Source organism: Pseudoalteromonas luteoviolacea CPMOR-1 (assembly GCF_001625685.1).
In the GTDB taxonomy this organism is placed as follows: Bacteria; Pseudomonadota; Gammaproteobacteria; order Enterobacterales; family Alteromonadaceae; genus Pseudoalteromonas; species Pseudoalteromonas luteoviolacea_K.
Genome location: NZ_AUYC01000015.1, coordinates 57,672 through 115,342 on the forward strand (window position 1 = coordinate 57,672; position 57,671 = coordinate 115,342).

64 protein-coding genes and 1 tRNA gene (2 of these 65 cut by a window edge) are annotated in these 57,671 nt (G+C 43.2%); 55 read left to right on the top strand and 10 right to left on the bottom strand.

The features are described from left to right. From rlmD to N473_RS04955, 6 genes are all read left to right on the top strand, one after another. On the top strand, positions 1-503 hold the final stretch of the coding sequence (rlmD, locus tag N473_RS04930) for a 23S rRNA (uracil(1939)-C(5))-methyltransferase RlmD (protein WP_063366972.1). 811 nt of this gene lie to the left of the window's left edge; the window shows 503 of its 1,314 coding nt (coding positions 812-1,314); its start codon lies beyond the left edge, outside the window; it ends in the stop codon at positions 501-503. Positions 504-510: 7 nt separating this feature from the next. After that, positions 511-2,667, top strand: a complete 2,157-nt coding sequence (gene relA / locus N473_RS04935) for a GTP diphosphokinase (RefSeq protein ID WP_063366973.1) — start codon at positions 511-513, stop codon at positions 2,665-2,667. A gap of 9 nt (positions 2,668-2,676) precedes the next feature. Then, positions 2,677-3,456, top strand: coding sequence for a nucleoside triphosphate pyrophosphohydrolase (gene mazG, locus N473_RS04940; protein ID WP_063366974.1), 780 nt, complete (start codon positions 2,677-2,679; stop codon positions 3,454-3,456). A gap of 114 nt (positions 3,457-3,570) precedes the next feature. Continuing rightward, positions 3,571-5,205, top strand: coding sequence for a CTP synthase (locus N473_RS04945; protein ID WP_063366975.1), 1,635 nt, complete (start codon positions 3,571-3,573; stop codon positions 5,203-5,205). Positions 5,206-5,351: 146 nt separating this feature from the next. After that, the gene (gene eno, locus N473_RS04950) at positions 5,352-6,644 is read left to right on the top strand and encodes a phosphopyruvate hydratase (protein ID WP_039608512.1); all 1,293 of its coding nucleotides are present in this window, start codon (positions 5,352-5,354) and stop codon (positions 6,642-6,644) included. A 166-nt stretch (positions 6,645-6,810) separates the two neighbouring features. After that, positions 6,811-7,197, top strand: a complete 387-nt coding sequence (locus tag N473_RS04955; protein WP_063366976.1) for a hypothetical protein — start codon at positions 6,811-6,813, stop codon at positions 7,195-7,197. A gap of 56 nt (positions 7,198-7,253) precedes the next feature. Here the strand turns inward: N473_RS04955 and mutH are convergent, their stop codons facing one another. Next, positions 7,254-7,928 (bottom strand): DNA mismatch repair endonuclease MutH, encoded by a 675-nt coding sequence (gene mutH / locus N473_RS04960; protein ID WP_419555137.1) that lies wholly within the window; start codon positions 7,926-7,928, stop codon positions 7,254-7,256. A gap of 427 nt (positions 7,929-8,355) precedes the next feature. On the opposite strand from mutH, the gene rppH reads away from it, so the two are divergent. The 18 genes from rppH to N473_RS05050 all read left to right on the top strand — a co-directional run bounded on the left by rppH (position 8,356) and on the right by N473_RS05050 (position 28,312). Continuing rightward, positions 8,356-8,874 (top strand): RNA pyrophosphohydrolase, encoded by a 519-nt coding sequence (rppH, locus tag N473_RS04965; RefSeq protein ID WP_039608514.1) that lies wholly within the window; start codon positions 8,356-8,358, stop codon positions 8,872-8,874. A 13-nt stretch (positions 8,875-8,887) separates the two neighbouring features. Beyond that, positions 8,888-11,173, top strand: coding sequence for a phosphoenolpyruvate--protein phosphotransferase (ptsP, locus tag N473_RS04970; protein WP_063366977.1), 2,286 nt, complete (start codon positions 8,888-8,890; stop codon positions 11,171-11,173). Between the two features lie 405 nt (positions 11,174-11,578). Then, positions 11,579-12,379 (top strand): prolipoprotein diacylglyceryl transferase, encoded by an 801-nt coding sequence (lgt, locus tag N473_RS04975; protein WP_039608516.1) that lies wholly within the window; start codon positions 11,579-11,581, stop codon positions 12,377-12,379. 101 nt (positions 12,380-12,480) lie between these two features. Continuing rightward, the gene (locus tag N473_RS04980) at positions 12,481-12,909 is read left to right on the top strand and encodes a hypothetical protein (protein ID WP_063366978.1); all 429 of its coding nucleotides are present in this window, start codon (positions 12,481-12,483) and stop codon (positions 12,907-12,909) included. 141 nt (positions 12,910-13,050) lie between these two features. Next, a complete protein-coding gene (locus tag N473_RS04985; RefSeq protein WP_063366979.1) occupies positions 13,051-13,539 on the top strand; it encodes a DUF411 domain-containing protein in 489 nt (162 codons plus the stop codon). A gap of 94 nt (positions 13,540-13,633) precedes the next feature. Then, positions 13,634-15,358: an efflux RND transporter periplasmic adaptor subunit gene (locus N473_RS04990; protein ID WP_063366980.1), complete on the top strand. Its 1,725-nt coding sequence runs from the start codon at positions 13,634-13,636 to the stop codon at positions 15,356-15,358. 12 nt (positions 15,359-15,370) lie between these two features. After that, positions 15,371-18,511: an efflux RND transporter permease subunit gene (locus tag N473_RS04995; protein ID WP_063366981.1), complete on the top strand. Its 3,141-nt coding sequence runs from the start codon at positions 15,371-15,373 to the stop codon at positions 18,509-18,511. A gap of 181 nt (positions 18,512-18,692) precedes the next feature. Beyond that, positions 18,693-19,544, top strand: coding sequence for a thymidylate synthase (locus tag N473_RS05000; protein ID WP_063366982.1), 852 nt, complete (start codon positions 18,693-18,695; stop codon positions 19,542-19,544). 373 nt (positions 19,545-19,917) lie between these two features. Then, on the top strand, positions 19,918-20,223 hold the full coding sequence (locus tag N473_RS05005) for a hypothetical protein (protein ID WP_063366983.1): 306 nt from the start codon (positions 19,918-19,920) through the stop codon (positions 20,221-20,223). Positions 20,224-20,431: 208 nt separating this feature from the next. Next, entirely contained in the window at positions 20,432-21,067 is a 636-nt protein-coding gene (locus N473_RS05010) for a hypothetical protein (protein ID WP_063366984.1), read from the top strand. 144 nt (positions 21,068-21,211) lie between these two features. Next, on the top strand, positions 21,212-21,808 hold the full coding sequence (locus N473_RS05015) for a DUF4402 domain-containing protein (protein ID WP_039608524.1): 597 nt from the start codon (positions 21,212-21,214) through the stop codon (positions 21,806-21,808). A 76-nt stretch (positions 21,809-21,884) separates the two neighbouring features. Beyond that, a complete protein-coding gene (locus tag N473_RS05020; protein ID WP_063366985.1) occupies positions 21,885-22,310 on the top strand; it encodes a DUF4402 domain-containing protein in 426 nt (141 codons plus the stop codon). Positions 22,311-22,319: 9 nt separating this feature from the next. Next, positions 22,320-23,129 carry a molecular chaperone gene (locus tag N473_RS05025; RefSeq protein WP_081220964.1) on the top strand — a complete coding sequence of 270 codons (810 nt, stop codon included), beginning with the start codon at positions 22,320-22,322 and terminating at the stop codon, positions 23,127-23,129. Positions 23,130-23,133: 4 nt separating this feature from the next. Next, entirely contained in the window at positions 23,134-26,034 is a 2,901-nt protein-coding gene (locus N473_RS05030) for a SpaA isopeptide-forming pilin-related protein (protein ID WP_155735528.1), read from the top strand. 133 nt (positions 26,035-26,167) lie between these two features. Beyond that, complete coding sequence (locus N473_RS05035; RefSeq protein ID WP_063366987.1) at positions 26,168-26,758, top strand: FlgO family outer membrane protein; 591 nt, start codon at positions 26,168-26,170, stop codon at positions 26,756-26,758. A gap of 11 nt (positions 26,759-26,769) precedes the next feature. Continuing rightward, complete coding sequence (locus N473_RS05040; RefSeq protein WP_063366988.1) at positions 26,770-27,426, top strand: FlgO family outer membrane protein; 657 nt, start codon at positions 26,770-26,772, stop codon at positions 27,424-27,426. 5 nt (positions 27,427-27,431) lie between these two features. Continuing rightward, entirely contained in the window at positions 27,432-28,073 is a 642-nt protein-coding gene (locus N473_RS05045; protein WP_063366989.1) for a FlgO family outer membrane protein, read from the top strand. A gap of 164 nt (positions 28,074-28,237) precedes the next feature. Beyond that, positions 28,238-28,312, top strand: a tRNA-Arg gene (locus tag N473_RS05050). A gap of 23 nt (positions 28,313-28,335) precedes the next feature. Here N473_RS05050 and N473_RS05055 read toward each other — a convergent pair. Further along, positions 28,336-29,529 carry a flagellar assembly protein T N-terminal domain-containing protein gene (locus N473_RS05055; protein WP_063366990.1) on the bottom strand — a complete coding sequence of 398 codons (1,194 nt, stop codon included), beginning with the start codon at positions 29,527-29,529 and terminating at the stop codon, positions 28,336-28,338. 125 nt (positions 29,530-29,654) lie between these two features. Here N473_RS05055 and N473_RS05060 point away from each other — a divergent pair, with 125 nt between their 5' ends. After that, a complete protein-coding gene (locus N473_RS05060) occupies positions 29,655-30,125 on the top strand; it encodes an LPP20 family lipoprotein (protein ID WP_063366991.1) in 471 nt (156 codons plus the stop codon). 70 nt (positions 30,126-30,195) lie between these two features. Here N473_RS05060 and flgN read toward each other — a convergent pair whose 3' ends face one another. From flgN to flgA, 3 genes are all read right to left on the bottom strand, one after another. Beyond that, entirely contained in the window at positions 30,196-30,624 is a 429-nt protein-coding gene (gene flgN, locus N473_RS05065; protein ID WP_063366992.1) for a flagellar export chaperone FlgN, read from the bottom strand. Next, positions 30,617-30,940 (bottom strand): flagellar biosynthesis anti-sigma factor FlgM, encoded by a 324-nt coding sequence (gene flgM / locus N473_RS05070; protein ID WP_046356523.1) that lies wholly within the window; start codon positions 30,938-30,940, stop codon positions 30,617-30,619. Before flgM ends, flgN begins: the two co-directional genes overlap by 8 nt. A 71-nt stretch (positions 30,941-31,011) precedes the next feature. Then, positions 31,012-31,719 carry a flagellar basal body P-ring formation chaperone FlgA gene (gene flgA / locus N473_RS05075; protein WP_063366993.1) on the bottom strand — a complete coding sequence of 236 codons (708 nt, stop codon included), beginning with the start codon at positions 31,717-31,719 and terminating at the stop codon, positions 31,012-31,014. Positions 31,720-31,859: 140 nt separating this feature from the next. Here flgA and N473_RS05080 point away from each other — a divergent pair, with 140 nt between their 5' ends. Both N473_RS05080 and N473_RS05085 read left to right on the top strand, forming a co-directional pair. Further along, positions 31,860-32,792 carry a chemotaxis protein CheV gene (locus N473_RS05080; protein ID WP_063366994.1) on the top strand — a complete coding sequence of 311 codons (933 nt, stop codon included), beginning with the start codon at positions 31,860-31,862 and terminating at the stop codon, positions 32,790-32,792. A 16-nt stretch (positions 32,793-32,808) separates the two neighbouring features. Then, positions 32,809-33,642, top strand: coding sequence for a CheR family methyltransferase (locus N473_RS05085; RefSeq protein ID WP_039608537.1), 834 nt, complete (start codon positions 32,809-32,811; stop codon positions 33,640-33,642). Between the two features lie 31 nt (positions 33,643-33,673). Here the strand turns inward: N473_RS05085 and N473_RS05090 are convergent, their stop codons facing one another. From N473_RS05090 to ettA, 5 genes are all read right to left on the bottom strand, one after another. Next, a complete protein-coding gene (locus N473_RS05090; protein WP_063366995.1) occupies positions 33,674-34,843 on the bottom strand; it encodes a glutathionylspermidine synthase family protein in 1,170 nt (389 codons plus the stop codon). A gap of 31 nt (positions 34,844-34,874) precedes the next feature. Beyond that, positions 34,875-35,468: a DUF1190 domain-containing protein gene (locus tag N473_RS05095; protein WP_063366996.1), complete on the bottom strand. Its 594-nt coding sequence runs from the start codon at positions 35,466-35,468 to the stop codon at positions 34,875-34,877. Positions 35,469-35,477: 9 nt separating this feature from the next. Beyond that, the gene (locus N473_RS05100) at positions 35,478-35,882 is read right to left on the bottom strand and encodes a DUF350 domain-containing protein (protein WP_063366997.1); all 405 of its coding nucleotides are present in this window, start codon (positions 35,880-35,882) and stop codon (positions 35,478-35,480) included. Positions 35,883-35,905: 23 nt separating this feature from the next. Continuing rightward, complete coding sequence (locus N473_RS05105) at positions 35,906-36,268, bottom strand: PilZ domain-containing protein (protein ID WP_063366998.1); 363 nt, start codon at positions 36,266-36,268, stop codon at positions 35,906-35,908. 110 nt (positions 36,269-36,378) lie between these two features. Continuing rightward, the gene (ettA, locus tag N473_RS05110; protein WP_039608542.1) at positions 36,379-38,043 is read right to left on the bottom strand and encodes an energy-dependent translational throttle protein EttA; all 1,665 of its coding nucleotides are present in this window, start codon (positions 38,041-38,043) and stop codon (positions 36,379-36,381) included. A 582-nt stretch (positions 38,044-38,625) separates the two neighbouring features. Here ettA and N473_RS05115 point away from each other — a divergent pair. From N473_RS05115 to N473_RS05250, 28 genes are all read left to right on the top strand, one after another. Next, entirely contained in the window at positions 38,626-38,901 is a 276-nt protein-coding gene (locus N473_RS05115; protein WP_063366999.1) for a helix-turn-helix domain-containing protein, read from the top strand. Then, complete coding sequence (locus tag N473_RS05120) at positions 38,876-39,235, top strand: hypothetical protein (protein ID WP_039608544.1); 360 nt, start codon at positions 38,876-38,878, stop codon at positions 39,233-39,235. Before N473_RS05115 ends, N473_RS05120 begins: the two co-directional genes overlap by 26 nt. Before the next feature lie 15 nt (positions 39,236-39,250). Then, on the top strand, positions 39,251-39,670 hold the full coding sequence (locus N473_RS05125) for a glycoside hydrolase family protein (protein ID WP_039608545.1): 420 nt from the start codon (positions 39,251-39,253) through the stop codon (positions 39,668-39,670). Beyond that, complete coding sequence (locus N473_RS05130) at positions 39,667-40,065, top strand: 3TM-type holin (protein ID WP_196766367.1); 399 nt, start codon at positions 39,667-39,669, stop codon at positions 40,063-40,065. The genes N473_RS05125 and N473_RS05130 overlap by 4 nt, the downstream gene beginning before the upstream one ends. Further along, positions 40,062-40,310: a hypothetical protein gene (locus N473_RS05135; protein WP_145925043.1), complete on the top strand. Its 249-nt coding sequence runs from the start codon at positions 40,062-40,064 to the stop codon at positions 40,308-40,310. The genes N473_RS05130 and N473_RS05135 overlap by 4 nt, the downstream gene beginning before the upstream one ends. 119 nt (positions 40,311-40,429) lie before the next feature. Then, entirely contained in the window at positions 40,430-41,266 is an 837-nt protein-coding gene (locus N473_RS05140) for a baseplate assembly protein (RefSeq protein WP_063367001.1), read from the top strand. 2 nt (positions 41,267-41,268) lie between these two features. Beyond that, on the top strand, positions 41,269-42,279 hold the full coding sequence (locus tag N473_RS05145; RefSeq protein ID WP_063367002.1) for a phage tail protein I: 1,011 nt from the start codon (positions 41,269-41,271) through the stop codon (positions 42,277-42,279). Between the two features lie 25 nt (positions 42,280-42,304). Continuing rightward, the gene (locus tag N473_RS05150) at positions 42,305-42,859 is read left to right on the top strand and encodes a phage tail protein (RefSeq protein ID WP_196766368.1); all 555 of its coding nucleotides are present in this window, start codon (positions 42,305-42,307) and stop codon (positions 42,857-42,859) included. Positions 42,860-42,868: 9 nt separating this feature from the next. Then, positions 42,869-43,138: a hypothetical protein gene (locus N473_RS05155; protein ID WP_063367004.1), complete on the top strand. Its 270-nt coding sequence runs from the start codon at positions 42,869-42,871 to the stop codon at positions 43,136-43,138. Between the two features lie 61 nt (positions 43,139-43,199). Next, the gene (locus N473_RS05160) at positions 43,200-43,976 is read left to right on the top strand and encodes a hypothetical protein (protein WP_063367005.1); all 777 of its coding nucleotides are present in this window, start codon (positions 43,200-43,202) and stop codon (positions 43,974-43,976) included. 19 nt (positions 43,977-43,995) lie between these two features. Further along, on the top strand, positions 43,996-44,457 hold the full coding sequence (locus N473_RS05165; RefSeq protein ID WP_063367006.1) for a hypothetical protein: 462 nt from the start codon (positions 43,996-43,998) through the stop codon (positions 44,455-44,457). 110 nt (positions 44,458-44,567) lie between these two features. Beyond that, on the top strand, positions 44,568-45,182 hold the full coding sequence (locus N473_RS05170) for a hypothetical protein (protein WP_063367007.1): 615 nt from the start codon (positions 44,568-44,570) through the stop codon (positions 45,180-45,182). Positions 45,183-45,192: 10 nt separating this feature from the next. Further along, complete coding sequence (locus tag N473_RS05175) at positions 45,193-45,576, top strand: hypothetical protein (RefSeq protein ID WP_063367008.1); 384 nt, start codon at positions 45,193-45,195, stop codon at positions 45,574-45,576. 74 nt (positions 45,577-45,650) lie between these two features. Beyond that, positions 45,651-46,550 carry a hypothetical protein gene (locus N473_RS05180; RefSeq protein ID WP_063367009.1) on the top strand — a complete coding sequence of 300 codons (900 nt, stop codon included), beginning with the start codon at positions 45,651-45,653 and terminating at the stop codon, positions 46,548-46,550. Between the two features lie 12 nt (positions 46,551-46,562). Then, on the top strand, positions 46,563-46,865 hold the full coding sequence (locus N473_RS05185; protein ID WP_063367010.1) for a hypothetical protein: 303 nt from the start codon (positions 46,563-46,565) through the stop codon (positions 46,863-46,865). A gap of 75 nt (positions 46,866-46,940) precedes the next feature. Continuing rightward, the gene (locus tag N473_RS05190) at positions 46,941-47,972 is read left to right on the top strand and encodes a baseplate assembly protein (RefSeq protein ID WP_063367011.1); all 1,032 of its coding nucleotides are present in this window, start codon (positions 46,941-46,943) and stop codon (positions 47,970-47,972) included. Further along, complete coding sequence (locus N473_RS05195; RefSeq protein WP_063367012.1) at positions 47,965-48,855, top strand: phage tail protein I; 891 nt, start codon at positions 47,965-47,967, stop codon at positions 48,853-48,855. The genes N473_RS05190 and N473_RS05195 overlap by 8 nt, the downstream gene beginning before the upstream one ends. Positions 48,856-48,869: 14 nt before the next feature. Then, positions 48,870-49,424: a phage tail protein gene (locus N473_RS05200; protein WP_039608556.1), complete on the top strand. Its 555-nt coding sequence runs from the start codon at positions 48,870-48,872 to the stop codon at positions 49,422-49,424. 4 nt (positions 49,425-49,428) lie between these two features. Beyond that, complete coding sequence (locus N473_RS05205; protein WP_063367013.1) at positions 49,429-50,343, top strand: hypothetical protein; 915 nt, start codon at positions 49,429-49,431, stop codon at positions 50,341-50,343. Positions 50,344-50,406: 63 nt separating this feature from the next. Beyond that, positions 50,407-51,195, top strand: coding sequence for a hypothetical protein (locus tag N473_RS05210; RefSeq protein ID WP_063367014.1), 789 nt, complete (start codon positions 50,407-50,409; stop codon positions 51,193-51,195). Between the two features lie 7 nt (positions 51,196-51,202). Further along, entirely contained in the window at positions 51,203-51,556 is a 354-nt protein-coding gene (locus N473_RS05215; protein WP_063367015.1) for a hypothetical protein, read from the top strand. A 32-nt stretch (positions 51,557-51,588) separates the two neighbouring features. Beyond that, a complete protein-coding gene (locus N473_RS05220) occupies positions 51,589-52,428 on the top strand; it encodes a baseplate assembly protein (protein ID WP_063367016.1) in 840 nt (279 codons plus the stop codon). Continuing rightward, a complete protein-coding gene (locus N473_RS05225) occupies positions 52,413-53,267 on the top strand; it encodes a phage tail protein (protein WP_063367017.1) in 855 nt (284 codons plus the stop codon). The genes N473_RS05220 and N473_RS05225 overlap by 16 nt, the downstream gene beginning before the upstream one ends. Positions 53,268-53,424: 157 nt before the next feature. Next, positions 53,425-53,904 (top strand): hypothetical protein, encoded by a 480-nt coding sequence (locus N473_RS05230; RefSeq protein ID WP_081220966.1) that lies wholly within the window; start codon positions 53,425-53,427, stop codon positions 53,902-53,904. 8 nt (positions 53,905-53,912) lie between these two features. Beyond that, positions 53,913-55,886 carry a DUF4815 domain-containing protein gene (locus N473_RS05235; protein ID WP_063367019.1) on the top strand — a complete coding sequence of 658 codons (1,974 nt, stop codon included), beginning with the start codon at positions 53,913-53,915 and terminating at the stop codon, positions 55,884-55,886. After that, entirely contained in the window at positions 55,886-57,076 is a 1,191-nt protein-coding gene (locus tag N473_RS05240) for a hypothetical protein (protein WP_063367020.1), read from the top strand. The genes N473_RS05235 and N473_RS05240 overlap by 1 nt, the downstream gene beginning before the upstream one ends. An 8-nt stretch (positions 57,077-57,084) precedes the next feature. Next, positions 57,085-57,303, top strand: a complete 219-nt coding sequence (locus N473_RS05245) for a hypothetical protein (RefSeq protein WP_039608565.1) — start codon at positions 57,085-57,087, stop codon at positions 57,301-57,303. A gap of 9 nt (positions 57,304-57,312) precedes the next feature. Beyond that, a protein-coding gene (locus N473_RS05250; RefSeq protein ID WP_063367021.1) for a hypothetical protein crosses the window boundary here: on the top strand, positions 57,313-57,671 show its start. 1,108 nt of this gene lie beyond the right edge of the window; only the first 359 of its 1,467 coding nucleotides appear in the window; the start codon lies at positions 57,313-57,315; its stop codon lies beyond the right edge, outside the window.

Consider the following 57,671-nt stretch of genomic DNA (forward strand, 5'->3'; position numbering starts at 1 on the left):
TGAATGCTGCAGTTAACTCAGCCATGTTAGATCAAGCGCTGAAGTGGCTTGAGTTAACAGGGAAGGAGAAGGTCCTTGATCTGTTTTGTGGCATCGGTAATTTTTCATTATTGTTCGCAAAACAAGCTAAGCAAGTTATTGGTGTGGAAGGGGTTGCTTCTTCGGTTGCAATGGCGACGCAAAATGCGCACACTAACGGAATCGACAATGCACAGTTTTTCCAGTTTGACTTGACGCAAGAAATGTCTTCAGCCCAGTGGTTTAACAAAGACTTAGATACATTGGTACTGGACCCTTCTCGCACCGGAGCGTATGACGTATTAAAGCAAATGCCACTGCAGCAATTTAGCAAAGTGCTCTATGTGTCATGCGATCCTGTCACCTTGGCACGAGATAGCGCGTTATTAGTGCAAGCTGGGTTTACTGTTAGCAAAGTTGCACTGATGGATATGTTTCCTCATACAGGACATATAGAAACAATGGCGTTGTTCCAAAGGAGGTAGTCAAATAATGGTAGCGACTCGCCAATCTCACCATACCACTCTGCCAGCAGATTTTGATGCGCGATTAGCGTTATTAAAATTGTCAGAGGATAAAACCGATCGACTCAGTGAGGCATATGCTTTGTGCCCCGCAGAAAGCAATGAAGATCTGTTAGAAAAAGCCATCGAGATGGTAGAGATCTTGGCTGAGCTTAATTTTGACTCAGAATCCCTCGCTGGGGCCTTTTTGACCCCTTATTTTCTTGCTCAGAAACTTGATATTGAAGCGGTTGAAAAAGCGCTAGGCGAAAACATTGCTCTGTTGCTCAAAGGGGTTGAGCAAATGGCGTCAATTAGTACCTTGGCTCATCAGAGCAAAGGCAATGTCCAAATTGATAAAATTCGTCGTATGTTATTGGCTATGGTAGAGGATGTGCGCGCCGTGGTGATCAAGCTCGCGGAGCAAATTTGCTACCTTAGAAGTGTGAAAGATGCTTCAGAAGAAGAGCGTGTGGTTGCAGCAAAAACAACAGCTAATATCTTTGCTCCCCTTGCTAACCGTTTAGGGATAGGACAATTAAAATGGGAGCTTGAAGATCTCTCATTTCGTTATTTACACCCTGATAGCTATAAAACCATCGCGAAGAAACTGGCTGATAAACGCCTTGCACGAGAGGCTTATATGAGCGATATGGTGTCGGCTGTACAGAAAAAGTTGGCTGATGCCAATGTGAAAGCTGAAGTGTATGGTCGCCCAAAACACATCTTTAGTATTTATAAAAAGATGTCTCAAAAAAATTATGAGTTTGAGCAGTTATTTGATATCCGCGCTATGCGTATCGTGGTTGACCAATTGCAGGATTGTTACGCCGCTCTTGGTATTGTGCATACAAACTGGCGCCATCTGAATAAAGAGTTCGATGATTATGTCGCAACGCCTAAACCCAATGGCTATCAGTCTATTCACACTGTTGTATTTGGGCCTGAAGGAAAGACGGTCGAAATCCAGATCCGTACTCATGATATGCATAAAGATGCTGAGATGGGGGTCGCGGCACACTGGATGTATAAAGAAGGTGCACTGCCTGGGCGCGGTTCTGGCTATGAGCAGAAAATTAGTTGGTTGAGAAAGCTACTGCAATGGCAAGAAGAAGTGGTTGATGGGAGTGAGTTTGCTGAGGAGCTTAAAAACCAAGTCGTGGAAGACCGCGTGTATGTATTTACACCGCGCGGAGATATTTTTGATTTGCCATTGGGAGCGACACCGCTGGATTTTGCTTATTATATTCACTCAAATGTCGGACATCGCTGCATTGGTGCTAAGGTATTTGGCAAAATTGTCCCGTTTACGTATAAGCTGTCGACAGGCGATCAAATAGAGATTTTAACGCAGAAGAATCCATCACCTAGCCGTGATTGGCTTAACCCATCTTTAGGCTATATATACTCTTCTCGAGCTCGCAGCAAAATTCATCACTGGTTTAAACAGCAAGACAGAGATAAAAACCTGCAAGCGGGTAAGGAGATTTTAGATAGTCACTTACAAAAGCTGGATATCAGCTACAAAGAATTAGAGCCAGCCATTGAGCGCTTTAACTTTAAAGAGTTAGATGACTTGATGGTGGCGATTGGTGCCGGTGATGTCCGTATCAATCAATTCTTAAACTTTATTCAGGATAAGCCAGAGGTTGAGCCTAAATTAAAGCTCAGCACACGTAAAAAACATAAAGGCGATAAAAACGGGATTGTTGTTGAAGGCGTGGGCAGCTTGCTGAGCCATGTTGCTAAATGTTGTCAGCCTGTACCGGGTGATGAGATAGTGGGCTACATTACGCAAGGTCGAGGTATCGCGGTACACCGTGCTGATTGTGACTCATTTGCACATATTACGCAGCAGCATCCTGAGCGAGAAATTGCCGTGAGTTGGTCTGAAGATGTGCAATCATTTTATGAGATAACTATCCGTATCGAAGCCAATGACAGACAAGGCCTTATTCGTGATATCAGTGCCATTTTAGCCAATGAAAAAGTCAACGTGCTCAATATGAATGTGCAAACGCAGCATGAAAAAGGGGTTGCCATTTTCACAATGAAAATTGAAGTAGGCGATTTGTCCGCGACGAATCGATTACTGACTAAACTGCTGCAAACCGAAGGTGTGTTTGAAGCGAAGCGACAACATTGAGAATAAGTAATGAGTGAAAATATACATCGACTGCTAGAGATCATGGCCACACTTCGCGACCCACATAGAGGGTGTGATTGGGATAAGCAACAAGACTTTAGTTCTATTGTGCCTCATACGCTTGAAGAGGCACATGAAGTGGCTGATGCCATTGAGCAGCAAGATTATATAGCGCTTAAAGATGAGCTGGGGGATTTGCTATTTCAAGTGATCTTCTATGCTCAGCTCGGTAAAGAAGCAGGATTATTTGATTTTGAGTCCATTGTCGCTGGGCTCAATGACAAACTGGTTAGACGTCACCCCCATGTTTTCGATAAAAAAGCGGTATTGACTGAGCAAGAACTAGATGCACAGTGGGAAGCGATTAAACAGGCGGAGCGCAAAGAAAAGCCCGAATTTGGTGCTGATGTGATCCAAAGCCTGCCAGCACTCACACGTGCTAAAAAAATTCAAAAACGTGCGGCTTCATTAGGGTTTGATTGGCCAGACTATCATGGTGCGTTAGACAAGGTTGAAGAAGAGGTTGATGAAGTGAAAGAAGCCTTGGCGCATAACCCCTATTCTGAGCATAGTGCAGAAGAGCTGGGTGATCTATTGTTTGCCACGGTGAATGTCATTCGTCATGCGAAACGTGACCCTGAACAACTGTTACGTCAAGCGACACGTAAATTTAGTAATCGCTTTGTACAAATTGAAGGGGTTTTGGCTAAACAAAACTTAACCTTAGAAGACGCAAGTCTTGCGCAAATGGATGAGGCTTGGGAGCTGATAAAAAAGCGTGCAAAGTAAATCCGCTGCTTGAGTAGACAATTTTTGCTGGATTGCTAATCACGTTTTTGCTATACTATCGCCCCGTCTTGATTCTTATTTAAATTCCATTTTCCTTGATATTCTAGGGTTCGCATGAGTACAAAATTTATCTTCGTAACGGGCGGAGTTGTTTCCTCCTTGGGTAAAGGTATTGCAGCTGCATCATTAGCTGCGATTTTAGAGGCACGTGGCCTTAACGTGACTATTCTTAAGCTGGATCCTTATATCAATGTTGACCCGGGCACAATGAGCCCAATTCAGCATGGTGAAGTTTTCGTAACCGAAGACGGTGCGGAAACCGACCTAGACCTTGGTCACTATGAGCGTTTTATTCGCACCAAAATGACTAGCCGTAATAACTTTACGCAAGGTCGTGTATTTGAAGACGTGTTACGCCGTGAGCGTAAGGGTGAATACCTAGGTGCAACAATCCAAGTTATTCCTCATATCACTAATGACATTAAGCGTCGCGTTGTTGAAGGCGCTGAAGGCTACGACATTGCAATCGTAGAGATCGGTGGTACGGTTGGTGATATTGAATCACAGCCATTCCTTGAAGCTATTCGTCAGTTAGGCACAGAGCTTGGTCGTGAGCACGCTTTGTTTATGCACCTAACATTAGTACCTTTCCTTGGTGCTGCGGGTGAAGTGAAAACTAAACCGACTCAGCACTCAGTTAAAGAATTACGTTCAATCGGTATCCAGCCTGATATCCTTGTTTGTCGTTCAAACTGTAAGCTGCCTGCAAATGAAAGAGCAAAAATTGCACTTTTCACTAACGTAGAAGAAAAAGCTGTTATCTCTCTACAAGACGTAGATAGCATCTATAAGATCCCTGCGTTACTTAAATCACAAGAGCTAGACAACCTAGTTTGTCGCCGTTTCTACCTAGAGTGCCCTGAAGCAGACCTATCTGAGTGGGAGCAGGTACTGTATCAAGAGTCTAACCCTACGGGTGAAGTGACGATTGGTATGGTTGGTAAGTACATTGAGCTACCTGATGCATACAAATCAGTTAACGAAGCGTTAAAGCATGCTGGTTTGAAAAACCGCGTAACGGTAAATATCGAATACGTTGACTCTCAAGATATTGAAAGCAAAGGCACTGAGCTTCTTGATCATCTAGATGCGATCCTAGTCCCTGGTGGATTTGGTAACCGTGGTGTTGAAGGCAAGATCCTTGCTGCTAAATATGCGCGTGAAAACAAAGTACCATATTTAGGCATTTGCTTGGGTATGCAAGTTGCGCTTATCGAGTATGCACGTAATGTTGCAGGCCTTGAAAACGCAAACTCAACAGAGTTTGATGCAAATACACCTAACCCAGTTGTTGGTTTGATCACAGAGTGGCTTGATGCAGATGGTAATGTTGAAACGCGTACAGAGCAGTCTGATTTAGGTGGCACAATGCGTCTTGGTGCGCAGCTTTGTCACTTAGTTGAAGGCTCAAAGGTTCGCGAAGTATACGGCAATGCAGAAATCACTGAACGTCACCGTCACCGCTACGAAGTGAACAACAACTTTGTTGAGAAACTAGAGCAAGCAGGTTTGGCATTTACAGGTTTATCTGAAGATAAAAAGCTGGTGGAGATCATTGAGAACAAGGATCACCCTTGGTTTATAGCGGCTCAGTTCCACCCTGAGTTTACCTCAACCCCGCGTGATGGACATCCGTTATTTGAAGGGTTTGTTGGTGCAGCATTCAGCTACCAAAAAGAAAACTCATAAAAGAAAAAGCCGTGCACGAGTGCACGGCTTTTTTGTTTTAATACCTAGGTATTGCTATGCGACTGAGACACACTAATACGGTTGCATAGCAATGCGAATTAAGCAGAAATAAAAACACTCACCACTTTGGGAAAAGAGGAATCAAGATGTCAAAAATCGTAAAAGTGATTGGCCGTGAAGTTATGGACTCACGTGGTAACCCAACCGTTGAAGCCGATGTTCATTTAGACTCGGGTGCTTGGGGCCGCGCATGTGCACCATCAGGTGCGTCAACAGGAACTCGCGAAGCACTTGAATTACGTGATGGTGATAAGTCTCGTTACTTGGGTAAAGGTGTACTAACCGCAGTAAATTTCGTAAATAAAGAAATTGCACAAGCACTAGAGGGTCAAAATGCACTAGAACAACGTGCAGTTGACCAAATTATGCTTGACCTAGATGGTACAGAAAATAAAGAAAAGCTAGGTGCAAATGCAATTTTAGCAGTATCACTTGCAACTGCTAAAGCGGCTGCGCAAGAGAAAGGCGTTGCTTTGTATGAGCACATTGCAGACATTAATGGCACTGCAGGTCAATTCTCTATGCCAGTACCTATGATGAACATCATCAATGGTGGTGAGCATGCTGACAACAATGTTGATATTCAAGAATTCATGGTTCAGCCTGTTGGCGCATCAAGTTTCCGTGAAGCACTACGTATGGGTGCTGAAATCTTCCACAGCTTGAAAAAAGTACTGAGTGCACGTGGCTTAAACACTGCGGTAGGTGATGAAGGTGGTTTTGCACCTGACCTTAAGTCAAATGAAGAAGCACTAGAGGTTATCGTAGAAGCCGTTGCAGCTGCTGGCTACGAAATGAATAAAGACGTAACACTTGCTTTAGACTGTGCGTCTTCAGAGTTCTACAAAGATGGCAAATATGACCTAAGTGGCGAAGGTAAAGCATTCGACTCAGAAGGCTTTGCAGACTTCCTAGCAGATCTTGCTGCACGTTACCCTATCGTATCTATCGAAGATGGTTTAGATGAGAGCGATTGGGATGGGTGGAAGATCCTAACGGATAAGATCGGCGACAAAGTTCAGCTTGTTGGTGATGATCTGTTCGTAACTAACACGAAGATTTTAAAGCGTGGTATCGATGAGCAAATCGGTAACTCAATCTTGATCAAGTTCAACCAAATCGGTTCTCTTTCAGAGACGCTTGATGCGATTAAGATGGCACAAGACGCGGGCTTCACAGCTGTTATTTCTCACCGTTCAGGTGAAACTGAAGATGCAACAATCGCTGATCTTGCTGTAGGTACTGCTGCTGGTCAAATCAAAACAGGTTCACTATGCCGTTCAGACCGTGTAGCTAAGTACAACCAGCTACTACGTATTGAAGAAGCATTAGGTGATAAGGCTGTTTACAAAGGTCGTTCAGAGATCAAAGGCCAGTAGAGTTTAATTTCTATTGTCAATAAATCCGCTGTATGAAAATGCAGCGGTTTTTTTTGCTTTGTAAATTATGCGATGGTTATTGTGAGCTGGTTGTATAGTTGTTAATATGGGGACGAGTGTTGCTAACTAATTCAGTTGGCTAATTCATAAATATGGAATATTTAAAATGAAGTTTAAAAAAATCTCTACCATCGCTTCTCTATGCTTAAGCGCAGCATTGAGCTTCAATGCATCTGCGACAAATGCTCATTACTGCTTTGGCAAAGTATCAAATGTACAATTATCAACTAATGGATACGTTTCCGCCTCATTTAGTGGTGTTGGTTCTACACCGTTAAAAGTTACAAATTCAGTGGTATGTAGCTTAAATGGAGGGACTGATGGCCATACTGGTGAATACTGCAATGCTATGTATAGCGCATTATTATTAGCTATGACATCTCAAAATACAGTAACTATGTGGTTTAGAAACAATGAATCTAGTTGCCCTACGGGAGACTGGATTTCACTTATATCAAAAGGTTTATACCACTTTAGGGTTGTTAAAGTGTAATCTCGTAGTAGGTTTCTTTCTAATATAGTAAAGTTATGTGCGAATTAAATGGATGCTTAATTCGCAAATTGATTGAGCAGAATCGTGTGTGTAAATTGCGTTTTTAAATAAAACCCTCTGGGGAGTGTTTTGATTAACCCCCCTTGTGGACCAATGGCATCAGTTAAAGCTTTACTGTTTGCTGCCTTTGGTCTGATTTGCATCACTTCACCTAGATGGCCTGATATCTCATCTACACGTCCAGTTGCGATTAATTCTATCTGCTCTTCCCAGTCACGTTGTAATTGCGCTTCTTGATGAGCATCAGGTTGCCATAAAAAACCGCTGCCAATCGTTCTATCCACTGGTGCAATGTCTCGTTCAGCTAATATGGGCAACCATAAAACGTGGTTTAGCTTTTTTCTAACGCTAGAGCGTTGCCAAGTGAGTCCTGTTAGATTGGTTAGAGGCACGACGGAAACATACGTGGTCTCCAATGGTTTGCCAGCATAGCTGAGAGGAAGGGTTTTAAGTTCTACCCCAATATGCTCAAAATCAGGTACAGGTTTTGATCCCGCACTGGCACCTAATACATATTCAATCAGCTGACCTGGCCAGCCTTTTTCTCTAAGTAAGTCATCTGGGCTTTTAAAATGATACTGCGCAGCAAGTTCGCCAAGCGTTAACCCTGCGATAGCCTCGACTCGTTGTAGTAATTCAGGAATGGTTGTCGGTGGTGAGGGTTTTATCATGGCATTGTATTTGTTGACTTTGATCTTGGTTTATTTTAACAGAATCACCCTGAGATTGTGGATTAAGTTGGTTTGTTTGTTTTTTGTACTGGGCGTGTGTGTTGTTATTTTGTGCAGCTTAAAGTAGGGTGTGAATATTATAAGATTATGATTTTAATGCTTTTTATGGTCTTTTTGTATGTTTTACTTATCATCTAATAAGCAATGATTTGGATAAATACAGATATATGAACAACATTATCCACAGTTTCTGTGGAGAAGTTGGTGTTTTATAGCTGGTTCTGTGGATTTGTTTGTAAAATCGACTTATTTACTGAGAGTTATGCACAAGCTGTGAGTAACTTGAGTAAAAGCAGGAATAATATTTGCTGATGCCAGCCAGATATGGAACAATCAGATAAAATAGACATAAGAATGAGGCGCTAAGGTGATTGATGCCGAAGGATTTCGTGCCAATGTGGGAATTGTCATATGTAACAACCAAGGGCAAGTTTTTTGGGCAAGGCGTTACGGCCAGCATTCTTGGCAATTTCCCCAAGGGGGCGTGGATGAAGGTGAAACCCCTGAACAAACAATGTATCGAGAACTTCACGAAGAAGTGGGTTTGAGACCGGAAGACGTAGAAATCGTTGCGAGCTCAAAGCATTGGTTAAGATACAAGTTGCCCAAAAGGTTAATTCGTAAAGACTCCAGCCCGGTATGTATTGGACAAAAGCAGAAGTGGTTTTTACTCAAGCTCAGATGTAAAGATGAAGAGGTAGATTTACTTAGAACGCATCATCCGGAGTTTGATGACTGGCGTTGGGTCAGCTATTGGTATCCTGTTAGACAGGTAGTCTCGTTTAAAAGAGATGTGTACAGAAGAGTAATGAAAGAGTTTGCCCCATTTGCTATGCCTTTTAATCGTAAAGAGCATAATCATAAAGAACACTGGCGAAGACGATAAATAGGATGTGAAAGTGCTAGCAACGTTAAGGTCAATTGCGCAATCGGTATCTCAGCAAGAGAATTTAAATGATGCTCTAAACCTTTTCGTTGTTATGGTTAAAAATGCGATGCAAACGGACTGCTGCTCAATTTACTTTGCAGATTATAGCCAAGATAATTTCGTATTGATGGCCAGTGACGGGCTTAATCCTGATGCTGTAGGGCAATTTCGTATAGGGTTCACAGAAGGGCTTGTTGGGCTCGTTGCACAGCGTGAAGAAACTATTAATATCGCTCAAGCTCAATTGCACCCTCGATTTAAGCATTCTCCAGAGGTGCAGGAAGAAGGGTATAATGCCTTTTTATCTGTACCTGTCGTCCACCAGCGAAAAGTGCTGGGAGTGATTGTAGTTCAACAAAAAAATACCCGAGAATTTAGTAATGATGAAGAGTCTTTTCTCATTACTTTGTCTGCGCAGCTGGCCTCTCAACTTGCTCATGTTGAACTACAGACTTTGCTGAAACAAGACGCCAATAATCATAAAACTTCAGTACTAAAAGGAGTGGCCAGTACCCCCGGCATCGCTTTAGGTAAGGCATATGTTGTTTTGCCTAAGTTGAACTTTTCTAGTATCGAATCCAGCAAACACAATAACCTAAGTGAGCAAAAAAGGCTTTTCAAGCAGGCTGTCGAGGCGACTCGGCATGAATTTCATGTACTGGCTAACCGCCTATCTCTGACTTTACCTAAAGAAGCTTTAGCTGTATTTGAAGTGTATCAACAATTATTAGATGCACGTAGCTTAGGGCTGCAAGTGACACAGGAATTGGAGCAAGGTTGGGATGCCAAGTCTGCACTAAAACATGTGATAGAAGATTTAGTAAAGCAGTTTGAGGCGATGCAAGATCCTTATATCAAAGAGCGAGCTGTAGATGTAAACGATTTAGGGCTGCGTGTATTACATCATCTTGTGAGTACGGAGTCTGTTTCAAAGTCTTATCATGAGCATACTATTTTAGTTGCAGAAACACTGACGCCAACTATGCTAGCCCACATCCCTAAGGAAAATTTAGTGGGGGTTGTGAGTGTGCATGGTTCGGCCAATTCACATGCTTCTATTTTAACTCGCGCCATGGGGATCCCTGCTATTTGGGGGATTGAAAATGTGCCTTTACTGCAATTTGAAGATAAGGAAATTATCCTTGATGCTTATGCAGGCAGAGTATATGTCTCACCTTCTAAAGTATTGACATCAGAATATGAGGCGCTGCGCCAAAAAGAAAGCCAATTACATGATAAGTTTGATGCCGAGCATGACCTACCACCTGTAACTCTTGATGGAGAACGGATAAGCTTGTTGCTTAATGCGGGACTTGATTTGTCGTCTGAACATGTTAGCGCTAAATTCAGCGACGGAGTGGGGTTATACCGAACTGAATCATGGTTTATGCAACGTGGACAGTTTCCGTCCCAAGCTGAGCAGGAGCAGTGCTATAGAGAGGTTTTATCATTGTACCACCCAGAACCGGTGGTGATGAGAACGCTGGACATTGGCGGTGATAAGGTTCTGGATTACTTTGATATTGAAGAAGAGAACCCATTTTTGGGGTGGCGAGGTATACGGGTTACTTTGGACCATCCTGAATTATTTCTCGATCAATTGAAAGCCATGATCAAAGCCAACGCAGGCTTGGGTAACTTGCGCATTATGCTGCCTATGATCAGTCATACCGAAGAAGTTGACGAGGCGTTGGGCTTGCTTGAACAAGCTTATTTTGAGTTGCAAGAAGAGTGGGCAGATCAATTCTACCAAATAGATAAGCCAGAAGTTGGGGTGATGATTGAGGTACCCTCTAGTATCTTTTTACTGACAGAATGGGCTGAGAAAGTCGATTTTTGCTCAGTTGGCAGTAATGATCTTACTCAATATCTGTTGGCAGTGGACAGGGCAAACTCCCGAGTTGCCAAGCTATTTGAACCTTATCATCCAAGTGTATTGAGAGCGTTGCACCGCATTGCGACAGAGTGCCAATCACTGGAGCTCCCATTTAGTTTATGTGGTGAACTGGGCTCTGAGCCTGAAGGGGCTATTTTACTTGTTGCGATGGGGTATCGAAAATTAAGTATGAATATTTCTGCGTTGAATAAAGTTAAGTGGGTATTGCGAAGGTTAAGGGTGAAAGATATGGAAGCACTGCTTGAGCAGTGCTTACAAGCATCCAGTGCCATTCAAGTACATCGTTACTTAAGAGACTTTATTGTTGAACAAGGCTTGGGTGAAATCATCTATACACAAAGCGGCGTGAACAACCTGTAATTGCATTAGCACCTGTGAAGCGAATTAGGTATTTATCCTCTAAGCATAATTGCTCTAAAAGTCCCATTCAGTATTAAGTAAACGACACCTACCTTTATGTCATGAAGAGAGTGGCGAGGGGAGGTTTTGTGTTGCATTGGTAGCCACTACACCAGTAAACAACGTAAATTCGTATGCAAGCAATATATGGTATTTTATGCTGCTAAAACGTCACGTAGTAAAAAGTTAACTTTTTAAGGTATGTTTACTTAGTTGGTTTATTTGGTATGGTACTGACTTCTTAGCTTTGCACGTTGCAAAAATGTGAAAGCGATACAAAATTGACCAGTAGCAACAATTAAAAAGGTGTTTGTATTCATATTGACCATGAATGTAGACAAAATTTTATTTTATTGAGGGAAAGCGATGGCTTTGCAGTTTCCGGAAATCGATCCGATTATCTTTTCAGTCGGGCCTCTAAGTGTCCGTTGGTACGGACTTATGTACTTAATTGGCTTTGCATTTGCAATGTGGTGGGCAAATAAAGAAGCTGAAAAGCCCAATTCAGGATGGACCAAAGATCAAGTCAGCGACCTGCTATTTTACGGCATGCTGGGCGTCATTTTAGGTGGGCGTATTGGTTATGTGCTGTTTTATAACTTCTCATCCTTTTTATCTGATCCACTCATGCTATTTAAAGTATGGGAGGGGGGCATGTCCTTCCATGGCGGCGCATTGGGCGTTATAACTGCAATTTTCATTTTCGCGTGGCGCACGAATAAATCGCCTTTAGCTGTTGGGGATTTTGTTGTGCCTATGGTGCCAATTGGGTTGTTAGCTGGTCGAATTGGTAACTTCATTAATGGAGAGCTTTGGGGACGTCAAACGGATGTACCTTGGGCGGTTATTTTCCCTGGTGCCCACGCCGGTGGTGTGCCAAGACACCCCTCTCAACTTTATGAAGCCTTTTTTGAAGGCCTAGTACTCTTTTTAATTTTAGTTTGGTATCGAAAGCAACCTCGTCCAGCCGGGAGTATCGCGGGTCTGTTCTTATTGGGTTATGGTGCCTTTAGATTTGCAATTGAGTATTTCCGAGAGCCAGATGCACATATTGGTTTGCATGCTGGGATCATCTCTCAGGGCCAAATTCTATCTTTGCCAATGATAATTGGCGGTCTTGGGTTAATGATTTGGGCGCATCGCCGAGAAACAGTTAAAGCTGCTTAATTCATGTAAACTGAGTGTTTAGTGGAGCCTCTCCTCCACTAAACACAAACAATAATTTATTAATGGCCATTTTAGCGTTATAGTAATGGCAGATAGTTCAAATGAAGTTGAAACACGTGCGTTATTCATCTACATCAAAAAAAGCCTCTAGTACCTTGCAATTTTTGCTCGTTGTCACGGTATTTTTGATGTCTGTGTTTCAGCCTTTGGCCCAAGCTCAGATGATCTGTGATCATGACATGCCCATGTCAAAAGGTGCGATGTCTGCACACTCAACCAGCTATGATGTCGTTGCAGAGTACCACCAGCACAGCGATATGCATCACACAATGCCTGCTAACAACGAGATGGATTGCTGCGAAACAGAGTGTGCATGCCCGACGAGTTTATGTGCGCCTTTTTCTCTCTTTATCAGTGAGTCTTCAGTATTTACTACGTTTAAACAGCTAACAGAAAAGCCTGTATCTGCTAATACCGGTTCACCTAACCAGTATATTAACACTGTTTATAAACCCCCCATTCTGGCTTAACCCTAGGGCTATTGCGCCCAAAAATCGGTTTTCTACTGTCTAGCCACCTCTTTAAGATGTGTTTGTTATGGTACAAACGTTTTCTAAATACTTTTGACCTGACAATGGTGGCGCTATTTCAAAAATAAAATGAGTTCCAGAATGTTTAAATTTAAATTTGTTGTCGGTGTATTATTGATTGCTGGCGTATTTAACTTTCACACTCCTGCTTATGCGCAGCAAGGTGTAGTTCAACCATTACTCAAAGTATACAAAACCTCAACGTGTGGGTGTTGTGTTAAATGGCTAACCCACTTAACACAACAGGGAGTCACCCATCAAACTTATGACCTGCCTGATTTAGGCAGTATTAAAAGCAAATTACAGATCCTACCGCGTTATCAGTCTTGTCATACAGGTGTGAGTGAAGGGGGCTATGTATTTGAAGGTCATGTACCCGCTAAATTCATCAAGCAATTTATTACAAAGCCTGTGAAGGGAGCCATTGGCTTATCTGTGCCTGCCATGCCACTTGGCTCTCCAGGCATGGAGGTGGGGCAACGCTTTCATCCATATCAAATATTAGTGTTGATGGCTGATGGGAGCAGTTTAGTTTTTGCTGAAATTAGCACGTATGAGGAGCAGTTTTAATGCAGTTGGTATTGAATCGAGCGACTTCAAACGCATTGCTGGTTGGTTTACACCAAGGCAAAGACTGGTCTGAAGTAAAAGGGAGAAAATTATAATGCATGTGTCAGTTGTAAAACTATTATTGGCTGTATTGGTTGGCACAGCGATGGGCGCTGTATTGGTCACAATAAAAGGTAAGAGCGATGTTCAGGGGGACACCAATATAGCGCAATCAGATGAGAAAAAGCCGCTTTACTGGGTTGCGCCCATGGATGCAAATTATCGCCGTGACCAGCCGGGTAAGTCACCGATGGGCATGGATTTAGTACCTGTATACGAGGAGTCTCAAGGAGAAGATAAGTTTGGCCCAGGGGTGGTAAATATCGCGCCTAATATTGTCAATAACCTCGGGGTTAGAACAGCTAAGGTGACACTGGGCACATTGCAGCAAGATATTAATACTGTTGGGTATGTGCAATATGATGAACATAGATTGGTCCATATTCATCCGCGTGTAGATGGCTGGGTAGACAACCTATACGTGAAGGCTATTGGTGATGAAGTAGAGCAAGGGCAAGCTCTTTATGACTTATATTCGCCTGAACTGGTTAACGCGCAAAAGGAAATGTTGGTTGCGCTGAAGCAAGCTGATCAGCAATTGATTGATGCTGCACGCAAGCGGTTACGCGCGCTAAAAATGTCGACCGATTTTATTGAACAGTTGATAAAAACCAAGCAAGTACGACAGACTGTCACTTTTTATACACCGCAATCTGGTGTCGTTAAAAATCTCAAGATCCGCGAAGGTTACTATGTACAACCTGGCACGACGATGATGAGCATAGGTCAGCTTGATCATGTCTGGGTAGAGGCGGAAGTCTTTGAGCGCGAAGCAAGCCTAGTGCAAGCAGGGATACCCGCTTCTATGACATTAGACTATCTTCCTGGCAGGGTGTGGCAAGGACAAGTTGATTATGTGTACCCCAGCTTGGATGTACACAACCGCACGTTGCGAGTAAGGCTTAAATTTGCAAATGCGGATAAAACCCTCAAGCCCAATATGTTTGCAAAGGTCCAGATAAAACCGAATAACTCCAACAACACACTGATGGTACCAAAAGAGTCTGTGATTAGAACGGGCGAACAGAATCGAGTGGTTTTAGCATTGGGGGAAGGGCAATTTAAGTCTGTTGAAGTTGAAATAGGGCGCACCGATAGAACGCATTTTGAGATTATATCAGGGCTGAATGAAGGGGAAACTGTGGTGACTTCCGCTCAGTTTTTGATTGACTCAGAGTCTAGCAAAAGTTCTGACTTTAGACGCCTGACACTCGATGAGAAGCCCCAATCGGTATGGATGCAGGGGGATATACACAGCGTAGTGACTCAAAGCAGGCAGATCAATGTGACACATGGGCCCGTTGAAGCATGGAATTGGCCTGAGATGACCATGGACTTTGATGTGGCACAAGAGGTTGATATCAATGTGTTAAAAGCGGGGCAAACATTACATTTTGAGGTGACTCAGCTTGAATCTGGTAGCTATCAAGTGACTGGAATACATATTATGACGGAGCCACAGATTCCCACCGCGACAGTTAAAGGGGTGATTAATCATGTTTCTCATCATGAGCGCACGGTAAACATCAGTCGTGAGGCTATTGAGAAGTGGAACAGAGCTGCTGCAACCATGGACTTTTTAGTGGATGACTCATTGTCACTTGCCGATTTTAAAGTTGCACAAGAAATCTTGTTTACGTTTGAAGTCAGAGACGATTTAGTCATCGTTGACATCAAGGGCGTTAACGACAGTGAGCATGGCGCTCATACTGGCCATTGATAGGAGCCTGATGTGATTGAATCAATTATCAAGTGGTCAGTGCATAATCGATTTTTGGTGCTGTTACTTACGCTGGTTTTGACATTCGGAGGCTTGTATTCAATCAAGCAAACCCCTGTAGATGCCATTCCAGATTTATCTGATGTACAGGTGATTGTAAAAACGAGTTATCCGGGACAAGCGCCGCAAGTGGTGCAAGATCAAGTTACTTTTCCATTGAGCACGGCGATGCTATCTGTACCAGGCGCAAAGACAGTGCGTGGATTTTCTTTTTTTGGAGATTCTTACGTCTATATTATTTTTGATGATGATACAGACTTATATTGGGCACGAAGCCGCGTGCTGGAGTATTTAAATCAGGCCGCGAGCAATTTGCCAAGCTCGGCTAAGCCGCAGCTTGGGCCCGATGCAACAGGGGTTGGCTGGATTTATATCTATGCATTGACAGATAAAACGGGCCGTCATGACTTGAGCCAACTAAGAAGTATTCAAGATTGGTTTTTAAAGTATGAATTGCAAACGGTTTCCGGCGTTTCTGAAGTGGCCACTGCTGGGGGCATGGTCAAGCAGTATCAAGTGGAAGTAGACCCTGACAAATTGAGGGCTTATGGTATTCCTTTAAACTTGATTGAAATTGCATTGAAGCAAGGTAATCAAGAAACGGGGGCCTCAGTGATTGAAATGGCTGAAGCGGAATATATAGTCACGGCGACAGGTTATATCGATGCGATTGTTGATATTGAGCAGATCCCGCTTGGGGTCAGTGAAAATGGTGTGCCTTTGACCATTGCACATGTGGCTGATGTGCGTCTCGGACCGCAAATGCGCCGGGGCATTGCTGAGCTCAATGGCGAGGGCGAAGTCGTGGGCGGTATCGTGGTGATGCGATCTGGTGAAAACGCACAAGCGACCATTGAGGGCGTGAAGGCCAAGCTTGCATCTCTTAAGCAATCTTTACCTGAAGGTGTAGAGGTGGTTACTGTGTATGATCGCTCTCGCTTGATTGAAGCTGCCGTGGACAATTTATGGCAGAAGTTGGCTGAAGAACTGCTCGTGGTAGCGGTGATCTGTGTCGTCTTTTTATTTCATTTAAGATCTTCGGTGGTGGCAGTTGTTACGTTACCACTTGGTATTCTAACCTCATTTATCATCATGCATATGCAGGGGATTAACGCCAATATTATGTCGTTAGGCGGTATTGCCATAGCCATCGGTGCTATGACTGATGGGGCGATTGTGATGATTGAAAATATGCACAAACATATGGAAAAAACCCCGCTGACCGATGAAAACCGCTGGGAAGTTGTCACCAAGGCGGCGTGTGAAGTCGGTCCCGCACTATTTTTCAGTCTACTTATCATCACGGTATCATTTTTGCCTGTATTCATATTAGAAGCACAAGAAGGTCGAATGTTTGAACCTCTCGCCTACACAAAGACCTACGCCATGGCGGCATCTGCCGGTTTAGCCATTACATTGGTACCTGTATTAATGGGGTACTTCATTCGAGGCAAGGTGATATCCGAGAAGAAAAACCCGTTAAATCGTATGTTAATTGCGGCATATATGCCTGTGCTTAAACAGGTGATGCGCTTTCCTAAAAGTACGATAGTATTGGCCGTATTTGTAACGGCTGCTGGCTTTTATCCAGTCAATAAAATTGGCAGTGAATTTATGCCGCCATTGGACGAGGGGGATCTGATGTACATGCCCACCACTTACCCTGGCATTTCTATTGCTAAAGCCCGTGAGCTATTGCAGCAAACGGATAAGCTTATTAGAACGGTTCCTGAGGTAGACAGTGTATTTGGCAAGGTAGGGCGAGCAGAAACGGCAACCGATCCCGCACCATTGACTATGATTGAGACCTTTATTCAATTAAAGCCAAAGTCTGAATGGCGAGAGGGGCTGACAACTGAAAGTTTAAAAGCTGAATTAGATGGTTTGGTTAAATTTCCCGGTTTAACGAATGCGTGGGTCATGCCGATAAAAACGCGCATTGACATGTTAGCAACGGGGATCAAAACCCCTGTGGGTATTAAGGTAGCGGGTCCTGAGCTGGGAGTCATTCAAGAAATTGGCCAGCAAATTGAGGCTATCTTGCCTGCTTTAGAGGGCACTGCATCTGTTTACTCTGAGCGCGTTGCTGGTGGGCGTTATATTAAGGTCGATATTTCTCGTGTGCAGGCCAGCCGTTTTGGGCTTAACATCTCGGATATTCAGCAGGTTGTAGCGAGCGCTATTGGTGGAGCAACGATTACCCAAACGGTAGAAGGCCAAGAGCGATATCCTGTGAATATTCGCTACCCCCAGCATCATCGAGATTCCCCAGAGTCGTTAGCTCAGTTACCTTTGGTGACACCGTCAGGCGTTCAAATCACGCTTGGGGATGTTGCTCATATTTATATTGATGCAGGGCCTGCGAGCATCAAAAGTGAAAACGCACGACTCAATGGCTGGACATACATTGATATAGAGGGAGTTGATGTCGGCTCTTATGTGGATAATGCAAAAGTATTTTTAGCAAATGAGTTAGACTTGCCCGCAGGGTACTCCATCACTTGGGCTGGTCAGTATGAATATATGCAAAGGGCACAAGAGAAATTAACCTATGTATTGCCTCTGACATTGGCAATAATTGTTATTTTACTGTATCTAAATTTCAGAACCATGACTGAAGTTTTAATGATTATGGTGACACTCCCCATGGCCATGATAGGTGGAATATGGCTGATGTACTTTGAGGGATTCAACTTTTCTGTGGCTGTTGGCGTCGGGTTTATCGCGTTGGCAGGGGTTGCGGTGGAAATTGGGGTGATTATGTTGGTGTATTTAAATCAAGCACTCCAGTCTCTCAAAGCACGGGCCTCGCAGACCGGCACTTCTATTTCTCTCGAAGAGTATCAAGCTGCATTATTGCATGGTGCCGGCCTCAGGGTTCGGCCTGTCATGATGACAGTGATCACCATTATTGTCGGCTTACTCCCGATTTTATACGGTACTGGTGCAGGTTCTGAAGTGATGAGCCGAATCGCAGCGCCTTTGGTTGGTGGCATGACGAGTGCCGTAGTGCTGACATTAATTGTGTTACCGGCAATTTATAGTTTATTAAAACGCAAGGAAGTGGAGTGCTTCAATAAGTTTATCCGTTAGCCTTTCATATTGCCTCAAGATATTCAAAAGCGGTGCACAACGCACCGCTTTTGTATCTATCAGTATTGAGATTATTTTGAGGTGTGGGTGAGTGATTATCACACTGTATTTGATGGTTTAGCTTTGGCATGCAGTGTATGATATAGCGCAGTTGAATTTAGTAGAGTGATAGGGTTAGGTAATGAGCCAATATTTAGACTTGTGTCAGCGCATTGTTGATGAGGGAAAATGGGTCGAGAACAAAAGAACAGGAAAAAGATGCCTTACAGTTATTAATGCTGATTTAACCTATCACGTTGATAAAAATGAATTTCCACTCGATACAACTCGAAAGAGCTTTTGGAAAGCCGCCATTGCTGAATTGCTCGGGTATTTGCGTGGGTATGACAGCGCGGCTCAGTTTAGAGAGATTGGTTGCAACACTTGGAACGCCAACGCGAACGAAAACCAAGACTGGTTAAAAAATCCAAATCGTAAAGGTGAGGACGATATGGGGTTTGTTTATGGTGCTGTAGCCAGAAACTTTCCAAAGCCAGATGGTGGCAGTGTTGATTTGATTAAACAAGTGATCGATGATTTATCAAAGGGCATCGATAATCGAGGTGAGATCATCACTTTTTATCACCCGGGGTCGTTTCACTTAGGGTGTTTGCGTCCATGTATGTTCCAGCATCAGTTCTCTATTTTAGAGGGTGTATTGTATTTAAATAGTTACCAGCGTAGCCAAGATGTGCCGTTGGGTGGTAACTTTAACGCGATACAAGTCTTTACTTTATTAAAGTTGGTCGCACAGATCACAGGGCTTGAAGCAGGTAAAGCATTTCATAAAATTGTTAATGCGCATATTTATGAAGATCAACTTGAGTTGATGCGTGATGTGCAGCTAAAGCGCACGCCTTTTGAATCACCTCAGTTGCATATAAACCCTAACATTAAAACGTTTGAAGACTTAGAAACTTGGGTTACTTTGGATGATTTTGAAGTGACCAACTATCAGCATCATGATGCGATTCAATATCCGTTTTCTGTTTAAATTTCTGGATTAAGAAAAGACCTATATCGATTCTGGTTATGCTTGCGAGTTACAGGCTACCTAGTTACAGGCTACCTAGTTCGGCATATTGATTGTAGGTTTTTTTAGGCGCTGATTACCGATATTAAGGTAGTCAGTATGCTCTAAAGAGTGTATGAATTGAGCATCTATCCCGCAACAGTGACCTCGTTTTATTTCAAGCTAACAAGGTCTTTGGTAAATATACACGCCTTTTGCAAATGATTATGTGCGGGTCATTCTGAATATGACTCGTGATGCTTTTTAAGATGCTCATAAACACCATGGTGATTTATTGATTGGCTGTATTGAAAAGACTTTTTAGGTCCTTATATTTGACTTTCTAGGAGGAAAAATGAAAGGTAGCTTTTTAATAAAGTTCTGTTCTTTATATAAAAGTTGGGATGAGCATAGTGTGAGTAAATGGAAAAGCCAAGAAAAAAGAGGGATGTTGAATTTTGTATTGGTAGAGGGGATTCTCAAGTGGGGCCTTATTTCTTCTGCGGCGTTCTTTGTATTAATTGTTTCTGGGAAAGAGATAGCAGCAAGTAGAACCTTAATTGCCTCAGCTATTTGGTTGGTATTATCTATTGTATACGGCATATCAATTTGGTTTGGAACATCTCTCTCTTATAAAAATTGGATAAATAATAAGTTATAGAAGGGTCAGTACCCCCTTTTTCCAGCTGTTTTCAAATCTAATGATTGGTACTTTTTTATCCACCACCACTCCATGTTTGTTCGTTTTTTGATCTTAAACTCATCTTTTTATCCGTTTTATTGGACAAATCAGTCTTTTTTAGTCAGTCTAATGCATTAGCTTTTTAGTATGTGATTTTTGTAGCTGTTGTGTAGGTGGGATGAGTTGTATGCCTTTAAAGTTTGTAGTACCAACTTTTGCTTCAATTTTTATCATGGTTAACTTGGTTGGGTGTGCGAGTACGGAGTTGTCTCTGGATGAAAAGCTTGCCCAGCAAGAAGCAATACATGCACATAAGGCAATGTTGGCTTCCTATAAAGAGAATCGAGCCAGCATTGAAAGGTTGGCTGATATGGAAGCGGACTTAACCCAATTACTTGAGCTACTCTCAACACAAGCAGAAGTGAGTGATATTCATAGTCATCTACAACCAGCTCAAACGGTCGTTACTCACACCACAGACCCAAGCATTAAGACTGATATACCTAATACGGTTGACGCACCGTCGCTAGCATCGGGTGTGATTGATGCGCCCAATATGATTATGCCTGACTTTGTACTTGGCATGCACCTGAGACAGGAAAATGCTCAGTCTCAGGTCGCAGTGGTACAAGCCCGAGTTGATCTGATCAGGCAAAACTACCCACTGGTGTTCAGCCATATCACAGCACGTGTCTCTGAACGAGATCCCAAGAGAAACCTATTTTATGTAACTGCCAATGGGTTTACTTCTGTACAAGAAGCTAAGGTGTTTTGTAAAGCGATGTCGAGTATCACAAGGCGTTGCTCTGAATTGAAAAATTAGATATAAATGTATATATATGGGTACATTGGTGCGTTCCAATTGAATACACTTTGTGTGCTTTTTTAGAGTAATAACTCTTTATGCATTGGTGAAAAATAAATAGAGCCGTTGCTTATTTTGGCGACGCTTTAAAAGGATAAGAGTATGAAAAAGAGTTTAAATCAACTAGCTTTATTTGCTGTTATTGCGGGATTACCGCTCTGTGCTGCTGCGACCCAAAAAGCTACTTTTGATGCCAAGGTCACTGTAAAAAATGCCTTTGAACTGGTGAAAAATCAAGACTTAGATTTTGGTACAATCCGAGCGGTTGCTGATAATACTGGCACAGATACCGCGACTCTGACTATTCCCGCAGATGCAACTCAATCCCCTACAGTGGCGTCGACCAATATCAGTAATGCTGAAATTGCAATTTTGTCTGCTGGTAGCCCTGCACAATTTAAAATTTCGGGCGTTGTGCCATTTGCAAGTTTATCGATTACAGATCCAGTTGAGACGGATGTATCTTTATCTGTTGGCAGTGGTACTGGTGCAGCTGGGTTTACCCTAGGTTCATTCACTTATTATATTGAAACAGGCGCTTCGAGCTCAACACCTGTCGTGGGCAAGCAAATTCAGGTAGATGCAAATGGTGAGGCGGTATTTAATGTTGGGGCGACGTTATCAACAACGACCGGCAACGCAGCTAATTACTTAGATGGCGCTTATGTTGGGACTTTTACGTTGGAATTGAGCTACTAGCCTTTTGATGTTCAATGCCTATTTGAATAGGGCGTGCCTAAGAAGATATCTCGGCACCGTATTATGTTGTCTATTCATGATGAGTAGCACTATCTCGAGTGCGCGTATTGAAGTAGTCACGCCTTTGGATTTTGGCACCATTCTTATCTCTGATCATACCAATAAGAGTCGTATTCAAATTGGTGTTAACGGGCGAAATTTAACAAGCGGTTCAGTACACTTGGTATCTGGAGGCCAAGCTGCTGAATTAATTATCTCTTCTCTACCTGCACTGTATGATATCTCGGTCTCTACCAGTATTGTGACGCCGCTACTTTCTCACAGTAACTTACCTGTGCAAGGCATAAATTTGGTTGAGTTAGAGCATGTTGACCGTGTTTTTAGTGATGCTCAAGGTAACGCAGCATTGAAAGTCGGGGGCACATTAGAAGTAGATGCTCAGCCTTCCCAATACCCAGATGGCACCTATCGTGTGTGGGTTAATATAGAAGTAAATTACTAAGTTAGCAGTATGAAAAAGTATTTTTTGACCATGGGCGCTTTCGCCGTTGTTGTATTTTGCCAAGTGGCGCAGGCGTCATTGATGATTTCACCTACACGGGTGGTATTTGATGAACGTCAGCGTACGGCCAAAGTGTTCTTAATTAACAATAGCCAGGAAGCTAAAACATATCGCTTGGGGTGGAAAGAAAAACTTGCACTGCCAGCAGGTGGTTATCGAGATCTTAACCCTGATCAAGTAGGTCCTTGGAAACTCAGCCACTTAATGAGAGTGACACCCAGACAAGTTCACCTTGAAGCAGGTGAACGTCAAGTGGTTAAATTGGCGTTACGTCGCAAGCAAGGTATGCAAAGCGGGGAATACCGTTCTCACCTGTTATTTCAAGCCCTGCCCACAGAACAGCAAAGTCAGTCTGAAGCCATAGGGGTTAGCTTAAATATGATCTTAAGTTACAGCATCCCTGTTATTTATCGAAAAGAGATGTTGCCACCTGATGTAAAAATTTCAGCGGCTAAGTTCTCGACAGGTATTAATGGCAAGCCTGTGATTGCGGTGGATATGTCTAGAGAAGGTGCGGCAAGTGCTTTAGGCAAGTTACAAGCTGAGTGGAAGCCTGAAGGTGCTAAGGAATGGCGTCATATTGCAACTGCCAACAACTATGCAATTTACCCCGAAGTGACAAAGGCACAGGTTGAGCTTAATCTTCTGGCTGGACAAGTTATTGCAGGTAAGGGTCAACTTAGGGTGACTTATACTGGGCAGGCCGAATATCGCGATCACGCTTTTTCACAGCGTATATTTACTATTGCTACTCAGTGAATAAGTGAACGTTAGACTCTATCTTTGCACACTATTCGTGCTTGGTTCTTTGGCTTCTTCTGTGGGTATCGTTAACGCTTACGAACAGACGGAGCCCGTTCGCAGTTATGGTGATGGTCGTATTCAAAGCGGCGAAGAGCTCTTTTTTTCGTTGTATATTGAAGATCATTATCTTTCTGAAGTATTTGCGGTTAAGAGCGATGACAGTGTGCTTCTTGAATTGCAAAGTTTGTTCTCGGCTTTAGATTTTGCCATTGTTGCAGATGATAGCAAGCAGCAATATACGGGCTGGTATATAGACGAAGCTCAGCATTTTGAGCTGGATTTGGTAAAGCGTCGGGTCAATTTATCGGGCCAAATAGCAACTTTTACTGCGCAAAAAGTACGGATACGTGATGGTGAACTCTATGTTGAAGCGGCTGTAGTAGCCAAGTGGTTTCGCTTGCAATTTGATATAGATTATCAAGATTTGAAAATATTGCTCCATAGTGAGCAGCCACTGCCCGTAGAACTTCGTATTGCCAGACAAAATCGTCATTTTTCTGAGGGCTTGTCAACGCAAACACCCGTTTTGCCCTGGAAAGAGACACCGTATCAGGCTTGGAGTCCTCCGCTGATTGATATTCAAACTTCCTTAGTGACCACGAATAATAATGAAAGTTATGCATCAGTTTCCCTCCTAGGCAGTCAAGATGTGGCGTTTTGGAATGCCAATTATTTTCTCAATGGTCGTTCAGGTGAGTGGGTAAGCGAAAGTCGTTTTAGCTTTACTCGAGAAGAGGAGCAGGGCGTTCGGATGGGGCCTATTGAGGTGACGCACATTGAGGTAGGTGACGTGTTAGAGACACGGATCGGTGGGACTCATCGCGCTACATATTCAAGAGGTGTTAGAGTTAGTAATCGGCCACTTTACAAACAGGTAGATACACAAACAATCAGGATCAGTGGGGTGATTCAGGTTGGGTGGGATGTGGAGCTATATCACAATGGCATTATGATAGATCAAAGGCTTAATGTGCAATCTGGCGTGTATAACTTTGATCTTGTTGAGCTCTATTTTGGTAGTAATGAGTTTGAATTAATCATGTATGGTCCGCAAGGGCAAGTATTACAAGATAGCCGCTCTTACTATGTGGCAGGAGGCAACCTGTCTAAAGGGGAAGGTTATTTTGATACCTCAATAGTCGAAACAGGTAAAACATTGCTAGATGAGAGCCTGAATATATCTAACGAGGCAGGGTGGAATCTATTAAGTCGGTATGACTACGGGATCAGTGATGATTTATCAGTATATTCTGGCGTTCGTTTTGGCTTAGAAGGACAGCAAAATACGTATCAAGTGAGCACTGGGTTGGGGTTTGATATGTGGAATAAGGGCCTATTAAACCTAGATTTTAGCCGAGATCAGTTAGGCACACAGCAGTTATTGCTTCAGGGACGGACACAGATCAATCAGCACGCTTTAAGTGTGGTATTCACAGACAATAAAACCAACAGGGATGCCGAACATTTGCAGCAACAGCACACACAAGAGCTCACTTTTCGTGCGGCAGGTAATCTCTATAATTACAATCACGTCAGGTTAAACTATCAAAATACATTGAATTGGCGTAAAGATGCCTTTGATACGGATTTTATGGCTTCGAACCTATTATCAATGGCGACTCAGCTTGGTACTTTTAGCCATCAATTAGATTTCATTCAATCGGGTGGACAGCCAGCGCGTGATGTAAAAGGCGTTGCGCGCTGGCAGGGGCGAGTAAACGGCACTTATGGTCGCATTGGTGTTGGCTATCAACTCCGCCCTGAACGTAAGTTAACGGATTATCAAATACAGGTAAGTCGGGTGATTAACAATCAGTTTGATGTAGAAGTGGATTACATTAAGTCACTGGTTAATGAGGGATACAAATTTGGTGCAGGTTTAAATTGGCACAATGATAAGTTTAGGCTAACTGGTCAGTTTAATTATTTCCAAAATGATGATTGGCAGGTTGGCTTAACCGGTCAGTTTAGTTTGGGGTATGAAAGTTATAGTAATGAGTTTTTTATTACAGATAGGCGCCTTGCGAGTTCAGGCTCCGTATTAGTGAAGGTCTTTTTAGATCAAAATAATAATGCCATATTCGATGGCAATGATGTGGTGTTAAAAGGTGTGCGGATCAAATCGGTACAGGGATTTGCGCAAGCTTTTACAGATGATAAAGGGGTTGCCCTACTTGGCAATATGCCACTAAATCGTCAAACAGATATTCTCCTAGACGAAGCGTCATTACCAGATCCATTTTATATTTCGGCCCATGATGGTCGTTCAATTACGCCTAGAAAGGGCTTTATTGGTTATTTAGAGTATCCCGTAGTCCATGCTGGTGAACTGGAAGGGGTCGCATATAAAAAAGACAAAAGTGGCCTGGAAACACCATTGGCTTATGCTGAGATTGAATTGGTGGATAAAAATCAGCGTGTTGTTTCGACGGTAAAATCAGCGTATGACGGCTACTATGTATTTAGCGATATCAAGCCAGGACATTATGAGGCAAGAGTGAAAAAACACGCTGAAAATCGTGTTGTTCAGACTGAAAAAGTTGAAGTGGTATTGTCCAGCCAAGGGGACGTGTTACTGGAAGTGGATCTAGCTGTTGAAGCCGCAGCCCAGTTAAATGGATATATTGCTGCTGGTGGCGAGTTTAATTCATTAAAAATATTGAAAACCTATGTGTCTATTTTGACCAAAAGGTCGCCGCATCTGTTTTCAAGCAACCCGTTTTTCGTACATGACAAACCGCGCAATAAATACATACTTGGCTATCACTATTTTGATGATACAGACGCTGCGGCAAATGCTTGCCTTAAATTTGAGCAGCAAGGGGTAAAGTGTTTTGCAGTCCCCGTACCTAAGCTCTAATCACGTCTTCTAAGCGTTGTTTTAAAGTGCTAAGAATACGCGTTACTAGATCTAAAATGCGTATTTCAAACTCTATTATAGTTTGGTTCGATTATTGCATGTATTCAAGCCAGTAACTTAGAGGTATATCAAAATGCGATTTCCGATCTTGGTGTTTGTGTGCTTGCTAGCTGGTTGTAGTTCAAGTGACTGGCTTAATGCCAGTACCAAAGAAACACAACAGCCAGTGCCACCAGCACGCAGTGTTCACAGTTATGTCGGGGAGCTGGCCACACAGCTAAGCCAGTATAGCCGGCCTTTAAAGCCCGGGGCATCTGTCGCTGTAACCAGCTTTTTTAAAGATAATAGCCTTGGTGCCGATACATTAAGTAATCAAGGAGCGGGTTTAAGTAATCAAGTACAAGAAAGCTTTATTACTTACTTGACTCAAATGGGGTTACAGGTTGTTGAGTTTAGAATTCAAAAAGCCATTACTTTGTCGTCTGACTCGGATAGCGTTTTAAGCCGAGACATCGAAAAGCTCAAAGAACGTCACAAATTTGACCTAATCTTGACTGGCAGTGTGAGTGAAAATATAGACTCATATACTATCCATGCACGATTAATTGATATGGTGAATAGCAAGACAATGTCAGCAGCCTCTATCAGCCTACCCAAGCAAACGTTGTGGGGAGAAGAGCAGGTGCAAATGCGAGATGGGCTACTTCATCGCGGCCAACACTAACGGAGAAAGATATGAAAAAGTATGCGTTATCACTTTTATTGCCTGTGTTATTTGGCTGTATGAATACCGATGGCATGCAGCAGCAGAGCAATGCGATAGTGGTGGAGAAAAATGCGTTTGCAAGTTCTGAGAGCCAGTTTCAAGTACACCCTGGTGGTATGCATGGGATGACTGTTTCTCAGCAAATGGCGAGCCGAAATGTGACGCATTATGTACAGAATTTAATGCAAGATATGATTGGTAATTTGCGCTACGTGAATGATAGAACGCCAATCGCTGTTGCGACCTTTGTATTTCTTGACGAAGATTATAATTACGGTTCTTTATTGGGGAATCAGCTTTCCGAGAGCTTTGTCCATGAACTTCATAATTTTGGTGTTCCTGTTGTTGATTTTAAAACGACCGATTTTATGCGTGTGACCAAGCAAGGCGACTTTATTTTTAGTAGAGATTTTTTAGAGTTGTCTGATGAGCATACTTTTAACTATGTTTTGGCAGGCACGTTGGCAAACCATCAAGGTGGTGTACTGGTCAATGCGCGTATTGTCGGCGTCAAAAGCAAAGCGGTTGTAGGGACTGCTCAAGGCTTCCTGCCACAGTCAGTGGTGAACGCACTGCGAGATGGTATTGGCCACGACGGCATTCGCTTAGAGAGAGCAAGTAGGTGAGACCCATGAAATCAAGCATCATCATGTTGAGTTGCTTTGCTTTTCTCGCAGGATGTGAGAGTTCAAGGCACGCACAAATAGTGCCTCAAGAGCAACCATCACCAAAAGCGCAACAAGCCCAGCAATTGGCGGCGCTTGTTAATGAGCTGAACATGCAGCCGGAATTGGTGCATAGCGACCCCGGCTTTGTGACTTACGCCCACAATAAGCAGTTAAGCAACTATGCCGGACAGATTGCATTAGAGCTTTCTGACTCTATGTCAGGTATTGCTCCGAATGCGGTTGCGATAACCAGTTTTGTTAGTTTTGATAGAAGTCTAAGGCGCAGCAACCAGTTAGGTAATCAACTCGCTGAGTCGATGATCCATCAATTTCAAAAAATGGGTTACCCAGCACTGGACTTTAAGTCTCATCGAGGCATTGCAGTGACAACTAATGGGGACTTTATTCTGTCAAGGGATGCGAAAAAGTTACCTAAGGATCTCGCGCCTAGTCATGTGTTAACAGGGACTATGATCTATCGTGATAGAGGTGTTGAAGTGAATACTCGCTTGTTGGACTTTGATAGCAGGTTAGTTATTGCAAGCAGCAACGTCGTTATTCCTTACTTTATACTCCACCCAAGCGCGACGGTAACCTATAAATAATGAGAAGGCCACAACAGTTGTGGCCGACCACTACCTTCCACAGCGGTGTGACTGTTTTTTTGTATCTCATTTAATGTCACTATTTTGCTTGTCATAGACGGCCTTCCACTGGTATAAATATAATAACATAAACAATTGCTTATCTTATTTTGGCACGATGCTGTGTCCCCGTAGTTTAATGGATAAAACGGGGCCCTCCTAAGGCTTTGATGTAGGTTCGATTCCTACCGGGGACGCCAAGTTGCCACACAAACCTTAACAGTTATAAAGCAAAATCTTCAGTAGGTGTAATGATAAGCTCAACGATGTCGTTGATTTGAATATTATTCATCGGTCTACTTTGAATATTCTTCGCAATGGCGTTTTGTGCATTCACTTGTGTGACTTTAACACGATTAATGGTTTGGATACTGCGGGAGAAAAATTGATTTCTTTCACCGGCAACATCACTGCGATGGGCAATACTCAATTCTTGACCCACTTTTAATCCGTGTGCACTTCCCAAATTAATGACCAACTGATCTTGATCTTTGTGGAGTATTCTTCCTCTGGTTGGTAAACAGGCAAATGCTTGGTTAAGGTCTTGGGCAAGGCTATTGAACACGCCTTGAATGCGTTTACCATAATCGGTGTGCCAAAATGTATCACTATATACGTCGATAATCTTGGTTTTTTCATAAGGCCAAATGCCGGTCACACTGTAGTGTTGTTGCCACACTTTGTCTTTGCTGATGGCGTCAAAAGCGACAAAATCTATTTTAAAGCTTCTGACATATTCATCATCTTGCCAAAACGCGTAGTCACTATTTAACTTATGTGTGTTAGCTAGATCGGTGATTTGACTGAGCAATACATATTGACTATTGCTGGCAGAGGTTAAACTCTCAATTAGCTGTGCGTTGTAATCAAAGTTTTGTGAAAAGAAAGCGCGAACATTGATGCTTTTATCAATAAAAGGGATAGGCTTGACCGTCATATTGCGTTGCATCAGAGTTTGATACATACGTTCGCTGGCGGATTTATGAATGTCAAAAATTTGACCTAGTCTGGCTTGATGAGGTTGTATTAATTGGCTTTGAGTGACGGTGATCTGTTTATGGAACGACTCTTCTGGGCATTGCTGCTGCTTAGGAAAAATATCTAAATGCAGAGTTACACTCATCACACCGTCTTGAGTATTTTCTGAGACTAGGTTTATCTCTTGTATTTCGCCATGACTTTTTATTTTAATATGATCTTGCGCGAGGACACCATCTGCCAGTGTCTGCACACTGGAGACTGTGGCACCAGAAAAAATAAGAGCTTGCGTAATGGCATCTTGCACAGCTTCTTGCCGCGCTGCTGCTCGATCACTGGTATAAGCATTTGCGTACCCTGTTACCTCAAACCATTCAGCGTGGACACTAAAGCTCAGTAAACAGGCAGTGATGGCTGTACAACTTACTCTATTCATCATTCAATACCGTATCAAAATTTTGTCTATTAAGTGTAGAGTAGCAAGTCCTATGCCAACAGTATTGGCTTAATTTGTGCATATCAATCGTTATACAGGCAAACTTTGTAATTAGGAGTCGATATCGTATGCGTGGATTATTTAAAATTAGCAAAATTCTCGCCATTGGTGTAGCCGTTGGTCTGACTGGATGCAGCTCAATTATCGACAAGCATGTAGAATATAGTTATGTACAGCCAGACAGTTATCCGGTGTTAAAAGCGATAGGTTATGCACCGTTGCAAGCCCAGCCTGGAGCGACCGAGAGTGAAAAAATGCTCATGGCCATCAAGGTATCCAAGTTAGAGGCATACCGAGAACTCGCAGAGCAAGTATATGGTCATCAATTGAATGCGACGACCACTGTGCGAGGTGTCATTGCACAAAATGATGGATTACGCAGCCAAGTTCAGGGCGTCATTAGAGGCGCACGTGTTCTTAAGTCTTACGCGGTGGGGGACATTTATACCACTGAGCTGGAGCTGGATATGAAGACAGTTTATGATTTGTACATAGGTCAAGTTAAACCTAAAAAGATCCAAAGGGTGACTTATTACTAGCTAAGGTCACGATCCGCTGACACAAAAAAGCACGGTATTGACCGTGCTTTTTTTGCAATTAGATGGGGGATTACGCTTTTAAGTTTTTAACTATCTCACCAACATTTTCGACCACATTACCTTCTTCGGTGTAGGTCGTTGACATCGGTCTACCGATGAGAATTTCCTTTAGCTCACGAACCGTCATATGTGCCAGGTGAGCTGCTTTTGCATTCACTTCGTTTTTGTTTTTACACTTTATTAGTAAGCGCTCTATTTGCTCAGTTAAAGGTATTACGTCCGGGTCTTGAAACAACTCTTTAGGAAAGTTTGACAGATCTTTATCTGTTTTTTGAATGCTATTCAAAAAAGTAATTTTTTGCCGTGCAATGTCTTTTAAGCCTTCACCATTTCTGGCGCTAAGCGCATCCAACTCTTCATCCAGAAGCAGGGTCAAAGCTTCTAGAGAGGTAATTTGCGCGTTTAACTGCTGTACACACAGCTCAATTGTTTTATCCATACAAATCAAATTCAAATGCAGCTATATTTTTAGCAAGCTTCTCAGCATCGACTTGGTATTTACCCTCAGCGATTGCTTTTTTTAGCTCTTCCACTTTTTTGCTGTCGAATGCTGGCGCTTGTTGCGCTTTATCTTGCAAGCCTTTAAGTTGTTGCGCCTGTGGTGTTAAGCTCACAGAATCCGCAGCCGCTTTTTGCTGTGCAGCGGGTTTGGTTGCGGTATTGTTTGCATCATTTCTTTGCAATTCAGCACGTTGTTGCTTAATATTATTAGCAACATTGTTCGGCTGGTTTTGACCGTTAATGTTATTAACCATGATAGTGACCCATATAAATAGTTGTTTCAGTCTTATTATCGACCATTCCACTACTAACTTTAGCAAAAATTTTAAATATTGACTGCAACGGAATCAACATCTTTTACTCTTGCTCGAATAGTTTTTCCAGATTTTACGTTTTTCACTCTGATTTGCTCGCCTAGATTGCCGTCTTGCAGTGCTATTCCTTGCGTTTTAATCGCAAAATGTTCGTTACCTGCCAAGATTATGACGGAGTCCCCTTTACACACCATACAAATGTGTCGCAAATTAATTGCTTTGTCGGCCTGAATGCGACGTTTGGTCTTGCTGCCCACCAGCATATCAATAGTATCGATGTTTGAGGCTCGAACAAAATGTTTAGGGCGCATCGCAACTTTTAAATCTTCTTGTTTCAGCACTGTACCTTTGTCAAGTTGCTGTGTGGTGACAATCACAGGATATAAAGTTTCAATTTTTACATGCACGAACTGTACCCAGCTTCGTTTATCATCACATCTAACTTGTACCGTGACTTGACGATTAAAGGGCGGGGCTGCTTTTGAAGTGACTTTTAAAGGGGTCTGGCAGCCTCTATTGGGGATCCTTGCATCCAATGGTAATGCGGAAATCGTTAGTTTTCCTTTTGGGTCCTCAGCGCTATGTTCTTGCACATACTTTATTGCGAGTTCCTGAACTTTTGCTGGCTCATAGGTGTGAGCATATACAGGCTGCTTGACTAAAAAGTATGCCAGAATGAGAAAGAATTGAACTGCAATTGTATTTTTTAACAAACTCATGATGTTTCGACTATGCTTATGGGGTGAAACAAGGTATAAAGATTTTGCGTGAATTGCTTCACCGCTTCAAGGGCAACTTTGAATGCTATATAACAAGCAAACATTGTTCCGATAAGCTGTATTTTGAGTAGGAGAATGAAATGGCAGGTATTTTAGACTCAGTTAACCAACGAACTCAGTTGGTGGGTCAAAACCGACTTGAACTATTACTCTTTCGTTTGAAGGGGCGGCAACGCTTCGGTATCAATGTTTTTAAAGTGAGAGAAGTACTTCAATGTCCACCTCTCACTGCTATGCCAAAATCAAATTCTTATGTGCGAGGTGTTGCACATATCCGTGGGCAAACTATTTCCGTCATTGATATGTCTCTGGCCGTTGGCGGTCCACCTATCGAAGATATTAAAAACTGTTTTGTAATTATTGCGGAGTACAACCGCTCGGTGCAAGGCTTCCTCGTTGGTGCGGTTGAACGCATTGTCAATATGAACTGGGAACATATTATGCCTCCGCCATCTGGTGCTGGTAGATACTCATATGTAACGGCCGTCACAGAAATTGAGGAAGAGTTGGTTGAAATCTTAGACGTTGAAAAAATACTGAATGAGATTTGTCCAATTAATACCGAAGTCAGCGAAGAAATTGTCGCGGATGGTGAGATGCAAAAAGATCTCGGCGAGCGTATTGTATTCATCGCGGATGATTCTGCGGTTGCACGAAATCAGGTGAAACGTGCACTTGAGCCGTTAGGCGTGCAGACGGAGTTAGCTAAAAACGGTAAAGAAGCGCTTATTCGGTTGAAAGAGATTGCCGAAGTTGATTGCCAAAACGACATCACAGAGCGTGTTGGATTGCTGATTTCGGATGTTGAGATGCCAGAGATGGACGGGTATACATTAACCGCGGAAATCAAAGCAGATCCTAAATTAGCCCCCTTGCATGTTATCTTGCATACTTCTCTCAGTGGTGTATTCAATCAGGCAATGATTGAAAAAGTGGGTGCAGATGACTTTATTGCCAAATTCAACCCAGATGAACTGGCTTCGGCAGTGAAAAAATGGGTACATTGTGATTAATAAGTGGTGGTAAACATTGGAAAATAAACATTTAGAGCAAAGCGAGTACGACCAGTTTCGCACCTTTTTAGAGCAGCAGTGTGGCATTGTACTTGGTGACAATAAGCTTTATTTGGTCAAAAGCCGCCTCGCGCCTTTGATGTCTCGGTTTAATGTTGACTCATTATCATCATTAGTAACAAAAACGCTTAGTCCACACGAGAGGCAATTGCGCGCCGCCGTAGTCGATGCGATGACAACAAATGAAACCTTATGGTTTAGGGATCAGTATCCGTTCGAGTTATTGAAAAAGAAAATTTACCCTGAGTTTAAAGACCTACGACGCCCTGTAAAAATTTGGTCAGCGGCGAGCTCCTCAGGGCAAGAGCCTTATTCAATTGCAATGTCGACAAGTGAATTTCAGACGCAAAATCCTGGGGCGATGAAAATGGGTGCGCAAGTTGTTGGCACTGATATTTCCAACACAATGCTAGATATGTGTAAAAATGCGGAATATGACGCATTGGCATTAGCTAGAGGGTTATCTCCAGAAAGACGTAAAAAGTTTTTTATCGACAGTGGTAATGGGATGGCGAGAGTGGTTGACCCGATCCGAAAAATGGTTAACTTCCGTCATTTAAACTTACTGGACTCTTATGCCTTACTAGGCAAGTTTGATGTCATTTTTTGTCGCAATGTGCTTATTTACTTCTCGCCTGAAGTTAAAGCAAAAATAATTTCTCAATTTGCTCAAGCATTGAACCCTAATGGGTACTTATTTTTAGGGGCATCAGAATCGATGGCTGGTTTAAGCGATGATTTTGAAATGTTGCGATGCAATCCCGGTATTATTTACCAAAAGAAATCTTAATTAGAAAAGCAGCCGACAGGCTGCTTTTTTGTCAGTTTAAAATGATATGAGGTACAAAGCGGCTAAGATCTTGTGTGATTAAACTAGGATCTGCTCTAAGACCGATCCCAGCGGGCTGATCACCAATGACCCAGCTTCCAATTACAATATGCTCATTTGCGAATTTAGGAAGCGGTTTAAAAGCCTGATAAATATAACCTTCATCACCATACCCTCCACTTGATTTCGCAATCAGCTTATCTGCCTTCATGATTTCAATATTTGCCCCTTCACGAGAAAATATGGGTTTTTTAACAACTCCAATATTTTTATCCAGCATATGCTTTTTATCGCTAAAATAAGCAGGTAATAGATTTGGGTGGTTTGGGAAGTATTGCCAAAGTAAGGGTAATATGGCTTTATTAGAAATTAGGGATTTCCATGGTGGCTCTAACCACTGCACTGGCATATGGTTGAGTGATTGTCCATATTCATCATCAAACATAAACTCCCATGGATAGAGTTTGAAACACCACTCTATCGGATTGTCTTCTAGATCCGTAAATTGGTTATCGGTGTTGATACCAATATCTTCGATAAACGTAAATTGACTCCGAATCCCCGCTTCTAGTGCACAGCTTCTTAGATAGTCAATAGTCCCTTTATCCTCTTCGGTGTTTTTGCAGCAACTGAAATGTAGTGTTCGAGTGCGGTTAAATTTATGGATATGTAAAAAGCGCGCAATTAATTGTTCTTGAATACTGTTAAATTGGTCGCTATTCGCGGGTAGTTTCCCCGTGTTTACTTGTTGCTCTAACCACATCCATTGCCAGTATGCTGATTCAAATAGAGAAGTTGGCGTGTCATAGTTAGCTTCTAAGAGCTTTGCGGGTGAAACCCCGTCATAACAAAAATCGAATCTACCGTACAAATGGGGATCTCTGCGCAGCCATGAGCGCCTAATCATATTCCAATAGGATTGTGGTACTGCAAAACGACGCATTAGTTCGTCGTCGTTACACACTTTGTCTATAAGATGAAGCAGCATGTCATGAAGCTCTTGTGTCGGCTGCTCAATATCCTGTTCAATCTGTGACAACGTAAACTGATAATATGCATTTTCATCCCAGTAAGGAGCGCCATGCATGGTGTGAAATTTAAACCCTAGCGCATTGGCTTGAGCCTGCCAATCTGATCTTGGCTGAATAGGGATTCTGATCATGTGGTTTTTATGATTTGTAATAGGGGGGAGGTTATCCGCCCCAACTTCTTGAACTGGCACTGCGACCAAAGCCACCGCGACTTTTAGTGCGTGTGATTGTTTTGCTAACCTTAGGTTTATAGTTGATTGCGGTACTTTTTACTGATGTGGTACCTGCTGAGTTGACGCTCGCCACGACGCTGTTTTGTGCATTACGGTATTTAAAAAAGTCGTCTTTGCTGCGATAAAGTGGTTTGGCACCAGAGTAGTATTTACCACTTAAAAAAGCGGCTTTTCTTTTCTTGCGCTTTTTCATGGCATCTAAGCCTTCATCAACCGCCTCTGCGAGTAGTGCAACCATAAAGCCAGCCATGACAGGTCGCCATAGGCCGCCATTATTTTCACAGCGCTCATAACCAAAATCGCTTTCACACAGTTGTTCCGTGGCATATCTCGGTGCTTCGGATAAATGCTGATCTTTGGCTTGCTCATAATGAAATAGGCATGATGCAGTTTCTACACCAAACGATGAGCATTCATCAACATCTTTAAAAAGCAGCGCCGATTCGTCTGAATCAGAACATCCAATCAGGCCTGCGGATGTGCCCATCATTAAAGTGAGTTTGATTTGCTTACTGCGTTTCATACTCACTCCTTAATAGGTCATACATGCAGCATTGAGAATACCGGTTGCCAGTGAAGCACCGCCTAAAAACAGGCCTGCACTGATATGGTTATTTTCAATTTTTTCTGAGAGCTTTGGCATATACAAGCGAACAAGAAAGAAAGTCAGCAGTTGTATAACACCAGCGATGATCCCCCAAATTGCAAAATCAATTAATGACACGGCATTGATAGCAGCACTGGCAATTGGCAATGTAAAACCGATCAGAGCTCCACCAAAAGCTGCAGCAGCAGATGGATTATCTTCTTTGACCAATCTCCACTCGCAGTGTGGAGTGACTTTGGTGTATACATAAAGAAAGGTGAGTATTAGCAAGTAGCCAATTAAAAAATATAAAATAAATGGAATAAATCCTTGCAAAGATTCCAAAATCATCGTGATGCTTGCCCTACATATTATTATTCGTGAAGCAGTAAGTGCTCCAGTTCTCGGTGGAGTATATCATCATCTCCAATGTTCAATTCTATCAAACGTTTTAGGTGGGTAACACTGTCTATGTCAATTTGCGCACAGTGTAAGCCTAAATGTGCTTCTTCTATATGGCGAATTTCGACTTCCATGTTTATTTCTATTTCACTGCCAGGGAGAATGAACTTTAAACTCGCAGGTTGCCCTTTCAGTGGGGTAAGTCCCAAAGGAAGTGTGATCAGTGCCCCATTCAGTGATAAATCAATGATTTCGCATTGATAGTCACCCGACGTTGTCATTAATGAAGCGGTGTTAGAGAATAAAATTCTAGAAAACTTTCTGCGTTCTGTCATAAGTCGATCTCGTCATGCTGTTATTTCAAGTTTAGTCATGTTTTTGCTGACTAACCAGATATAAAAAAGCCCTGAGTAAATTCAGGGCCTTTAGTTATTGGCGTACAGAATTAGCCAATTTTTTTGTATTTTATACGTTTAGGCTCAGCAGCCTCTGCGCCAAAGGTTTTCTTTAGCCATTCTTCGTATTCAGTGTAGTTACCGTCGAAGAAATTAATTTGCCCTTCGTCACGATAATCTAAGATATGAGTTGCAATACGGTCTAAGAACCAACGGTCGTGCGATATACACATTACACAGCCAGGGAATTCTAAAATCGCATTTTCAAGTGCACGGAGCGTTTCTACATCTAAGTCATTGGTTGGCTCATCCAGCAGAATAACGTTACCACCCGCTTTTAATAGCTTGGCTAAGTGTAAACGGTTACGCTCACCACCAGAGAGTTCTTTGACGAATTTTTGCTGGTCATTGCCTTTGAAGTTGAAGCGGCCTACATAGGCTCGACTCGGAATTTCAAAGTTACCAATTTTTAAAATATCTTGACCGTTAGAAATTTCTTGGAAAACGGTATTGCCATCGTCCATGTTGTCACGGAACTGCTCAACAGTAGCCAGCTCAACTGTGTCACCAAGTTTAATCTCACCACTATCAGGCTGTTCTTCACCACTTAGCATTCTAAATAGCGTTGATTTACCCGCACCGTTAGCGCCGATAATACCGACAATGGCCCCTTTTGGCATTGAGAAGCTCAAATCATCAATCAGTACTCGGTCACCAAAGCCTTTTTTCAGATTATTGACTTCGATAACTTGGTCGCCCAAACGCGGACCTGGTGGAATAAACAGCTCGTTAGTCTCATTGCGTTTTTGGTAATCAGATTGCTGTAGCTCAGTAAACTGTGCCATACGCGCTTTTGATTTCGCTTGACGTCCTTTAGGATTAGAACGCACCCATTCGAGTTCTTTCTCAATTGACTTTTGACGTGCTTTTTCAGATTTCTCTTCTTGCTTCAAACGCGCATCTTTTTGCTCAAGCCAAGATGTATAGTTACCTTCCCAAGGAATGCCGTGGCCACGGTCTAATTCTAAGATCCAACCTGCCACATTATCTAAGAAGTAACGGTCGTGCGTGATCGCAACAACGGTACCTTCGTAATCGTGTAAGAAGCGCTCAAGCCAAGCGACTGATTCGGCGTCAAGGTGGTTGGTAGGTTCGTCAAGTAATAGCATGTCAGGTTTTTCAAGCAATAAACGACAGATTGCTACTCGTCGTCTTTCACCACCAGATAAGTGCTCAATCTTTGCATCCCACTCAGGTAGACGTAAAGCATCAGCTGCACGCTCTAATGCATTATCTAGATTGTGACCATCATGTGCTTGGATAATGGCTTCCAATTCACCTTGCTCTTTTGCAAGTGCGTCAAAGTCAGCACCGTCCATCGCATATTCTGCATAGACTTCATCTAAACGAGTCAGTGCATTTTTTACTTCACTGACAGCTTCTTCAATCGTTTCACGTACAGTTTTGCTTTCATCTAATACTGGCTCCTGTGGTAGGTAGCCGATTTTAGTACCTGGTTGTGGGCGTGCCTCACCTTCAAATTCAGTGTCAACACCCGCCATGATACGAAGTAAAGTTGATTTACCCGCACCATTTAAACCTAATACGCCGATTTTTGCGCCTGGGAAAAAGCATAACGAGATATCTTTGAGGATTGTGCGCTTTGGTGGAACAACTTTGCTCACCCGCGACATTGTATAAATATATTGAGCCATGAATATAGTCCGACTTATTTTTTATTTCCGCTATTGTAGTTACAACTTACGGTGCATTCAATGTAAGTGATCAGATTAGTGAAAGAGCTATGACGTATTTACCAAACAGTCGTGATTACTTTTTATTCACAGTGTGATGTTGATAAATAAATCCGCCTTATTTTCCCCCTTTTTTCGCAACAAATATGTTCTGTTTTGCTTATTTATCATGGGAAGAAATATAAATAGAGTACAGGTCGATTTTTCTATATAAAAAACAAGCATTTTTTTTAAGTCTTTATTGTTAGGGCATTTTTGACCTGTTTCAATTCCTAAAAAAAGGTATTATTTACCTATGCTCAGCAAAGCTATGAAGTAAAGCGGTTAACTTCATTGATGCAATGAGTACCTCTAAATAGCTCACATTGCGTGTGAGTGCTGATACTTCCTCTTTAGGAAGCCAGACTGAAAAGATAGGCGAATTATTTTCTCGTTATAACAGTCATTAATAACTTCACGGCTTGTGGCTTCGAACATTCACCTTAAGCCAAACACAACTTCACATCACCATAAAGCTTAGCTGAACTATCGGTAAGGATCGCAATGACACAGTCAAGTTACACATCAGGCAGAATATTTAAAGAGAAGCGAACACCTCTAGGGGCTGAAATCCTTCGCTTCGCAAGGCGTATACGCGGGTTCACACAGGCAGAGTCCGCGGCCAATTATGGCATTGAAGAGCGCACACTTAGGCGCTGGGAAAATAAAGAATACAGCCCGAAATGGAATGATGTGGTTGGTTTAGTAGAAGACGTTTATTCACTCGATATTATAGATGTAATAGGAAAGCTCAATGATTGCGACACAAATAACCATTAAACAAATTCGCAGCGCCCTTAGACGTTGGGGCAAGTATTGGCGACAGCGTGAACTGGGCAAAGGCTTTAGTCGCCAAGCTGTCACTGAGCAAAGTGGAGGAGGCCGAAGCAATTACTTTTCTAGTGACATGATGAATGTACCTGAAGAAATTGAATTACTGGGGCAGTTAATCAGCAAATTGCGACCAGAATGCATCCGAGCAATACGCGCTAAGTATTTATTGGATGTTGAATTAAGCCAAGCGGCAAAAATGCTTGGTTTTGATACAAAACGCTCTGCAGAGTTTTGGCTTACCAAAGCTGAAAGAACACTCATGTTGGAGTTGAGCTACTAACGAGTAGGAAAACATATGTCGATCATGAATACGGTTGAGCAAATCAAGAAACATGAGGGCTATCGACGCTTTCCGTATTACTGCACGGGGGGCAAACTCACGATAGGTTATGGTAGAAATTTAGACAATAAAGGAGTGGATAAAGAAGAGGCCGAGTATTTACTTGCACAAGATATTCAAAATGCGCTTGCAGGTGTAAAGCGCCGTATTGATATTTCGCACTGCAATGAAGCTCGGGTAGCAGTGTTGACAAATATGGCATTCAATATTGGCTTACAAGGACTGATGGGGTTCAAAAGGATGCTTGAACACGTGCAACAAGGAGAGTTTGAAAGTGCCGCAGTTGAAATGCTTGATAGCCGTTGGGCTAATCAAGTGCCGAGTCGAGCGCAGGAATTGGCGCAGCAAATGTTAAGTGGGGAGTGGCAATCATGAACTGGCTAGCAAATTTGTTCACTGGCAGTGTGAGAGAACCGCTGCAGGTAGTCAGTGAAATCATAGACGAGCTGTATACGAGTGAAGAAGAAGTACTCGAACAGCATGTCATTAAGGCAAGGCTACTTAACAAGCAAAGTGAAATACAAGCACATATTAATTCAGTACAGGCAAGTCATCGCAGTCGATTTGTTGCTGGTGCTCGACCATTTTTGATGTGGGTATGTGGGCTTGGTTTTTTATTTGCTTTTGTGATCAACCCAATTTTACAGTGGTTTTTTCCAGAGCATGGGGTGCCGATACTGCCACTTGATGTGATGTTGGAATTGACTTTAGGTATGTTGGGGCTAGCAGGCCTTCGGACCATTGAAAAGTTGAAAGGAGTGGCAAAGTGAGACAACCTGAAAATTGGCAAATGAAAAAGGAGTTGAGTTTAGCCCACATTCTTACAACGATTGCCTTGGTTGTATCAAGCATCTTGTATCTAAGTGACTTAGATAAACGTATTACTTCTAACTCTCAAGAGTTAGCCCATTTAAAACAAATCCGTAAGGAAGATCAAAAGCGGATTGAAAAGCGTCTTGATTCTATAGACAAAAAACTTGATGCGCTGCTCAGTGCAAAGCGCACCTCCCTTTAAGGCCTATCTGGCCACTGTTTAAAAATCCCTTTTTTTGTAATTAATCACTTAAATCCATGTGCACAAGCTATGAGATTGCATGTGCGTTCGTGCGCAAACGTATTATCAGGAGACGAATTGTGAGTACAGCCATCGAATTAGCTAAATTGCCACCACCTCAGGTTATTGAAGCGCTTAGTTATGATGAGATTTATAAGCAAATGGAGCAAGCTTTGCTCGAAAAGTTGCCGGATCATGCTTTATTGGCCTCTGATCCTGCAATTAAATTAATTGAAATAGCGTCATATCGTGAACTGTTGCTCAGACAAAGGATTAATGACGCGGCCAAATCTGTGATGTTGGCATTTTCACAAGGCAGCGACTTAGACAATTTAGGCGCCTTATTTGGCATTGGGCGAGACGAAAATGAAGACGATGAGCGGTATCGGCAAAGAATTCCTCTGTCACTAGAAAGCTACAGTATGGCCGGTACTAAAGGCGCCTACGAGTATCATACGCTCACCGCGAACGATCAGGTTAAAGATGTGTATGTAGACTCTGAGCGTCCGGGTTATGTCAATGTATATGCATTAATCAATACCATGACAGAAGCTCAAGCAAATGAAATTAAAGCGGATATTGACACGCGGCTACATGATGAAGATATCCGCCCAATAACAGATAAAGTAGTGACGCAGTGGGTAATGCCTACGAGGCAGGTGTTGAGTGCGCAAATATATTTAAATATCGGTGCAAATAAGGCACAGGTTGAGCTGGCCATTATGCAGGCGCTAGATGTGTTTATGATACAACACTGTAAATTAGGTGAAGAAGTACCTCACTCAGGGATCATTGATGCATTGCATCAGCCTGGAGTAAGAAAAGTAAAAGTACTCGCCCCCACTGAAGATTTACAACCCAGCGTCAATCAGGCGTATAGCTTAGATATTAATTTACAGTTTCCAGATGAGGCCTAATCATGAGCGAAAAATCACTTCTGCCTCACAATGGAAGCAATTTAGAGCAACATCTTGAGCAGCATTTATCACATACCCGTGAACAGTTTGATACCAGAACTGTCATCCCAGAATACATTGGATCACAATGGGACCCGATGACTTGCCCTGAATCTTTGTTGCCTTGGCTCGCCTGGGCATTATCTGTCGACGAATGGAAAGAAGATTGGCCTGTAGAAACAAAGCGGGCGATGATAGCCAACTCAGTGACGGTTCATAAACATAAGGGAACCGTTGGCGCGGTTAAGCGCGCATTGGCTTCACTGGGTCTTGAGATTGAATTTTTTGAATGGTTCGATGATGTAGATGATGTGTATTTAGCACCTCATCACAGTGGTGAGCCACATACTTTTACCTTCATTGCATGGGCCAATGATGTACCTTATACCAGTCGCGCGGTGGTGCTTGATCAAAAATTGTATGATGCAATACACCGCGTGACCAATCAAACTAAGCCACAACGGGCACATTTTGATTTTTTAGTTGGCATGAAAATGTCATCGCAAATTGCAGCGGCCAGTAGTGGCCATGGTTTTGCGTCTAGTCGGCTTTATGCCAAAGTTATGCCACACACAAAAAAACGTGCGGGCAGTAACACGCTTTCACTCGCTGGTGCTATTTCTGGGCATCGCACAGCCTCTTCTCGCTATTATGCAGCATCCTCTTCTGAGCGTAAGATCACATCATTTGCTCAGCCAGGCTGCGCCCTTGTTATTAGAAAACAGGTGCCATTGGTTAGTCGCCAGCGCATCAATACTGCCAGTGAGCGAAAGTTAAGGGCGGGCGCCAAACTCGGATTTGGTGCATCGCTTTCAACGGGTTCAGGTCAAGTCGTTAGAACTTATATACGCAGTGACCAAACCATGCCTTCGCGCATGATTGAATTTAGCAGCCGTATTGCGGGTGCGATGTCAAACAGCGCAAAGCAAACGACCGTGTGTCGTTTGTACTTCAATGCAGTGTCTGCATCATAAATATCGACAAACAAGGAGTGCAATAGTGAGCACGATTTTACAACCGGTGATCACGTCAGCGGGACTGGCTGCTGTGTTCAGAGCACAGCAAAATGGCTTTAAAGCGAAAATCACCAAAATCGGGATTGGCTCAGGTGTGCATCAAGTGGATGAAAACACTACCAATCTGAAAGCGGAGCGATATCGTCTAGATATTGACTGCGCAGATTATGATGAAGCAAATAAGCAGCTTCACTTAACCGTACGCGACGACTCAAAAGTGGCTGATGACGGGTTTTTTGTCAACGAAGTTGGTTTTTACACCGAAGAAGAAGTAAACGGTCAAATACGTCATGTGTTGTTTGCCGTTTATTCAGCGACAGATCCGATTGCGTACAAATCTAATGATATTGATCTGTTATTAGCGTTTGATCTCACACTGACAGGTGTGCCGGGCGATGCGATTACCATTATTGATAAAGGGGTCGATTTTAATATCTTAATAGCCCCTGAGCTTGCCAAAATGGCGCGTTCACAGATCATGAATATGTATCGTCATTTAAAACAAAAGTTTGCATTAATTGACAAAGGTATTTTGTAAGGAAATTTCATGAAAAAAGTAGATAACCAGCGTGCACAAACGTTAGCGGAAGAAGCACTTAAGTTGATGCAAGAAGCAAAAGTATTGCAGCAACAAGCGCAATGTCAGGCAGCGCGTATTTTGGGCTATCAACAGCAAAGTGATGGCTTGGCATTTAAATATTTAGCAGCGAAAGCTGAGCATGGTGAACATAGCCAGCAAGCATTTGAGGCAAAACAAGCGTGGCTCCATGCGCGAAAGTCGGTGCAGGCGCGTTATCCAAAATTTCATGGAAAATAATTCAAAACAGATTTCAAAAAGCCCGCTTTAAGCGGGTTTTTTGTATAAATGGAGAATGTAAATGTCTTTAGAACAGGATATCACACGCGTTGTTGAGGCCACTGAAGGGTTGACAGCGACTGTTGATAATCAGATCAGTGAGATCACGAACAAATTAAACACCGCGGTGGCTGAGACGAAAACCAAGGTGGATGCGCATCTAGCCAGCGCTGATGCTTTACTGAACTCTTATGAAGAGCGTCAGTCGCATTTTAGAACGACTAAAAACCAAGCTTTAGTAGCGAACACTGCAGGTACATTTCCGCTGAATTGGTCAAGCGGTTATGTGACTAAAGCAACACTCCTTGAAAAAGTAGAAACTGATATCGATGCAGATCAGCGAACACCGCTTGCCAGAGAGTTTTTGCGTGCTATGGATTCTGATACGAAATGGTTTGCACAAAACTTCAATATTTGGGAGTTAGAGTTTGCTCCGAATAGAGGTGGAGAAAATAGCCATGTTGATGCCTATTTGATGTACCAATATACCCGAAGAGCGACGCATGTCACTGTTGGTGCAATTGTTAAGCACATCAGTGGCGTTGTGCCTCACGGAATGTGGTGCCAGGGGTTGCAAGCTGGAGAGCCGGCTAAGCTATGTGGCACACATTATACGCACTCGCAAAGAAACCGTTACCTTCATTGCCACCCGTATTCAGCAGGTAAAAACCTGCCAGCGGATCAAAAAGGGGTGATCCAAGTCGCACTTCCAGCTGTTGTGACAGGTCATGTTCCTCTAGATAAAGCTTGGGGTCAATTCGCCTATATTGGTGATGATGCATACGACGTAGTGACTTGATTATAAGGAGAGTTAGTTTATGGCGAATTTAATAGTAAATGGTCAATTGGTGGAAGCATTTTTTGATGCCCAAACCCCGCAGTATGCAGTTGCCCAAATGGTTAAAGAAAACTTCGGTGAACAGAGTATTTTTTCTGTCGAGCTGAGTGTTGAAGAAGCACAGCAAAAGAGCCGTGATGATGTACGTTTATCTATCGAGCAGCAAGTGGCGGATACCGAGTCGTTGCTTGGTACCACATCAGACACAGTACATATGTTACTAAATGAGCTAAGTGGCTTTGTGAATAAACTAAGCGATGCATCCACCTTAGCTGAGATGCGTACTTCTACGACATCACTTAAAGCGGCAATTGGCGATATTGAAACAAAAGTTTCAGCAGGTGAGCTGAGCTTTCCTTATCAGACCAAAGGTCAAGATGCGGTGATGACAGATATTATGACGCGCGCAAACGGCGTTGACACTGTTATTAAAGCAAAGTAAGTCAGGCATTACACGGTTCTGAGCACACCGTGTTGATGCCGAGTTAGAAAAAACTCAAACGTGAAGCCCACCATTTGGTGGGCTTTTTTATTTTAAATTGGAGGTAAATTATGTCTTTAGAGCAAGACATTGCAAATGTAGTCAGTGCAGCAGAGCAGCTAACTGGCATCGTAGATACAAAAATTGAAGATATTAATAATACAGTGAATGGCAAAGTTGCCCAGATGGAGTCTCGAGTTACACAAAAAGAATCAGAATTAGATGAGACTATATCTGGTCAAATTAGCAAAGTTGATGCGGCGCTCGATAACTTAGCCATTATTGGAAATGGGGAGCGTGGTACCCGTGCTATTGGAGTGGCAAATTATTTTACTTCAGGCAATGGGCCAGCAAAGATTCACTTTAGGTTGCCGCTCAATGTGCTGCAACATAATGAGATGTTTCATATCAAAGTAATCGGTCACGCGTATCACCAAGCTGAAGCCGTTGATGCAACTTTTGTAGGATATAGTTTCCCAAATGTTGAGGGGGTTTATTTACCTCAAGCAACAGGTACTCATTTACCGACAATATATGTTGGCTCAGATAATCATATTTACTGCAGGTTGAGTTTTGAAAAATGCCACTTTTTGACGCTAAGTGTTGACACTATGAGAGTTGGTAATGGCCGTCTGATTAAGCATGGTGATATTGAAATTATTAACGATCCAGCTGAACAATTATAAGGAAGAAAAAATGGAAAATGGAATCGAATTAGATACAACCGAAGAGCAATTGAATGCCCGCGACAAACAGTCAAAGATGATATTGAGAAATGAAATTAATTATTATGTTGCAGACACTGACTCAATGGTTGGCACGACCAGTGACCTAACCCACTTACTATTAAATGAATTGAGTGGCTTTGCAAATAAGCTCAGCCAAGCAAACTCCTTAGCGGAAATGCGGACATCTGTGGCATCACTTAAAAATGCAATTGGTATTATTGAAGGCAAAGTGAATGGCAATGAGCTTATCTTTCCTTATCAGGTTAAAGACCCTTCAGATGTGATTGAAGAAGTTGTTCAGCGTGCCAATGGTGTGAGCCAATTAATTCAGGAACAATCGAATCAAGAGTAATTATTTTTTTGTTTTTATAACAAACCTAGCCCACCTAATTTGGTGGGCTTTTTATTTTAAACGGAGGTTAAATCATGTCTTTAGAGCAAGACATTACACGGGTCGTTGAAGCGGCGGAAAAGTTAAGTGATATCGTTGATACAAAAATTGAAGATATTGATGCTCGGGTGGCACAAAAGGCCATCGAGATTGATCAAAAAAACGCGGCTGTTGAGAGTCGTTTGACTGCTAAAGAGCAGGCGGTGGATAGCAAAATTCAAGATTTCCAAAAGGCCTTACCGCTGGCACCCAACCTGCTGATTGACAGTAAATACTTTAATGGCATTGGCACAGACAATGTCGCTGTGGATATGGTGAGTTCACACAGAAAGCCTTGGCGGTGCTGGGTTGATAGTGGCGTTGAAGCGTCGGGTACTGTAACGAGATTAACGCTTGATAAGCTGGTGGATAATGGTTTAACGCCATCAGGAGACTTTTTACAAAAAGCACTCGGTGATAAGCGCTCTGAAACCAATTTTTATGGTAGTAATTACAAAGTACTATTATTTGATGTCGAAATTGTCAAAGGAAGAGACAGCAGCCCAGACGTGGGACACTTTTTCGTTATGAATCAAGGTACAGATTCTTATATTGGCTGGGGTCGTGGAGAGTTTTTTAGTCAATCTAGTTGTTGGGTAAACGTCCTTGAATGCTCTGACGGAATAAGTTTTTACCCTGCTGCAAATCGTGTTGCCACTATAAAAGCGGATAAAGGCGATTTAGGTAAAGGGTGGGTTTATAAGCATTCTCGCAAATTAGGATGGGGTGGAAATCACCAGCCACTTTTTGCAGGCCGAGGTCGAATGAAAGTCGCTATATGCCTACCTTATGCGGGGACTGGTGATCATGGAGATAACATGATTTGGGCCAATGATATCGGCCACCCTTATTCACATACTGACTTCGCAGAATTTCAAAGAAATAACCTCAGTTAAAGGAGTATAGCAATGGCATTATTAAAACAAATTTCAACGGGTAAAGTGGTTGCCAGTGGTATTCACAATGCTGAATCAGCAAAAGAAGTTGCTGAACTGGCAGGGTACACAGATGGAGATTATGTAATTGTTTACTCTGAAGAAGAAGTAGCCCAAGCAAGGCTGAGTGATTATCAGACTAAAAGTGATCACTTATTTATTGACTATATGGCGAACTTAACTGAGTTTGGTGAGAGCGTACAAGCCACTCTAGATGCAAAGCAATCTTGGTTGGCAGCGAGAGCCGAAATAAAAGCCAGCTATCCGAAGTCTTAAGTTTACTTTAAGCCACTATTTGGCCTGAGCATTCATACTCAGGCACTTTTCAATAACCGATTTAAGAGCTTAGTTATGTCATTGACAAACTTTAGCGCCATAGATCTCAGCCGTTTGCCGGCGCCAAACCTCATTGAGCCACTAAGCTTTGAAAAGATTAGGGCTGAGATTTTAGATGACTTTAAAACACGCTTTCCTGACGCTGAGCTTAACCTTATCAGCGATCCAGTGATTAAGTTAGTGGAGTCATTTGCCTACCGGGAGTTGTTGCTGCGTCAGCGTATTAATGACAGTGCACATGGCGTGCTACTGGCACATGCTACAAGCAGTGAACTTGATTATTTGGGTAATCGCTTTGAAGTTGAGCGCGCAATATTAGAGCCAGCTGATAATGCACTGATACCTCCGAAACCAGCTATTTATGAAAGTGATGAGCGGTATCGTGAACGTATTGCACTGGCCCTAGAAGGATTTAGCACCGCGGGCCCCGCAGGCGCATACGCTTTTCATGCATTGAAGGGGTCGCAATATGTCAAGGATGTGTTTGTAGATGCGCCCGAGTTTGCTTATATCGACTTACCTGAGCAAGTCGCTAACTTATTGCCGCCTAGTGCGCGAATATTGGTATGTACAGATGATGCTGGTTTGACGCCAGAGGTACTGTCAGGTGCTGAACCATCAGAGCCAGCACCTGGGGACGTGGTGGTGACGTTACTAACAAGCCAAGGAAATGGCCAGGCAACCCCAGAGGTCATAGAGCATGTCAAAACACAGTTAAACAAGGATAGTGTTAGGCCGATGACTGACAGAGTGCATATCAAATCCGCAGATATCATCGAATTTGAGCTAGACGCGGTATTGCACATTTACCCTGGTATGGATGGGCCGGCACTGGTTGAGGAAGCGAAAGTAAGTTTAGCGGCGTGGTTGGCTGAGCATCATAAATTGGGACATGACATTTCCCTGTCTGGTTTATATGCAGTATTGCATCGTGAGGGGGTGCAGCGAGTTGAGCTGAGTGCGCCGCAGTGGGACATTGCTGTGCAAGCTCATCAGGCTGCGTTTTGCTCTCGTGCAACCATCTCGGTGGGAGAGGAGCATGTCTAACTTCACATTACAGGGAAATACTTCCGAGTTGGAGTTGGCGCTTGAGCATTGTAGTGACCGAATATTGAATATCCCCGTATCGCATAAGCAGTTATGGGATCCGTGGACATGTCCTGTACGGTTTTTGCCTTGGCTTGCCGACTCATTGAGTGTGGATGTGTGGGATAGTGCTTGGCCAGAGCATGTGCAGCGCAAGGTCATTGCGGACAGTGTGCCACGGCACAGATATAAAGGGACGATCAGTGCGGTAAATAACGCATTGAAAGTGCTCAATGCCAAGATTGAGCTACAAGAGTGGTGGCAATATGGTGGTGTACCACATAGCGCAAAGTTGCTGGCCATTGCCAATGAGAATCTAGACAGCAATGGTAGCACTTTTTTAAGTCCTAAATTGCAGGGGCAAATGTGGCAATCTGTGGTGGCGACAAAGCCAATGCGGACGAATATCGATTTTAATATTGGTGTTAACCTCAACACGGGCATCCAAGTGATTGGGGGAGGGCAAAGCGCGTCGATGCAAATCGCTATGCACCGCGATGAACCGATATTTAATTTTTCCCCAGTCAATGTATGTCATTTTGCGGCAGCTCAATTAGGCAGTGTACATGCATCAAAGCTAGTAGATAACCCGAGTTTTGATTTTAACTTAAGCTCAGTACATGTTGCATCGGCGAGTGCATCTAATCATATTGGGACACAGTCGTTTGCAGATAAAGCAATGGCATATTTTAGCTCGAGTGTCGTTATATCCGCTTCTGCGGTTACGGCTCATCTCTCAAATACTTCGTTGAAAGACAATCCTAAATTTCAACATAAATCAAATAGTTCAATAACAAGCGGTGCTTACACCGTTTCCATTCAAAATATCACGCTTAATTTATAATCTGAGGTACCTATATGAATGTATATACACCTGTTGTGACGCAGCAGGGAATAAATGCAGCGGTCAGTGCCCTTGAACAAGGGGTTAAAATTCAAATTGGCCATATTGCTGTGGGTGATGCGGGTTATACACCCGATAGAAATCAAACGGCTTTAAAAAGTCAAAAAAATACAGCACCTGTATCGGGTGCTGAAGTAGTGGGTAATGGTCAGTTCCATGTAACAGCAGAATTTACGGATGATAATCAGTATGCGGTAAAAGAAGTAGGTTTTTACCTCAATGACCATCAAGACGAAAGCCAACGGACTTTGTTTGCTGTCTGGTCTCACCCTGAGAATGTGCTTTTTTTTCAGACGCCGATTGCGAAAATTGTCCAAGGATTCGATTTGCTTTTAACGGCGGTTCCGCCGGAAAGCTTGGACTTCAATGTATCGGGGGATTTAAGTCTATATTACGCCGATGAATTTGCCGCACTGACCATTGCACAAACCAAAGCACTGACAGCGCAAATTCAGTCAAATTTGAGGCAAATACACTTTAATGACCGCCTTTTAAAGCTGGAGGGGTAACACCATGTCTAGTTTATCAAAAAGTGTGGCTGAACTTGCCAGTAACAACGCAAATTTGACTCAGCAATGTAGCGAACTAACAAATGATATCAACCAGTTATTACTCAACGTAGACAGTAAAGTTGATTCGGCGTTTTCCAAAGTCAATGGCGAAATAAAAAGCACATTTACGCAGACCTTGTATGTCAATGCTGATCGAACGGTTGGTAGTGACAGCAACGATGGCTTAAGTGCACAAGCGCCACTAAACACAATCAAAGCAGCAGTGGCTAAACTGGTACCGGGTTGCTTTGCTCGCATCATGCTTGCAGCAAATAATGTAGAGCATGTTTCCACGACCGTGGTGGTGCCAGGTTGCTCAGTTATTTTTAATACGTATACCGAGAATGATTGGCAATCTATCGGGTTAAAACTGCACTTTACAGGTGCAATTGCGTTTAACACCAGTGGTGACAATGCATCAATTACACTTGAGCTGTTTGGAGAATTTCAAAAGACCATATTGATGGCGGGCAATCGATTATTTGAAAACTTAGGCAAGGCTGCTTATTCATTGGCCAGTGACAGTGCCAGCTTTCCAGTGGTGGTGTTTCATCGCAATACAACAGGGCAATTTTTTCCTTACTTTGTTGCAGCCAATTATGCCAAGTTTAGCAAAATTGGGATGTTCTCAATGAGTAACGTCACATTTGCCTCGCATATTTCTAATAGTGCAGGTGAGATAGTTTATGAGCCTATGCCACATATTCGATTGGACACAGCTCCAGTGGGCGGTGCCGTACTGGCAGTATTTAATAACGTTGATATGCATTGTGAGCAACTGTCTAACCCCGGTGTGGAGTTGGCTGCAGGCTGCTATTTGATCTCTAAGGTGACAGGGCTAAATCATGTTGCTCCACCCGTTGCTGCAACGAGCTAACTCTGCAACCTTTCCTTTCTTTTTTACTATTTATATTTCAAATTTCTATTGAGGACAATATTTATGTCTACACAAGCTAAAACGCTTGAGCAGCTCATCACAGAGCTACATACGACCAATGGTGAATTAATCACATCGAATAATGACTTAGCAAATACAGTGATAAACAAAACCGGTGAAATTGATGCTGCGGTAGCAAAAGCGCAAGCAGATGTGAGCGCAGCAGTCACAGCTGGAGATAGTCGTATTCAACAAGCCATCATTAATTTGGCTCAAAGCCATGCCGATATGCGCATTAACTACTATGACCGTAAGTTACATAGTAAAAATACACTTATTCAAGACAATGGGTTAGTGGCCGATCCAAATGATGAGTCACGCTCTAATTGGATAAGAGTGCCAAATGGAGGTGCCTGGACCGGGCACAATACGTATCCAGCTGCGAAAGCACTCACTAAGGTTCATACCGTGTCGGGTTATTCATACTCGCCTGGTTATTCTGAAACCCCTGAGAAATATGTGGCTGATTGGAGTCGCACATATATGCAATTCATACTAACCAATGAAAGTGCGACCAGCGAGCAGATAAATGACAACATTGCGTCACAAGGCGTTGATATAAATCGCTCTCAAATGGGGGGCTGGTGGAATGGCTCTCTGGTTAAGGATATTCCATGTATGAATATCGCAGGCTTACATCCATACAGCTGCTTATTTGCAAGACTAGTGAATGTGGTCTCTGATGGTGTATCTAACCCTCAAGGCCTGCTGCCGCAGAATATTTTACAGTTTGGCGGCAACTGTAACTTCTCAATTGACCGTGTTGTTAACTACCCTAACATTTCGGAATAGGTGATATATGTCTGAGACAAACCCTTTTGATAATAAAGATATCAGTGTAAATCATATTAAAGCAGAGCAGCGCTCGCGCATTCATTATGAAGTTGCAGATGCGGACTCCTTGATAGGCACGACCTCTGATACTACTCATATGATCTTGGTTGAGTTTGCTAAATTAACCCAGGCAATTTCAACAGCAGCCTCTCTTGATGAAGTTAAATCGGCAGCGTCACAATCTGCAAGCTTGTTTGCACCGATAGTAGAAAAGCTCAATGCGGATCAGTTGGCTTTCCCGTATCAGCATAAAGGAACTGAAACCGTGCTTGCTGAGATTGAAGCGCGCGCGCAAGGTGTCGCTGATATTATTAAGTAATAGTTGACTATTTCCTTCCCAAGAGATCCCCTATGAACTCCCAGTACTTTGATTTTTCTGCGCTCCCAGCGCCAGATATCATTGAGCCACTGGACTATGAACGTATATACCAAGCCCGCAAAGACAGGTTTAAATCCATTGCACCGCAATACGCTGATGCACTAGAGCTTGAAAGTGACCCGCTGACAGTTTGTCTGCAAGTAGAAAGCTATCGAGAACTGCTGTTGCGTCAGCGTATCAATGAAGCGGCGTATGCTAACTTGTTAGCGACGGCGCAAGGCGGCGATTTAGATCAGCTTGGTGTATTTTATGGTCTAGGGCGTGCCGAGGGTGAAGAAGACGGTAACTACCGTCTTCGCATTCGGCAAAAAACTCTGGCCTCCAGTACCGCTGGTAGCAAAGATCATTACCGCAATGCAGCGCTCACCGCTGCTCCCAATGCTATTCGTGATGTAGAAGTGGATAGCCCAACCTCAGGACGTGTTCGAGTATCGATATTATTCCAAGATGCGCAGCGTGCAGATGAACTTTTAGAGCAAGTACGAGAATACGTACTGAGTGATCAAGTGAAGGTTTTGACTGATCATGTAGAGGTCAATCATGCACAAGAGGTGCCTATTGATGTAAAAGCTGATATTTATTTACAACACAATGTACCTAATTGGGTATTTACGCAGTTGGAAGACAAACTCCGAACTGCGTGGCAAGACGCAATGGCCCTTGGTGTTGCGATGACCCCCAGTTGGTTGAGTGCTCAATTGCATGTCGATGGCGTAAAGCATGTTGAAATACACACGCCTGATAACTTGATTGATATCGCGTCCAATCAATATGCTCAGTTAGGGCAAATTCAATTATGTCTCATCACTTAGATACTCAAAGCGACGTATTATTGCCATACAATCACAGTGATCTCCAAGCTTCCATCGTAAAACATGGACAATTAGAGATGGTATTGGGTGATGGCATATCACTCTTACGTGGCTTTAAATCCCACCCTAAACAGTCTTTATTGCCTTGGCTTATTTGGGAGTATGGTCTTGGTGCTTTAGTCCCATACTTAGATAACCTTGACCAAGTACTGCAACAAGGCCTTGCTTGGCAGCGGATCCGAGGTACGCGAAAAAGTTTAGAAATGGCATATGGTTGGCTCGGTTTTTCACTCAAAGATGTTGAAGAATCAGATTCATATCGCCACTTTTATCGCTATCAATGCCACCTAGAGCAATTACCTAATATCAATGATGTTGAGCGCATGTCTCAATTGGCTGAGCTCAGTGCTCCAGCAAGAAGTGAACTCACTCGGGTGACTTATCAGCTCGATATTAGAGAGTTGACTTTATCTGCGAACCCTTTTGGGTCGCTATTAAGTGATCACTCAGGTTTTAGGCATCGCCTTAACAGTGGCAAGCTGCTGCGAATAAGCACCAAGCGTACTCACCCAGCACACTATAGTTTCAGTAGTGATGCGCACAGTGGTTTTACTCGCAAGCATAATAGCAGTTGGCAGAGTTATTCCTCTGAAATTTTGGGTGTTTTACGCCTTAGTGAGCCGCTTATAAACCAATTTGGTGCGACTTCGGTACATAGTCGCCAGTCGAGTCGTGCTTATACTCTTGACCAAGCGCAGTGGTTTGGTCATTGGCAAGCGAGCAGTTGGTCTGCTGTTCAATCACCTCAAGTGATCATTACACACCAGCAAAATCGCTAACTTTTTCAACTTTTAATTAATCCTTAGCTTGGTTTTATGCAACTCTCCATGAGTGTTTGCAAGGAAAGTGATGTCATGCCTAGGAAGGCTCGTTGAGGCACTTGGTAAATGAGTTAATGCGGTACATGGAACGAGTGAAGGACGATAAGGAAATATTTTGGCTATTCTTACCCGTGCAGGGCGAGCCATGCTCGCTCAAACAATTGCACAAACTCCAATTTATTTGGCTTGGGGGCGCGGAGGGTCTCAATGGCAGACGCCACCAGCCGAGCCCATTGCAGCGACAAACCTTGCATCTCCCATAGGTTATCGCAAAGCGAAAAAAGTCGGGTTTTGTTATCCCGATGATCAAGGTGACATCTTTATTCAAGGTGGTCGCTTTAGCTCATCCTCCGAGCCAACTCAGCATATTTATTGTGAATTTACCTTTGATTTTACTGATGGCGCAGGAGAAACCGTGCGTGAACTCGGTTTAATGTCAGGCTTGCAAGCAGGTGCTCAGATCCCCGATGGCTTAGTGTATTTGACGCCTGAACAGGTAGCTAATCCTGGCACTTTATTGCTTCTTGAACATCGTGCTCCGCTTATCCGTGAGCAGGGCGTGCGAGAAAGCTTCGAATTTGTTGTCAGCTTTTAGAGGTGTTTATGCTTGACGATTATTATGAAAAATTTCATGCAGACTCAGGCTATGAACGTTTACTGTTCAGGGCTGGCAAGGGACTGCAAAGCAGAGAGCTCAATGATTTACAGTCACAAGTCAATCACCAAATAAAGGGGGTTGCGGATGTACTCTTAAAAGATGGTGATTTGGTCAAAGGTGGCGAAGTGATCATTGATGCAAAGTTGGCCACTGCTTTAGTAACAGACGGTGAAGTATACATTGCCGGGCAAGTAAGGCCGGTATCAAGCAGCGCTGTACCTATCGATATGACTGACAGTGTCGATGTTGGTGTATGGCTCACCCATAATGTAGTGACTGAGGAGCAAGACCCCAGCCTAAGAGACCCTGCTGTTGATGCAATTAACTTTGACGAACCTGGCGCCGCACGTTTGCAGCAAGTTTGCCAGTGGGGATTACGCAGTGATGGGGTTGGTCCTGATGATGCATTTTACCCAGTACATAAGATAGAACAGGGCACCTTAATTATAAAGCAACCTCCACCGCAGTTGGATGCGGTGACACAAGCGCTTGCACGTTATGACAGAGAGTCAAACGGGGGAAGCTATGTGGTTGAAGGGATGTCTTTAAGTTATCGAGGCGCAGATCAGACCGTTCAACGTTTTAGCTTGGAAGAAGGCAAAGCGCATATCGAAGGCTACGAAGTCGCATTTGCAACCTCAAGAACGGCTGAGTTTGATTATAATCCTGATGTTGGAGAGGTCAAAGAAGAGCCGAAAACTTTTCAATCCGATAGCCAAGGGAACATGCGAATTGACACTGATTTCTTTCCGGTTAAGCAGGTTGAAGAGGTGAATGTCACCGCTGAAAAAACTGTCCAACTTACTCGTGGTCAGCTTAGAGGTGGGGAAGACTTATTGCCCGATGAGGCGGTTCTGGAGATATTGACTGTCGCTTTAGTCGGATCAGAGACTAAAACCTATACCCAAGGTGTTGATTTTATATTTTTGCGAAACCACATCAGTTGGCAGCTCAGTGGTGATGAACCGAATACCGGTGAACAATATGAGGTAACGTATCGTTATAGAAAGCAGTTGATGCTCGATTTTGATGAATACGGATTTAATCTTGATAGGCAGTTGGCTGATGGTGGTGTTATTGTCGATAACACTTTAGTGACCATTGACTACCAATGGCACCGTCCACGCATTGATTTAATTGTGCTTGATCGCTTTGGTCAAATTAAACGGATTAAAGGGCAGGCGGCACACCAATTTCCTACTGCGCCTAAAGCACCTGCGCATCATTTAGCTTTGGCGCAAGTTACCCAATCTTGGTTAAGTGAGCAAGCACCTGAGATTGAAAACTTAGCTGTACGTGCCGTTTCAATGTCACAGCTTGAGCAAATGCAAAATCAAATTGGTGATCTATACCAATTGTTGGCAATTGAGCGTCTTCGTAATGATGCCAATAGCCAAGATCCTGCCAGTAAATATGGCGTGTTTGTAGACCCGTTCATCGATGATGATATGCGTGATGCTGGGATTGCACAAACGGCTGCGATTGTTGATGGCGAGTTAGTATTACCCCTCAGTGCAGATATTGCAGAGTTGCCAGTCCCAAATGGTGGGCTACTGACCTTACCCTATGAGCTGGAAAATGTGCTCGAGCAGCCTAAGCAAACGGGCAGTATGAAAATAAACCCTTATCAAGCTGTTGAGCCTATCCCTGCCACGATTACTTTAACGCCGAGTCTTGACCATTGGACACAAACGCAGCGCAGTTGGACGAGCCCGATTACGCAACGTTTTACCCGAGGTGGAGGATGGCGAACTCGGACCACGCAATCAACGCAAACACAGGTAATTGGCCGCACAACGCGCAGCGCTGAATTGTTACGCCGTCGTTGGGTGAACTTCTCTTTGTCTGGTTTTGGCGAAGGTGAAGCACTGAAACGAGTAATTTTTGATGGCACCGTGGTGACACCTGAGGAGACATAATGATTAACGCAGATCCAAACGGCCGCTTGAGCGGCCGTTTTTATATTCCCGCAAACATTCCTGTTGGCAGTAAAACAGTGAGATTTGAGGGAGAAAAAGGCTCATTCGGTGAGGCAACTTACACAGGTAGTGGCACCATCGTGAGTGAAACAGCGCGCCGTATTACCACAATTACAACGGTACGTTTTGACCCGTTGGCACAAACATTTACTTTGCCACAAAGTCGCTTCATTGCGGGCGTTGAGTTGTGGTTTAAGAAAATAGGGGGCGATAAGCCCGTTCGCGTTCAGATCAGAGAAACCGAAGTGGGTATTCCCAACCAGACCGTTCTGGCGGAGGCATCACTGGAGCGCTCGATGTTTAAAGTGAATGGTGAACCAACTTTATTTGAGCTTGACCCTGTGTCTCTAAATGCTGGGCAAGAATATGCCATAGTGGTGTTAACAGACGATCCCGATCACGAAGTGGCGATTGCTGAACTGGGTAAGTTTGATAGCGAAAGTGGGTGGGTGACCACACAGCCATATCAAGTTGGCGTATTGCTTTCATCGAGCAACGCGTCTACCTGGACACCGCATCAAAATCGAGATTTAACCTTTCGGTTAAAAGCTGCACGCTTTACACATACAACACAGACAGTCCCACTTGGTCAAGTTGAACTGGATGAACACAGTGATATTTTGGCGATGGCCGTGATTGAGCGCCCAAGTAGTGAAACCCAGCTTCATTTTGAGTTTAGTGGTGCGCAATTAGGTCAATTTAATTTGCAAGAGTGGCAAGCACTGCGTTTGGCTAACAAGGTGAAAGAACCATTGCAGGTGAGCGCGAGATTAACAGGGACCGAAACGCAAACACCGGTGTTGTTCGATAGTGTGCAAACTGCACTGGGTAAAGTGAGTAATGAAGCTGATTATGTAACCCGTGCAATTCCATGCCAAATCGGTGGTAGTTTGAAAGTCAGTTTTGAAGGGCTGCTTCCTGGTACGGCTAAAGTGGATGTGTTTATTCAGCAACAAGGTCAATGGGTAAACATACCGCAGAAAACAACTCAGCCACAGGGAGATGGCTGGCTATTGTGCAATTACGAGTTTTCTAACCTGAGTGAATCACAAGCGCGCGTGAAGCTGGTGTTATCTGGCACACACATAGACAGACCCCGTGTACGCTCCCTCAGAACCTTCTCAATTTAGGAGGGGGTATGATAGACGATAAAACCCTTTCTTATGCACTACCTCTCCCACACCCTGACAATTTATTACAACAAGATGTAGAGCGAATTCGACAAGCGATAATCGATATTGATCAGGTGCTCTATATGCAAACCAATCTTGACCAGCAGCAAGATACGTTGCTGAACGAGAAACTCAGACGAGTCAAGCTTAACCAGCTACTCGGCGAACCACTATTAACTTTATAAGAGGATATTATGGCGAGTATTCAAAATGCCGTGCAAGTCATGGTAGATAAGCTAGTTGCCGATATGGAGGGCAATCAGCCGCTTACAGCCGAAGAACAAGCATTAGTAAGTAATGCTATTACCAAACTGACCGATAATGCAAAGCTTGAGCAAGCAGTTGTCGCAGTTGCAGAGTCACATATTAATGATGCCACGTCGACACTACAGCAAGTATCGCAATCCAGTGGTGCGGCTTTGCAAAGTGCGACTGAGTCGCTCACGCAAACCAGTGCAACACTCGATACAAAGTCTAGTAAATTAGATTTGTTAGATTCGATGGCGCCAAACTTAAACCGCGTAGAGTCTTTGCAGGCTACAAGTAACGCATT

Excerpts from the sequence above, each read along its gene's own strand:
- relA (WP_063366973.1), top strand. The coding sequence starts at position 511 with ATGGTAGCGACTCGCCAATCTCACCATACCACTCTGCCAGCAGATTTT.
- mazG (WP_063366974.1), top strand. The coding sequence starts at position 2,677 with ATGAGTGAAAATATACATCGACTGCTAGAGATCATGGCCACACTTCGC.
- N473_RS04945 (WP_063366975.1), top strand. The coding sequence starts at position 3,571 with ATGAGTACAAAATTTATCTTCGTAACGGGCGGAGTTGTTTCCTCCTTG.
- eno (WP_039608512.1), top strand. The coding sequence starts at position 5,352 with ATGTCAAAAATCGTAAAAGTGATTGGCCGTGAAGTTATGGACTCACGT.
- N473_RS04955 (WP_063366976.1), top strand. The coding sequence starts at position 6,811 with ATGAAGTTTAAAAAAATCTCTACCATCGCTTCTCTATGCTTAAGCGCA.
- mutH (WP_419555137.1), bottom strand. The coding sequence starts at position 7,928 with ATGATAAAACCCTCACCACCGACAACCATTCCTGAATTACTACAACGA.
- lgt (WP_039608516.1), top strand. The coding sequence starts at position 11,579 with ATGGCTTTGCAGTTTCCGGAAATCGATCCGATTATCTTTTCAGTCGGG.
- N473_RS04980 (WP_063366978.1), top strand. The coding sequence starts at position 12,481 with ATGAAGTTGAAACACGTGCGTTATTCATCTACATCAAAAAAAGCCTCT.
- N473_RS04985 (WP_063366979.1), top strand. The coding sequence starts at position 13,051 with ATGTTTAAATTTAAATTTGTTGTCGGTGTATTATTGATTGCTGGCGTA.
- N473_RS04990 (WP_063366980.1), top strand. The coding sequence starts at position 13,634 with ATGCATGTGTCAGTTGTAAAACTATTATTGGCTGTATTGGTTGGCACA.
- N473_RS05000 (WP_063366982.1), top strand. The coding sequence starts at position 18,693 with ATGAGCCAATATTTAGACTTGTGTCAGCGCATTGTTGATGAGGGAAAA.
- N473_RS05005 (WP_063366983.1), top strand. The coding sequence starts at position 19,918 with ATGAAAGGTAGCTTTTTAATAAAGTTCTGTTCTTTATATAAAAGTTGG.
- N473_RS05010 (WP_063366984.1), top strand. The coding sequence starts at position 20,432 with ATGCCTTTAAAGTTTGTAGTACCAACTTTTGCTTCAATTTTTATCATG.
- N473_RS05015 (WP_039608524.1), top strand. The coding sequence starts at position 21,212 with ATGAAAAAGAGTTTAAATCAACTAGCTTTATTTGCTGTTATTGCGGGA.
- N473_RS05020 (WP_063366985.1), top strand. The coding sequence starts at position 21,885 with ATGATGAGTAGCACTATCTCGAGTGCGCGTATTGAAGTAGTCACGCCT.
- N473_RS05025 (WP_081220964.1), top strand. The coding sequence starts at position 22,320 with ATGAAAAAGTATTTTTTGACCATGGGCGCTTTCGCCGTTGTTGTATTT.
- N473_RS05035 (WP_063366987.1), top strand. The coding sequence starts at position 26,168 with ATGCGATTTCCGATCTTGGTGTTTGTGTGCTTGCTAGCTGGTTGTAGT.
- N473_RS05040 (WP_063366988.1), top strand. The coding sequence starts at position 26,770 with ATGAAAAAGTATGCGTTATCACTTTTATTGCCTGTGTTATTTGGCTGT.
- N473_RS05045 (WP_063366989.1), top strand. The coding sequence starts at position 27,432 with ATGAAATCAAGCATCATCATGTTGAGTTGCTTTGCTTTTCTCGCAGGA.
- N473_RS05055 (WP_063366990.1), bottom strand. The coding sequence starts at position 29,529 with ATGATGAATAGAGTAAGTTGTACAGCCATCACTGCCTGTTTACTGAGC.
- N473_RS05060 (WP_063366991.1), top strand. The coding sequence starts at position 29,655 with ATGCGTGGATTATTTAAAATTAGCAAAATTCTCGCCATTGGTGTAGCC.
- flgN (WP_063366992.1), bottom strand. The coding sequence starts at position 30,624 with ATGGATAAAACAATTGAGCTGTGTGTACAGCAGTTAAACGCGCAAATT.
- flgM (WP_046356523.1), bottom strand. The coding sequence starts at position 30,940 with ATGGTTAATAACATTAACGGTCAAAACCAGCCGAACAATGTTGCTAAT.
- flgA (WP_063366993.1), bottom strand. The coding sequence starts at position 31,719 with ATGAGTTTGTTAAAAAATACAATTGCAGTTCAATTCTTTCTCATTCTG.
- N473_RS05080 (WP_063366994.1), top strand. The coding sequence starts at position 31,860 with ATGGCAGGTATTTTAGACTCAGTTAACCAACGAACTCAGTTGGTGGGT.
- N473_RS05090 (WP_063366995.1), bottom strand. The coding sequence starts at position 34,843 with ATGATCAGAATCCCTATTCAGCCAAGATCAGATTGGCAGGCTCAAGCC.
- N473_RS05095 (WP_063366996.1), bottom strand. The coding sequence starts at position 35,468 with ATGAAACGCAGTAAGCAAATCAAACTCACTTTAATGATGGGCACATCC.
- N473_RS05100 (WP_063366997.1), bottom strand. The coding sequence starts at position 35,882 with ATGATTTTGGAATCTTTGCAAGGATTTATTCCATTTATTTTATATTTT.
- N473_RS05105 (WP_063366998.1), bottom strand. The coding sequence starts at position 36,268 with ATGACAGAACGCAGAAAGTTTTCTAGAATTTTATTCTCTAACACCGCT.
- ettA (WP_039608542.1), bottom strand. The coding sequence starts at position 38,043 with ATGGCTCAATATATTTATACAATGTCGCGGGTGAGCAAAGTTGTTCCA.
- N473_RS05115 (WP_063366999.1), top strand. The coding sequence starts at position 38,626 with ATGACACAGTCAAGTTACACATCAGGCAGAATATTTAAAGAGAAGCGA.
- N473_RS05120 (WP_039608544.1), top strand. The coding sequence starts at position 38,876 with ATGATTGCGACACAAATAACCATTAAACAAATTCGCAGCGCCCTTAGA.
- N473_RS05125 (WP_039608545.1), top strand. The coding sequence starts at position 39,251 with ATGTCGATCATGAATACGGTTGAGCAAATCAAGAAACATGAGGGCTAT.
- N473_RS05130 (WP_196766367.1), top strand. The coding sequence starts at position 39,667 with ATGAACTGGCTAGCAAATTTGTTCACTGGCAGTGTGAGAGAACCGCTG.
- N473_RS05145 (WP_063367002.1), top strand. The coding sequence starts at position 41,269 with ATGAGCGAAAAATCACTTCTGCCTCACAATGGAAGCAATTTAGAGCAA.
- N473_RS05155 (WP_063367004.1), top strand. The coding sequence starts at position 42,869 with ATGAAAAAAGTAGATAACCAGCGTGCACAAACGTTAGCGGAAGAAGCA.
- N473_RS05160 (WP_063367005.1), top strand. The coding sequence starts at position 43,200 with ATGTCTTTAGAACAGGATATCACACGCGTTGTTGAGGCCACTGAAGGG.
- N473_RS05165 (WP_063367006.1), top strand. The coding sequence starts at position 43,996 with ATGGCGAATTTAATAGTAAATGGTCAATTGGTGGAAGCATTTTTTGAT.
- N473_RS05170 (WP_063367007.1), top strand. The coding sequence starts at position 44,568 with ATGTCTTTAGAGCAAGACATTGCAAATGTAGTCAGTGCAGCAGAGCAG.
- N473_RS05175 (WP_063367008.1), top strand. The coding sequence starts at position 45,193 with ATGGAAAATGGAATCGAATTAGATACAACCGAAGAGCAATTGAATGCC.
- N473_RS05180 (WP_063367009.1), top strand. The coding sequence starts at position 45,651 with ATGTCTTTAGAGCAAGACATTACACGGGTCGTTGAAGCGGCGGAAAAG.
- N473_RS05185 (WP_063367010.1), top strand. The coding sequence starts at position 46,563 with ATGGCATTATTAAAACAAATTTCAACGGGTAAAGTGGTTGCCAGTGGT.
- N473_RS05190 (WP_063367011.1), top strand. The coding sequence starts at position 46,941 with ATGTCATTGACAAACTTTAGCGCCATAGATCTCAGCCGTTTGCCGGCG.
- N473_RS05195 (WP_063367012.1), top strand. The coding sequence starts at position 47,965 with ATGTCTAACTTCACATTACAGGGAAATACTTCCGAGTTGGAGTTGGCG.
- N473_RS05200 (WP_039608556.1), top strand. The coding sequence starts at position 48,870 with ATGAATGTATATACACCTGTTGTGACGCAGCAGGGAATAAATGCAGCG.
- N473_RS05205 (WP_063367013.1), top strand. The coding sequence starts at position 49,429 with ATGTCTAGTTTATCAAAAAGTGTGGCTGAACTTGCCAGTAACAACGCA.
- N473_RS05210 (WP_063367014.1), top strand. The coding sequence starts at position 50,407 with ATGTCTACACAAGCTAAAACGCTTGAGCAGCTCATCACAGAGCTACAT.
- N473_RS05215 (WP_063367015.1), top strand. The coding sequence starts at position 51,203 with ATGTCTGAGACAAACCCTTTTGATAATAAAGATATCAGTGTAAATCAT.
- N473_RS05220 (WP_063367016.1), top strand. The coding sequence starts at position 51,589 with ATGAACTCCCAGTACTTTGATTTTTCTGCGCTCCCAGCGCCAGATATC.
- N473_RS05225 (WP_063367017.1), top strand. The coding sequence starts at position 52,413 with ATGTCTCATCACTTAGATACTCAAAGCGACGTATTATTGCCATACAAT.
- N473_RS05235 (WP_063367019.1), top strand. The coding sequence starts at position 53,913 with ATGCTTGACGATTATTATGAAAAATTTCATGCAGACTCAGGCTATGAA.
- N473_RS05240 (WP_063367020.1), top strand. The coding sequence starts at position 55,886 with ATGATTAACGCAGATCCAAACGGCCGCTTGAGCGGCCGTTTTTATATT.
- N473_RS05245 (WP_039608565.1), top strand. The coding sequence starts at position 57,085 with ATGATAGACGATAAAACCCTTTCTTATGCACTACCTCTCCCACACCCT.